This is a genomic window from Bradyrhizobium semiaridum (genome assembly GCF_020329505.1).
Taxonomy (GTDB): Bacteria; Pseudomonadota; Alphaproteobacteria; order Rhizobiales; family Xanthobacteraceae; genus Bradyrhizobium; species Bradyrhizobium semiaridum.
This window is the reverse complement of record NZ_JAGKJJ010000047.1, coordinates 1-57397: the sequence shown is the minus strand read 5'-3', so window position 1 is coordinate 57397 and position 57397 is coordinate 1. Positions and strand designations below refer to the sequence as shown.

Genomic DNA, 57397 nt, shown 5'->3' with positions numbered 1-57397 from the left:
CGCGATTTCCTGTCGACGCGGCGCGTGCTGCGGCGGCCCGACGCGCCGTGGGGGCTGTCGCCGGTCGCACCCGCGGCCGAGCGCATGGTCTCGCTGATGACCGCCAACAGCGCCACCCACGTGATCGTGCTGGCGCATGATCCGCTCGACCTGATCGTGCTTGCCGTGCCCGTCACCGCGGCCGATCCCGCCACTGAGACCGCCCTCGCATTGGTGCGGCGACTGCTCGCGCTGACCCCGGAGGCCAAATGACGCTGGAGATCAGAGAGGGCGATCGTAAGGCGGCCTTCGACGCCGCGCTCAATGCCTACGGCCGCGACAGCCTCTACGTGCCGCCGCTGTGGAGCGATTTCGACCGGATGTTCGATCCGAAGAAGAATCCCTTCATTACCGAAGGCCACGGCCGCTACGCGCTGTTCTCGGCGCATCGCGACGGCAAGCCGGTCGGCCGCATCACCGCCTCGATCCATGACGCCTCCAACCGCAAGCACGGCACCCGCCACGGCGCCTTCGGATTCTTCGACTGCGTCGACGATCCCGAGGTCGCCGATGCGCTGCTGCGGGCCGCCGAGCAGTGGCTCGCCGCCCGCGGCATGAGCCGCATCACCGGCAATTTCAATCTGACGGCGATGCAGCAGATCGGGGTGATGACCGACGGTTTCGACAACGCGCCGTTCACCGACATGATGTGGTCGCCGCCGCACATCGCCGAGCATCTCCGGCGCGCCGGCTATGCCGCGACCTTCCCGATGACGACGTTCGAGATCGCGCTCGACGGCGGCAAGCCGGAGCAGCTGCTCGGCGACAAGCAGCGCGCGGTGCTGAAGGATAAGGATTTCGTCTGGCAGCCGATCAAGCGCTCTGCGTTCAAGGCGCGGCTGGAGGATGCGCGCCTGATCCTCAACGACGGCTTTGCCGACAACCCGATGTTCGTGCCGCCGACCGCGGCCGAATATCTGTTCCAGGCCGGCGATATGATGTGGATCATCGACAAGCGGATCTCGACCGTCGTGTACTACCGCGGCCGGCCCGCGGGCGCGATCATCGCGATCCCCGACCTCAATCCGCTGGTCAAGGCGATCGGCGGCCGCATCGGCCTCACCACGCCGTTCAAATTCGTGCAGCACCGCATGCTGAACACCCGCGCCGTGCTGATCTACCAGTCGGTGTGCCGCGAGCTGCACAATCGCGGCCTCAACGGCGCGATGCTCTATCGCACCGCGCTGGCGCTGCAGGAGGCCGGCTACCGCACCCTCGGCGGCACCTGGATCGCGGACATCAACGGCCCGTCGCTGCGCCAGGCCGAGAAGGTCGGCGCCAAGCCGCTGCACCGGCTGCATCTCTTCAGCAAGCGGCTGGCCGGCGCATGAGCAGCCTGACGCCGGAGCTGCTGCGCGAGCTGGTCGCCGAAGCGCGGCACCGGCGCGGCTTGTCGATCACCGCCTTGACCACGATCGAGCAGCCGCTGTCGCCGCGATTTGCCGCGCTGTGCAGCTTCGCGATCAGGGATGGCGTCGCGCGCGATCCGCTGGCCGATCATGTCGCGCGGCGGATGTCCTGGCGCGGCAAATTCGCCGGCTCGTCCGGTGATGCGGCGGCGCTGGCGCAACTCGCCGTTTGCGACAATGTCATCTGCATCCGTGATCGCGATGCGATCACCGAGATCGCCGGCTGGGCCGACCAGGCCGAGTTGTCCTTTGTCCGCGGCGACGATTACCGGCACGAGCTGCTCGACTGGATGCGGCTGTCGGCGAACCATCCGCACTATCTGCATGACGGTCTCAACCGCGACGCGCTGGGGATGAATGCGGTCGAGGCCACCGCCGCCCGCTTCGTGCTTGGCGGCCTGTTCAAGCCGCTCGACCGGCTCGGCCTCGCGGCGCCGCTGCTCGCTGACGGCGGCAAGACCGCGTCCGCATGCGCCATCGTCCTGTTCTGCCGTCCGGTCGGTGAGGATCCGCTCACGACGGGCCGGCATTTCTATCGCGCCTGGCTCGAGATCGGTCGAGCCGGCCTTGCGGCCTGTCCGATCTCGGCGCTGGCGGATCACCCCGATTGCAACGAGCGGCTGCGGCAGCTCGGCAAAATCGGCGCCGGTTTGCGCCTCGTCAACGTGTTCCGCGTCGGCAACCCGGCAAAACCTCGGAAACCGCGGCATTTTAGGCTGCCGATCGAGCGGCTGATCGTCTGAGCGCCGTGAAGTTACGGTGCGATATGGACTGTCAAAGTTTCATCCGCTCGTGCTATGACGCCGCTGCGAAGCGTGATGACGCGTCGTGTTCTGGAATCTTTGTTTGAGCCTTGATCTTGTTCGGAAAGCCGCGTCGCGCTTCCGGATCATGCCAACGACGGTGGGGATGATGTCGAAGCAATCGCTGCGCGAGGAGGCCGAGCGCCTGATCCGCGAGACCATGGAAAAGCGGAACCTGGTCATCAAGCAGGGCACGACCCGGATCGAGGCCGTCTGCGGCAAGTGCGGCGCACCGAATCGGGTGCAGGCGGACAAGGGCCAGACCCGCGTCAAGTTCGTCTGCAAGAATTGCGGCCACAAGCAGGAGACGCTGTAGCCGCGCGCCCAGCAGAGCGAACTCGGCGAGGCGCGGCCGGCGGCGCCGGTGCTGGTGCGCGCGAATTCGCGTGCCTGACTCAGGATATCGATCGCAAATCCATCCCCGTCATTCCGGGGCGCGCGCAGCGCGAGCCCGGAATCCATTGGGCCGCAGACTTCGTGGCGTGATGGCTTCCGGGCTCAGCCCTTCGGGCTGCCCCGGAATGACGAGAGTTCGTAGAATCGTGGAGCGGCGCGATTCCGTCGCTGTTCTCCGCGTCATTGCGAGCCAACGGGTCGCGCGAACGCGCGCCCGATGACAGGCCCCGCGAAGCAATCCATGCTTCCGCGTATGCGGTTCGATGGATTGCTTTGTCGCTTCGCTCCTCGCAATGACAGGGACCGAGTTATTTCCCCTTCACAAACGCGGCAAACGCGTCGCCGTAATCCTTGTGCCAGCGCGACAGCGGCGGGCGGTTCTCGACGATGTCGCCGGCGGCCCACAGGATGCGGCGTTCGTCGAGCGCGCGCGGCACGTCGTTGTCGGGGCAGAGGATGTAGAAATCGCCGGCGTCGAGCCGCTCGATCATGAAGTCGACGGTCTGCTCCGACGTCCAGGCGCCGGCCGGCTTCTCGGTGCGGCCGCGCGCGGTGAGCCCGGTGAAGACGAAGCCCGGGATCAGCAGATGCGCGGTGATCCGGCAGCCGTCGGTGTTGCGCAGCTCGTGCTGCAGCGCCTCGGTAAAAGCCTTCACGCCGGCCTTGGAGACGTTGTAGGCGGGATCGCCGGGCGGCGTGGTGATGCCTTGCTTCGAGCCCGTGTTGATGATCAGCCCCGGCCGTCCGCGCTTGATCATGTTGGGCGCGAAGGCCTGCGTGCCGTTGATGACGCCCCACAGATTGACGGCGAGGATGCGCTGCCAATTGTCTGATGGACCGAACATCGTGCTGCCGGGCTGGATGCCGGCATTGTTCATTAGGATGTCGGTGCCGCCGAAACGCGTGGCGACCGCAGCCTCGAAGTCCGCTACGGCATCCGCGCGGCTGACGTCGACGGCTGACGCCATGACGTCATCTGCGCCGCCCGGCGCCGCAGATGCCAGTTTTGCCGCAGCCGCGGTCAGCCGGTCATCGCCGAGATCGGCGATGCAGACCTTCATGCCTGCCTGCGCGAAGCGCAGCGCGGCGGCAAGCCCGATGCCGGAGGCGCCTCCGGTGATCACGGCAACATGATTTGGTGACATCACGGGATGAGGCATCGGCGGTCTCCGGACACATATGTGGCTGATGCTTGCAGAGTAGCATAACGCTGGCGCAGCATGCACGCGCGCGCATGGGAGGGTTTCGTGCGCGCTGCTCTCCTCAACGCGGGCTCGACTTTACGGTTTCACGCCGCCGCTGTAGAATTCGGGATATAACGCTTCCAAAAGAACCTCAGCCGACATTTGACAGGGAGTGCAACCATGGCTGTTTCACAGGCTATTCCGATCACGCGCCATCCTTATGCCGACGGCTCCTACAAGAAGATGCTGATCGACGGCAAATGGATCGACGCCGCCTCCGGCAAGAGGTTCGAGACGCACAACCCCGCAACCGGCGAGCTGCTTGCCACCGTCGCCGAGGGCGACGCCGAGGACATCAACCGCGCCGTTGCCGCGGCGCGCCGCGCCTTCGAAGGCCCGTGGAGCAAGGTGAAACCGTTCGAGCGGCAGAACATGCTGCTCAAGCTCGCCGAGCTGGTCGAAGCCAATTTTGAGGAATTATCGCAGCTCGACACCCTCGACATGGGCGCGCCGATCAGCCGCACCCGCGGCAACAGGCTGCGTGCGCTCGGCATGCTGCGCTACTACGCGGGCCAGGCCACCGCGATTCATGGCGAGACCATCGAGAACTCGCTGCCCGGCGAGATCTTCTCCTACACGCTGAAGGAGCCGATCGGCGTGGTCGGCGCCATCATCCCGTGGAACGGGCCGCTCACCGCATCGATCTGGAAGATCGGCCCGGCGATCGCGACCGGCTGCACCGTGGTGCTGAAGCCGGCGGAAGAATCGCCGCTGACCTCGCTGCGCATCGGCGAGCTCTGCATGGAGGCCGGCATTCCGTCCGGCGTCGTCAACGTCGTGCCGGGCTATGGCGAGACCGCGGGCGCCGCGCTCGCCTCGCATCCCGATGTCGACAAGGTCGCGTTCACCGGCTCGCACGTCACGGGCCAGTCGATCATTCGCGCCTCGGCCGGCAACCTCAAGCGCGTCTCGCTCGAGCTCGGCGGCAAGTCGCCGGACATCGTGTTCGCCGATGCCGATCTCGATGCGGCGGTGCCGGGCGCGGCGATGGCGGTGTTCGCCAATTCCGGGCAGATCTGCAGCGCCGGCACGCGGCTGTTCGTCGAGCAGAAGGTCTATGACGAATTCGTCGGCCGCGTCGCCGAGTTCGGCAAGAAGCTGCAGGTCGGCAACGGCCTCGATCCCAACACCCAGATCGGTCCCCTGGTGTCGCAGCAGCAGATGGACCGCGTGTCCGGCTATCTCGACATCGGCGCCAAGGAAGGCGCAAGGGCGGTGGCCGGCGGCGGCCGCCTCACCGAGGGCGCCTTGGCAAAGGGCTTCTTCGTGCAGCCGACGGTGTTCGCCAATGTGCAGGACAACATGCGCATCGCGCAGGAGGAGATCTTCGGCCCGGTGATCTCGGCGATCTCCTTCAAGGATCCGGAGGAGCTGATCAAGCGCGCCAATGCCACCACCTTCGGCCTCGGCTCCGGCGTCTGGACCACCAATGTCAGCAAGGCGCATCAGGTGGCGAAGGCGCTGCGCGCCGGCTCGGTCTGGGTCAATTGCTACCAGGCGATGGACCCGGCGGTGCCGTTCGGCGGCTACAAGATGAGCGGCTACGGCCGCGAGTCCGGCAAGCAGCACGTCGAGGAGTATCTCAACGTCAAGGCGGTCTGGATCAAGACCGGCTAGCTGCTCGCTTTCACCTCTCCCCGCCTGCGGGGAGAGGTCGGATTGCATTGCAGATGCAATCCGGGTGAGGGGATACAGGTCCAACCGTCGGCGTGCTCATGGAGAGAGATGCCCCTCACCCCAACCCTCTCCCCGCAAGAGCGGGGCGAGGGCGCACTTCGAGTCATTTCTTGGCTAACGATTGGTCGAAACCAAAATGGCGGCCCCAGGCCGCCGCGTTCGCGTCTACCGCCCCGCAGCCTTTTTCGGCCTGCCGATATCGCTGCGCAGTGCCTCCAAATCCTTGCGCACCGCGGTCGCGGCGTCGCGTTCGATTTTCCGGTAGCGTGCCACCAGTGAGAGGCCGAACGGGGTCAGCACCGCGCCGCCGCCGTTCTTGCCGCCGGTCTGCCGTTCCACCGCGGCCTGCCGGCAAATCCGGTTGATCTCGTCGACGAGATCCCAGGCGCGCTTGTAGCTCATGTCCATGGCGCGGCCGGCGGCCGAGATCGAGCCGCATTCTCGGATGTTTTCCAGCAGCAGGATCTTGCCCGGTCCGATCCTGTCCTCGGCATCGAGATCGATGCGGACGCTGAGGGAGGGGAGCGATCTGGCGCTCGGTTTCGGCATGGAGGGATTGCTCTCGCGCATCTGGTGATGAGATTGCCACTAACCGCTTTTACGAACAAGATGAACCCGTTACATCACCGGAAACCACATGGAATATTCGGGGTAGGCATGAATCCTCCGTCGCTGTTCTCTCCGCTCAAGATCGGTCCCTATGAACTCAAGCATCGCGTCGTGATGGCGCCGCTGACCCGAATGCGGGCGGCACGGCCGAGCCTCGCACCGCGGCCGCTCAATGCGGAATATTACGCCCAGCGCGCCACGCCCGGCGGGCTCTTGATCGCGGAGGCCTCGCCTGTGGTCGCGACCGGCTTCGGCAATCCCGGCGTTCCCGGCATCTATACCGAGACCCAGATCGCGGGCTGGCGCGAGGTGGTGAACGCCGTGCACGCCAAGGGCGGGCTGATCTTCCTGCAACTCTGGCACGTCGGTCGCGTGTCGCACTCCTCGTTCCAGCCGGATGGCGCGCTGCCGGTGGCACCCTCGGCGGTGGCGATCGCGCCCGAGTTCAAGGCGATGACGGCGGACGGCAAGGTGGTCGAGTACGAAACGCCGCGCGCGCTCGAGACGGATGAAGTTCCGCTGATGGTCGAGGCTTATCGCCAGGGCGCCAAGAACGCGCTGGCCGCCGGCTTCGACGGCGTCGAGATCCACGGCGCCAATGGCTATCTGATCGAGCAGTTCCTGCAGTCGCGCAGCAATGTGCGGACCGACCAGTATGGCGGTTCGATCGAGAACCGCGTCCGCTTCCTGATGGAGGTGACGCGGGCCGTGATCGACGTCTGGGGCGCCGACCGCGTCGGCGTCCGGCTGTCGCCGTTCGGCATCGCCAATGGCAGCGGCGAGGCCGACCCGATGCCGCTGTACAGCCACGCCATCACTTCGCTCGACAAGCTCGGGCTCGCCTATCTGCATTTCATCGAGCCGCGCGCCTCCGGCACCGGCCGCGCCGACGTCGACTGGAAGAACGTGCCGTCGGCGATGGTGCTGTATCGTCCGATGTGGAGCGGCGTGCTGATGACCGCCGGCAACTTCGTCGGCGACAGTGCCGCGAGCGCGATCGCCGAAGGCCACGCCGATGCCATCGCCTTCGGCCGCTACTTCATCTCCAACCCGGATCTGCCGCGCCGCCTGCAGCGCGGCTATCCGCTGACGCCGTACAACCGCGCGACGTTCTACGGCGGCGAGGAGAAGGGCTACACGGACTATCCCGTACACGACGAACTGGCACAGGCGTAGGTTTTCGTAGCTTCGTAGCCGGATGAGCGAAGCGACATCCGGGACCATTGCATCTGCGGATCGACCGTCCCGGATGTCGCTTCGCTCATCCAGGCTACGGGGGTTCCCTCCGCGTCATTGCGAACGAAGCTTCGTAGCCCGGATGCAGCGTAGCGAAATCCGGGGCCTTTGCATCGGGAGATCGACCGCACCCCGGATTACGCTTCGCGGCATCCGGGCTACGATAGTTCAACCAGCACATCGGGGAGACCCCCATGTTTCCGGACGACGTCGAGTTCTCGCCGGCCAAAAAACCAAAACCCGTCGCCCTCGCAAAACCCGCGGCGGGCCACTGCCTGTGCGGAAAGATTCGCTTCGAGATCGACGTTCCCGCGCGCTGGGCGTGGCACGACCACACCTCCGCCAGCCGCCGCGCCCATGGCGCGGCATATGCGACCTATGTCGGCAGCTGGCGCAAGCGCTTTCGCATCACGCAGGGGCAGGACGAGCTGTCGCGCTACGAGGACGCCGCGAGCAAGACCGTGCGCAGCTTCTGCGCCAATTGCGGCACGCCGATCGCCTATGAGCGCGCCCGCTCGCCGCACATGGTCAACATCCCCCGCGCGCTGTTCTCGGGCCGCACCGGCCGCCAGCCGCTCTATCACATCGCGATCGAGGAACTGCAGGAATGGGCCTACACCGGTGAGCCGCTGGTGCCGCTGAAGGGCTATCCCGGCGTGGTCTGGCAGCGCTCGAAAAGGAAGAAGCGCGGGGATCGCGAGGGAATGTTCTGAACGGCCTGGTTCCGAGCCGACCGGCGGACGCGTTTCACCTGTCCCGGAGGGGGGTGAAGCAAGGACATCTGCACGGTTTCTGAATTTTGGAAAAATACTCCTGAGTTGCCCGACGTGTCAAGTCGCTTTGTCGAGCGCCCGGCAGCCGGCTCCTTTGCATGGGGTTGTTTTTCGACATTTTGGCAGCGCACCCCTGCGACGGCCGCGCAGGCGGGATGTTCGCGCCGCTTCATGGCGGCGGGAACGATGATGCGGATCAGGCGCGCGCCTGTGGAATGCAGCCATGACCGCGCGCTCGATTGCTCCGGCTGCGCAACTTTGATCATCTGCCGCGTCTCGTCGGCCACGCTCCGGCGTGTCAGGAGGAAACATGAAGAACCGCATTACCGGCCGCTCGGCGTTTCTGGCGCTGCTGAAGGACGAGGGCGTCACCCATCTGTTCGGCAATCCCGGCACCACCGAACTGCCGATCATGCACGCGCTGAAGGATCATCCCGATCTCACTTATGTGATGGCGATGCAGGAGAGCCTGGTGGTCGCGATGGCCGACGGCTTCAGCCGCGCCTCCGGCAAGCTGGTCGCCTGCAACGTCCATGTTGCGCCCGGTCTCGGCAATGCGATGGGCTCGCTCTACAACGCGAGCTTCACCGGCACGCCGCTGATCCTCACCGCCGGCCAGCAGGAGCAGGGCCACGGCCTGACCGAGCCGGTGCTCTATGGCCCGCTGGTGCAGATGGCGACCCCGCTGGTGAAGTGGGCGGTCGAGGTGACGCGGCTGGAGGACCTGCCGCGGATCGTGCGCCGCGCGGCGAAGATCGCGACCACGCCGCCAACCGGGCCGGTGTTCATCTCGCTGCCCGGCGACATTCTCAATTCCGAGGCCGGCATCGAGCTCGGTCGCTCCACCCGCGTCGATACGCGCGTCAGGCCGTCGGAGGATTCGCTGAAGGCGCTCGCCGCGCGCATCCTGAAAGCGGAGCGACCGGTGATCGTCGTCGGCGACGAGATCGTCAAGAGCGACGCGCTGCGCGAGGCGGCCGATCTTGCGGAGACGCTGGGCTGCCCGGCCTGGCAATCGCCGACGCCCTACGGCGCGCATTTCCTGTCCGAAAGCCCGTGCTTCATGGGCGCGATCGCGCGGCTGCAGAAGGTCGCGCGCGACGTACTGGCGCCGCATGATCTGTTGATCGCGGTCGGCGGCGATCCGTTGCGGATGTCGGTCTATAGCGAGGTCGATCCGCTGCCGGACGATTTGTCGATCGTGCAGGTCGGGCTGGTCGACAGCGATCTCGCGAAGAATTATGGCGCCGAAATCGCGGTGAAGGCCGATGTGAAGGAAACGCTGCGCGCGCTGGTGCCCGCGCTGCGCGAGGCCGGCGGCGGCGCGCTGGAGACGCGCGCGAAGCACGGGATCGCGGCGCTGGCGTCGAAGAACTGGGCGGCGAAGCGCAAGGCGCTGGTCGAGCATATCGCGAAGGCCAGCCACACAGCGCCGATCGATCCGGACTGGCTGGCGCTGCAGGTCGTCGAGGCGATGCCTGATCACGCGATCCTGGTCGACGAGGGCCTGACCTCATCGCGCCAGATCCTCGGCCTGCGCCCGCACCGCGACCGCTACGGCTACCACGCGCTGGCCTCCGGTGGCATCGGCTGGGGCCTGCCGGCCGCGGTCGGCGTCAGCCTCGCCAATCCGCAGCGGCCGGTGGTGTGCTATTCGGGCGACGGGTCCTCGATGTATTCGATCCAGTCGCTATGGACCGCCGCCAACCACAAGCTGCCGCTGACCTTCGTCATCGTCAACAATGGCGGCTACCGCATCATCAAGCAGCGCCTGCTCGCCTTCCATGGCGACGACCATTACGTCGGCATGGATTTCACCGATCCGCCGGTCGATTTCACCGGCGTGGCAAAATCGCTCGGGCTGGAGGCGATCAAGGTCACCGACCCGCAGGAGCTGAAGGGCGTGATGCAGTCCGCGTTCAGCCGCCCCGGTGCGAAGCTGATCGAGGTGGTGGTGAGTAATTCGGTGAATTAGCCGTCTGATACGCGCTCAACCTATCCCCGTCACCCTGAGGTGGCCGCTTCTTCAGCGGCCCTCGAAGGGTCGACGGCCACCAGCCGGGCCGTGCATCCTTCGAGGCTCGCAAGAGCTCGCCGATAGGCCGCGGCGTACTGGATCGCCCGGTCTATGTGCGCAGTTGCACAGGCCGTGCAATGACAGCGGTGGGTGAGGACAAAGCTTCACACCCTCTCAGGGATTGGGATCACTCCGCCCCATCTCTCTTCACCCGATATCGGCTCCCCGGATGCGTCGCATCCAGCCTCGCGCGCCCCGCGCCGAACAGCTTCTCCCGCAGCGTGCCCTTGGCATACTCCGTCTTGTACCGGCCGCGCTTGACCAGTTCCGGAACCAGCATGTCGGCGATATCCTCGAAATCGCCGGGCGAGATCGACGCCGGTCCAGCCCGACATCAGCGCCAGCGCGCCCTCATGGCTGACATGGCTGCGATACTCGGCGTACTTTGCTTTTGCTTCCGCCTCGGTCGGCGCAACCACGATGCACATCATCGAGAACATCAGGATCTCGGCCGGGTTGCGGCCCTTCTCGGCCGCGAGTTCGCGGATCGCCGAGACCCGCGGGCCGATCACCTTGGCCGACGGTCCCGACATGAAGACGCATTCGGCGTGCTCGGCGGCGAACTGCCGGCCGCGCGGCGAGGTGCCGGCCTGGTAGAGCACCGGCGTGCGCTGCGGCGACGGTTCGGAGAGATGGATCGCGTTGAGCCGGTAGTTCTTGCCCTCGTGGTGCACCGGATGCACCTTGCTCGGATCGGTGAAGATGCCGCGCGCGACGTCGCGGATCGCGGCGTCGTCCTCCCAGCTGCCTTCCCAGAGCTTGTAGACCAGCTCCATATACTCGTCGGCGAGCTCGTACCGGTCGTCATGCGCGGTCTGCTTGTCCTTGCCGGCGCCGCGCGCGGCCGAGTCGAGATAGCCGGTCACCACGTTCCAGCCGACCCGGCCGCCGGTGAGATGGTCGAGCGTCGACATCCGCCGTGCGAACGGGTAGGGCGGCTCGAAGGAGAGATTGCTGGTGACGCCGAAGCCGAGATTTTGCGTCACCGCGGCCATCGCCGGGATCAGCATCAACGGCTCGTTGGCCGGCGTCTGCGCCGCATTGCGCAGCGCGGCATCCGGACTGTTCGCATAGACGTCGTAGACGCCGAGCACGTCGGCGAGGAACAGGCCGTCGAACCGGCCGCGTTCCAGGGTCTTGGCGAGGTCAGTCCAATAGCCGAGCGTGTTGTAGTCCTTGGTGCGGTCGCGCGGATGGGTCCACAGCCCCGGCGACTGATGCGCCACGCAGTTCATGGCAAAGGCGTTGAGCCGGATCTGCTTTGTCATCGTCGAAACCCTGAGCGCCGCTTCAATTGATGCCCGGTCGAATGCCGGGCTTCTCCCGTCAACTTGTTGCGACTTCCCACGTTTTGGCAAGGGCTATCAGCATTTCCTGCCCTTCCGGCCGCGATCCGATCCCGATAGGTTGCCGCCGCGGCATGATCCGGAAAAGTGCGACGCGGTTCTCCGAGAAAGATCATGCCATCTAGACATCTTCGAGGGGACAATCATGGCGACACGCGCCGACGCAATCGCAAACGTGCGAGAGCATTTTCAATCGGGACAGTTCCTCCAGGACCTGAACCGCAGGGTCGGCTACCAGACCGAGAGCCTGAATGCCGACAAGGCCGACGCGCTGCGCGCCTATCTGACCGAGAATTTGCAACCGGCCTTCGCCGAGCTCGATTTCAAGACCCGCCTGATCGAATCGCCGACCGGCCGCGGGCCTTATCTGATCGCCGATTACCAGGAAGACCCCGCACGGCCGACCGTGCTGACCTACGGTCATGGCGACGTCGTCGACGGCATGGTCGGCGAATGGCGCGACAACCTCAATCCCTGGCAGACCACCGTCAAGGGCGACCGCATCTACGGCCGCGGCACCGCCGACAACAAGGGCCAGCACTCGATCAACATGGCGGCGCTGCGCGCGGTGAAGCAGGCGCGCGGCGGCAAGCTCGGCTTTAACGCAAAATTCATCATCGAGACCGGCGAGGAGATCGGCTCACCAGATCTGCGCGAGGTCTGCGAGGCGCATCGCGACGAGCTGAAAGCCGACGTATTCATCGCCTCCGACGGGCCGCGGCTGTCGGCCGAGCGGCCGACCATCTTCCTCGGTTGCCGCGGCGGCAACCGCATCCATCTCGACGTCAATTTGCGCGAGGGCGGCAACCATTCCGGCAATTGGGGCGGCGTGCTCGCCAATCCTGCGACCATCCTGTGCAATGCGATCGCGGCGCTGGTCGACGGCAAGGGCCGCATGAAGCTCGAGATCCTGAAACCCCCGCCGATCTCCAACCGCGTCCGCGCCGCGCTCGCCGACGTCAAGATCGAACCGTCGGCGGACGAACCGCAGCTCGCCGAGGATTGGGGCGAGGAGGGTCTGACGGCAGCCGAGCGGCTCTATGCCTGGAACACGCTTGAAGTGCTGGCGATGTCGTCGGGCAATATCGACAAGCCGGCGAATGCGATCCCTGGCAAGGCGAACGCCGTGCTGCAGCTCCGCTTCGTGGTCGGCACGCGCTATCTCGAAGTGATCGACGCGGTGCGCGACTATCTGCACAGCAACGGTTTTCCGACGGTCGAAGTTTCAGGCGCGCAGCGCTTTGGCGCCTCGCGCACCGACATGGACAGCCCGTGGATCGACTGGGCGGCAAACTCGATCCGCACCACCACCGGCAAGGCGCCCGCGGTGCTGCCGAATTTCGGCGGCTCGCTGCCGAACGACGTGTTCTCCGAAGGGCTCGGTCTGCCGACGATCTGGGTGCCGCACTCCTATCCGGGCTGCTCGCAGCACGCCCCCGACGAGCACATCCTGCTGCCGGTGACAGAGGAGGCGCTGACCATCATGGCCGGCCTGTTCTGGGATCTCGGCGAGACGCCACGGAAGTGACGCCGACGGCGGGACGCGCGGGGAAGATATGGCCAAGGAAACTCAATGACACTATCGACGCCCATCAACGGCCAGGCCGACATCGCCGCCAAGAAAAACGTCACCCGCCTGATCGTCGCCACTTCGGTCGGCAATGCGCTCGAATGGTACGACATCTCGGTCTATGCCTATTTTGCGGTCTACCTCTCCAAGGCGTTCTTTCCGGCCAACGATCCGACCACCTCGCTGTTGCTGACCTTCGGTAGCTTCGGCCTGTCGTTCATGATCCGCCCGCTCGGCGGCGTCTTGCTCGGCGCCTATGCCGACCGTCACGGCCGCAAGGCCTCGCTGATGCTCTCGATCGTGCTGATGACGCTCGGCACGCTGGTGCTGGCGGTGATGCCGACGTATCAGAGCATCGGCATCGTGGCGCCGGTCGCGGTAATCCTGGCGCGGCTGGTGCAGGGCTTTTCCGCCGGCGGCGAGTTCGGGTCATCGACCGCATTCCTGGTCGAGCACATGCCGGAGCGGCGCGGCTTCGTGGCGAGTTGGCAGTTCGCGAGCCAGGGCGTCAGCGGGCTGCTAGGCGCCGGCTTCGGCGCGCTGCTGACCACGCTGATGAGCGCGGACGATCTGCAATCCTGGGGCTGGCGGCTGCCGTTCCTGTTCGGTGTGCTGATCGGCCCGGTCGGCCTCTATATCCGCAACCATGTCGAGGACGCCACGCCGCCGCCGGCCGGCAAGCAGGAATCGCCGGTCAGGGAAGTATTCGCGCGGCAGAAGCTTGCCACGATTCTGGCGATCGGCGCGCTCGCGGTGTCGACCGCGGTCAACTACCTGATCGTCTACATGCCGACCTATGTGGTGAAGACGCTGAATCTCGCGCCATCGGTCGGGTTCATCGCGTCGCTGGTCGCGCAGACCGCGGTCGCGATCCTGGCACCGATCGCCGGCATGGTCTCCGATCGGATCGGGCGCACCACGCACATGATCATCTTCGCGCTGCTGCTGCTGGTGTCGATCTTCCCCGCGTTCCTGATGCTGACCGGCAAGCCGACGCCGATCATCATCCTGCTCGGCGTGCTCTGGCTCGGCGTCCTCAAGTCGCTGTATTACGGGCCGCTGGCCGCGCTGATGTCGGAACTGTTTCCGCCGGCGACGCGGGCCACCGGGCTAGGCCTCAGCTACAATATCGGTGTCACCTTGTTCGGCGGGATGGGGCCGGCGATCATGACCTGGATGGGCGGCTTTGCATTGATCGGCGAGCTCGCGCCTCCTTATTACCTCAGCGCTGTCTGCATCTTCAGTCTCGGCACGCTGGTGACGATCCGCAGGCTGCGGCTGGCGTAGGCAAATTAGCGGATTTCGCGTCACGAAAAGTGCTGCATTGCATTGCTGCAGAGCAGCGCAGATAGTTGAAATCAAAGTTTCACCTGACGAAAGTATACGATGTTTCGTCGCCACCATCCGCTCTAGGATGGTGGCTGATCACGATTTGCGATTGAGGGCAGGCATGAACGCGTCCACGACTGCGACCGCACGGGCGGCCCGGAAGCGGGCGCCGTCGGAGGGCGGCCAGCCCGACAAGTTCAACGCGATCCAGAAGGTCTGCGCGGTGCTGCGCGTGCTGGCGCAGCGCTCGCCGCTTCGGCTCACCGACATCGCCGATGCGACCTCGCTGAACAAGGCGACCACGCTGCGCATTCTCAATTCCCTGATCGAGGAAGGCTTCGTCAGCCGGGTCTCCGGCGCCAAGACCTACGAGCTCGGCCAGGAGGCGCGGGTGATGGCGGTCGGCGCGCGCCGCTCGGTCGACATCGCCGAGTTGGCGCAGCCGAGCCTGCTGCGATTGTCCGAGCGCTCCGCCGACACGGCGCTGCTGTCGGTGCGCTCGGGCGTCGAGGCGCTGTATCTGGCGCGCTCGGTCGGCAGCAACCCGTTGCAACCAAACTATCTGCAGATCGGCAGCCGCCGCCCGCTCGGCGTTGGCGCCGGCGCGCTGGCGCTGCTGGTCTGGCTGCCGGACGCCGAGATCGAAGCCGTGATCGAGGTGATCGTGCCGCGCCTCGCCAAGTCGCCGCGGATCACGCCGAAATTCCTGCGCGAGAAGATCATCAGTGCGCGTAAGGCCGGACATACCGTGCTGATCGACGCCGCGTTTCCCGGCATGGGCGGCGTCGGCGTCCCCGTCCGCGACGAGACCGGCGAGGTGGTCGCCGCGCTATCGATCGGCGCCGCCAGCGACCGCATCCGCCGCCGTGAAAGCGAGCTCGCCGACATGCTGAAAAAGGAAGCCCAGGTGCTGGCCCGCGCGATGGCACAGGCGCCGAAGAACGGACGGGGCGGGAAGTTGGGTTGAGGCGGCGCCGCTTGCTTCGCCTCTCCCCGCGTGCGGGGAGCCTCCGCGAGTCCCGCTCTCACCTTGTACGCCGAAGCAGTCCCTCACCCAACTCTCCCCGCAAGAGCGGGCGAGGGAGGAGATTGCCAATGCGGCCGCAGCCCACGCGCTACGCCCCCTCGTCCAGTGCCACCAGCTCGCGCTTCTTGCGCAGCGCCGGCAGCAGCGGGCCGATCAGCAGCATCGCGGCGAAGGCGAGGCAGACCGCGGAGATCGGCCGTTCCACGAAGGTCATGAGATTGCCCTGCGAGAGGATCAGCGACTTGCGCAGATTGTTCTCCAGCATCGGTCCCAGCACGAAGGCCAGCACCAGCGGCGCCGGCTCGTAGCCGAGCTTGCGCATGAAATAGCCGATCACGCCGAACGCGATCATGACATAGACGTCGAACACGTTGTTGCTGGAGCAATAGACGCCGATGATCGTGAACAGGATGATCAGCGGGAACAGCACATTGTAGGGCAATCGCAGCAGCTGCACCCACATGCCGATCATCGGCAGATTGAGCACCAGCAGCATGAGGTTGCCGATATACATGCTGGCGACGATGCCCCAGAACAGGCCGGGGTTCTGCGAGATCATGAGCGGTCCCGGCTGCAGGCCGTGGATCACGAAGGCGCCGAGCAACAGTGCCATCACCACGTTCGGCGGGATGCCGAGCGTCATCAGCGGGATGAAGGCGCCGCCGGCCGCGGAATTGTTGGCCGCTTCCGGTCCCGCGACGCCCTCGATCGCGCCGTGGCCGAAGCGCTCGGGATGTTTCGACAGCCGCTTCTCCAGCGCATAGGACGCGAACGAGGCCACCACGGCGCCACCTCCCGGCAGGATGCCGAGGAAGAAGCCGAGCAGGGTGCCGCGCGACACCGGCCCCGCGCTCGCTTTCCAGTCTTCCCGGTTGGGCAGCAGTTGGGTGATCCTGGTGTTGATGATGTCGCGTTTGATCGCCTGCTCGGTGTTGAGCAGCACCTCGGCGACGCCGAACAGGCCCATCACCACAGGCACGAGGCCGATGCCGTCGATCAGCTCGATCCGACCGAAGGTGAGCCGCGGCTGCGCGGTGATGCTGTCGAGCCCGACCAGGCCGAGCACGACGCCGATGCAGGCCATCAGCAGCGCTTTCGCCATCGAGCCCTGCGTGAGGAAGGTCAGCACCACGAGGCCGAGCACCATCAGGCTGAAATATTCGGCCGGCCCGAACGCGATCGCGATGCTTGCAAGCGATGGCGCGACCAGCATCAGGGCAACCAGAGAGAAAGTGCCGGCGATGAACGAGCCGAAAGCGGCGATGCCGAGCGCGGGGCCGGCGCGGCCCTGCTTGGCCATCTGGTGACCGTCGATGCAGGTGACAACCGAGGCGGCCTCGCCGGGAATATTGACCAGGATCGACGTGGTCGAGCCGCCATACATCGAGCCGTAATAGATGCCGGCCATCATGATGATGCCGGACTCGGGCGTGCCCGACAGCGTCACCGGCAGCAGCAGCGACATCGCCGAGATCGGGCCGATGCCGGGCAGCACGCCGACCAGCGTGCCGATGAACACGCCGATGAAGCAGTAGAGCAAATTGACCGGCAGCAGTGCGACGCCGAGGCCGTGGACGACGTTGGCAAGAGTATCCATGGCGCGCGCTCAGCCGATCTCGAACATGCCATTCGGCAGTTGAATGGCTAGCAGGTGCTTCAGCACCCACCACATTCCTGTAGGCGCCAGGATGGAGATCGGGATCGCCACCGTCCAGCGCACCGGATCGATCAGGCGCAGCAACAGCAGCATCAGTGGAATCGCCGACAGCAGGAAGCCGAGCGGCTCCAGCGCAAGGGCGAATGCGGTCAGGCAGACGATGACCAGCACCGGCTTGCCCCAGCGCGCATTCTCCCAGCGCGAGGCGAAGCTCGGGCCGCCTTCGGTGACCGCGGCGATGATGATGCTGGCCGCGAACAGGCACATCAGGATGCCGGTGTAGAACAGCACATAGCCGGAGCCGGGATCGTTGATGGTGCCGAGCTTCAGCTTCAGGCCCGACCAGATCACGAAGAGGCCGAGCGCAAGCCCGATTAGCCCGCCCCAGAGCTCGGAGTTATCGAGACGGAGTTTGACGTTGGTTTGGTCGCTCATGGGAATGCTTTCGAAATCGCTTGTCGCATTGTCAGATCGCCAAGGTTGGCCATTAGCCCATCCCCGTCATTGCGAGCGAAGCGAAGCAATCCATTGTCACCGCATATGCGGAAGGATGATTGCTTCGTCGCTGCGCTCCTCGCAATGACGCGGATGGCGGACAGCCGCTGGCGGCTCGCTACTTCTTCGCCAGGCCGAGCGTGTCGATCACCTTGCGCTCGGACTCGGTCACCTCGACGACGAACTTCTTGTAGTCCTCGGTGTTCTTGTAGTTCGGCACCATGTCGTACTTGGCGAGCGTCGCGATCACCGCCGGATCCTCGACCGCCTTCTTGAAGGCGTCGTGCAGCTTGGCGACGATCTTGGGGTCCATGCCCTTGGGGCCGGCGATGCCGAACGGCGAGTCGTAGACCATGGGATAGCCGAGTTCCTTCAGCGTCGGCACGTCGGGGTAGTTCGGCGAGCGCGCGCCGGTCCACACCATCAGGAGCTTGAGCTTTCCGGCGTCGACCAGCGGCCGCCAGCCGGTGGAATCGGCCTGCAGCATGGTGTGCTGGCCGAGCACTGCGGCGTTGGTCTCCGCGCCGCCCTTGAAGGGCACCTGGGTGAGCTTGATGCCGGCCATCGCGGCGATCTGCTCCATGCCGATATGCAGCGAGGTGCCGGTGCCCGGCGTCGCGTAGGTTACCTTGCCGGGGTTCTTCTTGGCGAAATCGACCACGTCCTGCCAGCTCTTGAACGGCGATTCGGCGCTGGTGGTGACACCGAAGGTGTAGCCGGTGAGGTGGATGATGTAGGAGAAGTCCTTCGACGGATCCCACGACACTTCCTGCATCAAAGGCAGGCGGAACACGGTGATGGGGATCTGCGAGATGGTGTAGCCGTCGGGCTTGGCGCCCGCGGCCATGGTGGCGGGGCCGACGGTGCCGCCGCCGCCCGCCTTGTTGTCGATCGTGATCGGCTGGCCCAGCACCTTGGAGGCGCTCTCGGCGATCGCGCGCATCGAGATGTCGGTCGAGCCGCCCGCCGGCCACGGCACGATCAGCGTGATCGGCTTGGTCGGATAATCCTGCGCCTGCGCCGTCGCCGCGAACAGCATGCCGGCGGCGGCGAGCAGGACCATCAAACGATTGCGTTGGGACATCTCGATCTCTCCCTTGCGGCGGCATTGCGATCGCGCGCCGGTCTTTGGTGTTGGTGTCGATTGTCCCTGTCATCGCAGGGACATCAAAGCGCATTGGACAGAACAGGGCGGGCAACGGAAGAGCGAATTGCCGTTGCGGCGCCAGCTGCGACAATTCGTCTGCTGAGATGTGCCGAGGCGCGGAATTAGCGCGGCGCGTGGCGCGACACTGCGCAGCTTTGGGCGCCATGCGGGGCTCTCCCGCCCTGACCGGCAGGCCGCCTCGGGTCAAGCGAATTATCCAGGGAACCCAATGGCATGGGTCCCTTGCGAGAGTGCGCGCTTCCAGTCATCATGGCACCTCTCACCGCAGGACCGCCGCCCGACCGATGACGCCATCGCCTGACGCCACCGACGCCGCCGTCAACAGGGCATTTGCCGGCATTGCCGCGCTGCTGGATCAGGCGCCGGCGCTGGTCGCCCGTGGCCGGTTGCTCGATTGCGATTGCCTGATCGGTCCGACGGACCGGCCGTTTCATGCCACGATCCGGGCCGGCCGCATCGTCGAGCTCGTGCCGGCGCCGGTCCTGATGCGCCCCTGGCGTTTCGCCTATCGCGCGACCCCGCAGGCCTGGGCGGCGTACTGGCAGGTCGAGGCGAAGCCCGGCTGGCACGATCTGCTGGCGCTGACCAAGCGAGGCGCGGCGGTGCTGGAAGGCGACATCTATCCCTTCATGACCCATCTGCAGTATTTCAAGGACCTGCTGGCGCTGCCGCGGCCGCAATTCGCGACGGCCGCGTCATGAACGGGCACATCGAGAACGGTCGTATCGAGCCGATGGTCGGCCGCTATATTCACGTCGAGATCGGCGGCGAAGGGCACCGCATCTATTTCGAGGAGCACGGCACCGGCATTCCGCTGGTCTGCCTGCACACCGCGGGCTCCGATGGCCGGCAGTGGCGCCATCTGCTCGCAGATGAAGAATTTGCCGCAAATTTCCGCATCATTGCCTTCGATATGCCCTGGCATGGCAAGTCGAATCCGCCGATGAGCTGGACCGGCGATGAATACCAGCTCACCACCATCAGATACACCGAGACCATCCGCGCCTTCTGCCGTGCGCTCCGCCTGGAGAAGCCTGTCGTGATGGGCTGCTCGATCGGCGGCCGCATCGTGCTCAACCTCGCGATCGAACACGCCGGCGAATTCCGTGCGCTGATCGGGCTCGAGGCCGCCGATTTCCAGGCGCCGTGGTACGACACGAGCTGGCTGAATCGTCCCGATGTTCACGGCGGCGAGGTCTGCGCCGCGCTGGTGTCGGGGCTTATTGCGCCGCAGAGTCCCACGAGCGCGCGGATGGAAACGCTGTGGGCCTACAAGCAGGGCGGCCCCGGCGTGTTCAAGGGAGACCTGTATTTCTACCGGGTCGATGGCGACTTGCGCGGCCGGGTCGGGTCGATCGATACTAAAGTATGCAAGCTCTATCTGCTCACGGGCGAGTATGATTTCTCCTGCACGCCCGAGGACACGAGGCGGACGGCAGCGGCAATAGGGGGCGCCAGCGTCACGATCATGGAGAAGCTCGGTCATTTCCCGATGACCGAGAATCCCGACCAGTTTCGCCGTTACATCGCCCCCGTGCTTGCCGACATTCTCATGCAATCGACCGATTCCACGCAAGGAGTAGACGTATGACCCGCAAATACCTGATCGGCCTCGCGCTGGCCGCCGCGCTCGGCGCGGGTCCGGCGCAGGCCCAGGAACTGACCGGCACCTTGAAGAACATCAAGGACACCGGCGCGATTACGCTCGGCTTCCGCGATTCCTCGATTCCGTTCTCCTATCTCGACGACAACCAGAAGCCGGTCGGCTACGCCATGGACATCTGCTACAAGATCGTCGAGGCGGTGAAGAAGGAGCTCAAGCTCGACAAGCTCGAGGTCAAGCTGAACCCGGTGACCGCGGCGACGCGCATCCCGCTGATGGCCAACGGCACCATCGACCTCGAATGCGGCTCGACCACGAACAATGCCGAACGCCAGAAGCAGGTCGCCTTCACCAACACCCACTTCCTGACCGACACCCGCTACGTTTCCAAGAAGTCGAGCGGGCTCAAGTCGATCGACGATCTGAAGGGCAAGACGGTGGTTTCGACCGCTGGCACCACCCCGATCAAGCAGCTCACCGAGGCCAACGTCGCGCGCAACCTCGGCGCCAACATCATTCCGGCCAAGGATCACGCCGAGGCCTTCCTGATGGTCGAGACCGACCGCGCGGTGGCCTTCGTGATGGACGACATCCTGCTCGCGAGCCTTGCGGCAGGCTCGAAGGCGCCGGGCGATTACGTGATCTCCACCGACGCGTTCTCCAAGCCGGAGCCTTACGCCATCATGCTGCGCAGGGACGATGCGCCGTTCAAGAAGGTGGTCGATGCCGCCACGGCGGCGCTCTACACCAGCGGCGAGGCGGCGAAGATCTACGACAAGTGGTTCACCCAGAAGATTCCACCGAAGGGCCTCATCCTCAACGTGCCGCTCTCGTCGGTTCTGAAGAACGAATTCGCCAAGCCGTCGGATTCGCCTGACCCGGATTCGTACAAGTAGATCGATCTCCCTCATCATGAAGGAGATCAACGTCGTTGCGAGCGAGGCGAAGCCGCCGCGATCGCTCGCAGACATTCTCATGCAATCGACCGTTCCCACGCAAGGAGTAGACATATGACACGCAAATACTTGATCGGCTTCGCGCTGGCCGCCGCGCTCGGCGCAGGCCCGGCGCAGGCCGAGGAACTGACCGGCACGCTGAAGAACATCAAGGACACCGGCGCGATCACGCTCAGCTATCGCGATTCCTCGATTCCATTCTCCTATCTCGACGACAACCAGAAGCCGGTCGGCTATGCCATGGACATCTGCTACAGGATCGTCGATGCCATCAAGAAGGAGCTGAAGCTCGACAAGATCGAGATCAAGTACAACCCGGTGACGTCGGCGACGCGCATCCCGCTGATGGCCAACGGCACCATCGATCTCGAATGCGGCTCGACCACCAACAATGCCGAGCGTCAGAAGCAGGTCGCCTTCACCAACAGCCACTTCCTGACCGCCAGCCGCTACGTCTTCAAGAAGTCGAGCGGGATCAAGTCGATCGACGATCTGAAGGGCAAGACGGTGGTCTCGACCGCCGGCACCACCAACATCAAGCAGCTCACCGAGGCCAACCTCGCGCGCGGGCTGAGCGTCAACATCATTCCGGCCAAGGACCATGCCGAGGGCTTCCTGATGGTCGAGACCGACCGCGCGGTCGCCTTCGTGATGGATGACATCCTGCTCGCGAGCCTCGTCGCCAGCTCGAAGTCGCCGGATGACTACGTCATTTCGAAGGACGCATTCTCCAAGCCCGAACCCTACGGCATCATGCTGCGCAAGGACGATGCGCCGTTCAAGAAGGTCGTGGACGCCGCCACTGCCGCGCTCTACACCAGCGGCGAGGCCGAGAAGATCTACGACAAGTGGTTCAACCAGAAGATCCCGCCGAAGGGCCTCAACCTCAACGTACCGCTCGGACCGGAGCTGAAGAAGCAGTTCACCAAGCCGTCGGACTCGCCCGATCCGGATGCCTATCTGGTCAACTGACGGCGAGAGGGCAGATCACTGCTCTGCAACGTCATTGCCTATGATCCGCCGCCTGAGGCGGCGGGTTCCGAAAGTTGACATGTCCGGCCATTTTTGGAGGAGAATGGCCGGACATTTGCATGGACGCCGCGCGTGACGTCGGCGTCACGCGTTAAAGCACGATCCGGAAAATTGCGAAGCGGTTTTTCCGGATAGATCATGTGCGAACAAAGAGCTCGGGTGTGGTGATGATTCAGGCCAATCTCATCGCGCTTTGGCGGCGCGGCTGCGCGGGGGACCTGTGAACTACAATTGGAACTGGCACATCTTCCTTGAGCCGAACCCGATGGGGACGGGCACCTACCTCGACCTGTTGCTGGCGGGCCTCGCAGTCACCATCAAGACGGCGATCCTCGCCTGGATCATCGCGCTGGCGTTCGGCGCCGTGATTGGCGTGCTGCGCACGCTGCCCTCGAAGACGGCCTCGTGGATCGGCTTCGGCTACGTCGAGTTCTTCCGCAACATGCCGCTTCTGGTGCAGCTGTTCCTGTGGTTCTTCGTGCTGCCGGAATTGCTGCCGAAAGCCGCCGGGCTGTGGCTCAAGCAATTGCCGAACGCGCCATTCTGGACTGCGGCGATCGGCGTCGGCCTGTTCATGTCGGCGCGCGTCGCCGTGCAATTGCAGGCCGGCATCAGCTCGCTGCCGCGCGGCCAGAAGCAGGCCGCGACCGCGCTCGGGCTCACCACCGTGCAGATGTATCGCTACGTGCTGCTGCCGATGGCGTTCCGCATCATCCTGCCGCCGCTGACCTCCGAGTTCCTCAACACCATCAAGAACACGTCGGTCGCCATCACCATCGGCCTGATCGAACTGACCGGACAGGCGCGCTCGATGCAGGAATTCTCCTTCCAGGTGTTCGAGGCGTTCACGGCGGCGACCGTGCTCTATCTGCTCCTCAATTTCGTCGTGGTGACCGCGATGCGCTTCCTCGAGCGCTATGTCGCGATCCCCGGCTACATCTCGGGGAAATGACGATGCTCGGCAGTTTCGATTTCGACGTCATCCGCCGCGCGTTGCCCTATCTGTTCCTCGAGGGCATGCGCTTCACGCTGACCTTGACGGTGCTGGCGGCGTTCGGCGGCCTCGTGTTCGGCACGCTGATCGCTCTGATGCGGCTGTCCGGCTACAGACTGCTCGGCCGCGTCGCCGGCATCTATGTCGACTTCATGCGTTCGCTGCCGCTGGTGCTGGTGATCTTCTGGTTCTACTTCCTGGTGCCCTATATCGGACAGTGGCTGACCGGCGCGTCGCGCCCGATCACGGTCGGCGCCTTCGCGTCCTCGCTGATCACCTTCATCATGTTCGAGGCGGCGTATTTCTCCGAGATCATGCGCGCCGGCATCCAGTCGATCTCGCGCGGCCAGCCGGCCGCGGCCAGCGCGCTCGGCCTGACCTACAGCCAGACCATGCGCTACGTCGTGCTGCCGCAGGCGTTCCGCAACATGCTGCCGGTCCTGTTGACGCAGACCATCGTGCTGTTCCAGGACACCTCGCTGGTCTACGTGCTCTCGATCCCGGACTTCCTCGGCGCCGCCAGCAAGGTGGCGCAGCGCGACGGCCGCCTGGTCGAAATGTATCTGTTTGCCGCGCTGGTCTACTTCGTCATTTCCTGTGTTGCGTCCTACGGCGTCCGCCGCCTGCAGGCGCGCATCGCCATCGTGCGGTAGTCGTCATGCGACTCTCAGTTCGAGGCACGGACGCCTTCACCTCTCCCGCCGGCAGAGGTCGGATCGCGTCAGCGATCCGGGTGAGGGGTTCTGCTCCATCGATAGGCCGCATTCCCTCACCCGGCGCTACGCGCCGACCTCTCCCAATGGGAGAGGTGTTCGACCGTTTTCGCTGCAACCGTTGAGCCATCATGATCGAGATCAAAAACGTCAATAAATGGTACGGGCCGAGCTTCCAGGCGCTGAAGGATTGCACCACGAGCGTCGCCAAGGGCGAGGTGGTCGTGGTCTGCGGCCCGTCAGGCTCGGGCAAGTCGACCCTGATCAAATGCGTCAACGCGCTGGAGCCGATCCAGGGCGGCGAGATCATCCTCGACGGCGTCAAGGTCAACGATCCCAAGACCGACCTGCCGAAGCTGCGCTCGCGGGTCGGCATGGTGTTCCAGCATTTCGAACTGTTTCCTCACTTGCGCATCGTCGACAATCTCTGCCTCGCGCAGGAGAAGGTGCTCGGCCGCAAGCATGAGGATGCGCTGGCCAGGGGCCTGAAGCTCCTGGAGCGGGTCGGGCTGAAGGATCACGCGAAAAAATTCCCGGCGGAATTGTCCGGCGGCCAGCAGCAGCGCGTCGCGATCGCGCGAGCACTGGCGATGGATCCGATCGCGATGCTGTTCGACGAGCCGACCTCGGCACTCGATCCCGAGATGATCAGCGAGGTGCTCGACGTCATGGTCGATCTCGCCCGCGAGGGCATGACCATGATGGTGGTGACGCACGAGATGGGCTTTGCCAACAAGGTTGCCGACCGCGTCATCTTCATGGACCGCGGCGAGATCGTCGAGGACGCCAAGAAGGCCGAGTTCTTCGGCCAGCCCCGCAGCGATCGCGCGCAGAAATTCCTGTCGAAGATCTTGCAGCACTGAGTGTCATCGCGAGCGCAGCTAAGACGATGCGCTGCATCAGCGGTGAATGCGGAACACCATGTGGTCCCTCGAAGCAGCGGAACCTGCCGCACGTCGCGGAACTGGGCGGCGTGTTCGCCGATCCGTCGCTTGCACCGGTTCTTGGAACCGTACAATTACAGGATGCGTTTTGTGTAAACCCTTGCGTAACGCGAGTCGTGCGCCTATGCTGTGATCCAAAGCCATACGAATGTATGGCCAATCGAAACGATCTACCCTGCCTGAATGATCGACCGATTGAATGGAGCGTGCATCATGAGCGCCCAACTTCTTGGTAAGATCGATCTGGATAAAGATCGCCTGGCAGCCGATATCCGAGCTCTCGACACCGTTGAATTTTCGCAGGTATACGCGGATTTTGCTTGCGGGCGATGGGACATCTGCGTGCTGCGAAATGCGACCGGCAGCAGCACCGAGCAGAAGATTCGCACGCATGACGCAAAAGCGCTGCCAACGCCGCCATCGAAGCACGTGCCCTACATCAATGAACTGATCGAACGGTGCTTCAGATCCGACGGCATCAGGTATGTCCGGATCATGCGGATGGGGCCGAACTCCTGCCTGATCCCGCACCAGGACTATCTCGAACTGAATGACGAATACGTTCGCATTCACGTTCCGATCGAAACCAACGACCGCTGCTGGAACACGGAAGACGACAAGATCTATCAGATGAGAATGGGCGAGATCTGGTTCCTGGATGCGACCAGGATCCATAGCGCGGGATGTTTCGGGGAGACCGATCGCCTACATCTCATGCTGGATTTCCAGCCGGGTACGCGTCTTTCCGAGGTCGTCACGGATCAGGTTCAGCCGGCCGAGCTGCGCCCATCTGATCCTCGTCCGGAAATGCCGCGCAAGATCGCGGAAGCCATAGACGGCCTCGGTATGGTCCTTTCAAAGGAGAACTTTCGCGACGTCGTTGCAATCCTCTCGAAGTTTCACTTCCATTACCGTTCTCACGGCAAGGATGTTTACAGGTGGCTCTCTTCACTCTGCGAGAAGAGCGGCCAGGCTGACATGATCCAATATGCAAAAGAAATTGAGAAGTACTACACCTTAAGTCGCCAGCCGGACACTGTTCCTCGCATCTAGCCAACGATCGCACTGGAAAGGGAGTGAAGAAATGTCTCTAGCAGCAAACTCTGCCGTTTCCGCCGAAGCCCCCCGCCGAGAGACCAACGCAAGCTCGGTCAGCGACCCGATCGAGGCTCTTGCAAAGACAGTCTACACCAGCGCCGCGCTCGATAACGACTTCTACGATCTCTGGACCTCGACGCGCCTGACGCCGCGGCAGATCGCGATCTTCGCCCGCAACTACGGTGAATTCAACCGATCCTTCCCCGAAATCCTCTCCGTGATGATCAGCCACACCCAGAACATCGCGGCTCGTACGGAATATGCCAAAACCCTTTTCTCAGAGATGGGATACGGCAATGTGGAGAAGGTGCATTCCGTCCTCTTCTGCGACTGGCTGGCTGCGCTCGGCGAGAAGATGGGTGACCGTGAAACCCTGGTCTGGAAGAACATGGAGAAGTCGGTGCCGGTGTTGCCGGAGACCCGCGCGCTGATCGATGGCGAGAGGGACCTCTATTCCAGCGACAACGCCACCGGCTCCGGCGCTCAGCTCGCGCTGGAATGGCAGGCCTATACGATGCTTCGCCGCCTCTATGACGGGGCCACGCTGTACAAGCCGCTCTGGAAGGACGAGGACGAATTCCACGAGTCCTGCGAATATTTCTACGCTCATATCGGCGCGACCGAGAAGGAGCACAAGATCGAGTCGCTGAACGGCGCACGCGAGTTCTACGTGAATGCGGAATCGCTGCGTGCGATCGAGGACGGCTTTACCCGGCACCTGACGCTGTTCGCCAACTTCTGGAATGCGATCGGCCGCGCCATGCGGCAGGCCGCCGCCAACTGAAGGCTATCCGGGCATCCCATAGGGGACGCGCGCCGGCGTCGCGGTGTCGGTCGCTCCGCATCGTCATTCCTGGGCGCGTTGCCCGAGCCCGGAAATCCATCGGGCCGCACAGTCCGTGGTGAAATGAATTCCGGGCCTGCCCCCTTAGGGGCGCAGGCCCGGAATGACCGCGTGCGGAGGGTTTATCCCCGTTAACAATTTGCGTATACGAAGGGCTGAAACCAGCCCTTCGCCCGCAGGAGAGACCCCCCTTGGAAAAGATCGCTTACGTCAACGGCTCGTTCGTGCCGCATTCGGAGGCCAAGGTCTCGGTGTTCGACCGCGGCTTCCTGTTCGCCGATGGCATCTATGAGGTCGCCGCGGTGCTCGACGGCAAGCTGATCGACAACGCCTCGCATCTGGCCCGGCTGGAGCGTTCGGTCGGGGAGATCAAGCTGAGGCTGCCGGAGACGCTGGCGCGCATCGAGGAGATCCAGAAGGAGCTCGTCACACGCAACAACCTCGCCAACGGCATGGTCTATCTCGAAGTGACCCGCGGGGCCGACACCGGCCGCGACTTCGCCTTCCCGAAGGCCGACGTCAAGTCGACTCTCGTCATGTTCACTTCGGAAAAGGACATCATCAACGCAGCCTCGGCCAAGACCGGCATCAACGTCATCACGGTGCCCGACATCCGCTGGGAACGCCGCGACATCAAGAGCGTCGCGCTGCTGGCGCAGGTGCTCGCCAAGCAGGCCGCGGCCGAAGCGGGCGCCGGCGAGGCTTGGATGCTCCAGGACGGCAAGGTCACCGAGGGCGGCTCGTCGTCCGCCTTCATCGTTACCCAGGACAACGTCATCGTGACACGGCAGAACGGCAACGAGATCCTGCCCGGCTGCACCCGCAAGGCCGTGGTCAAGCTCGCCGAGGAGCGCCAACTTCGCATCGAGGAGCGTGCCTTCACGGTCGATGAGGCGGTTGCCGCCAAGGAAGCCTTCATCACCAGCGCCTCGGTGTTCGTGCAGGGCGTGGTTGCGGTCGACGGCAGGAAGGTCGGCAACGGCAAGGTCGGCCCGATGACCGACCGCCTGCGTGAGATCTATGTAGAGTTCGCCAAGGCGACGGCGGTGTGAGATCATACAACGCCCTATCACCGTCACCCTGAGGTGGCCGCTTCTTCAGCGGCCCTCGAAGGGGCGACGGCCACCAGCGGGGCGGTTCATCCTCCGAGGCTCGCTCCGCTCGCACCTCAGGATGAGGGTTGAACAGCGGGACATGTCCAGTTTGGCGCCGCTCGTAAATCATACATTCACAAGCTCTCAGGATGACGGGGAAAGGTTGCGCCTCACGCTCATGCCGCGACCTTCACCTTCACCGGATGCACGGCGCGAAAGCCGATCGCGATCCGGTTCCAGGCGTTGATGGTGCCGATCAGCATGGTGAGGTTGGCGAGCTCGGTGTCCGAGAATTCCGCCTGCACCGCCTCGTAGTCGGCATCTGGCGCGTGGGTCTCCGCAACCAGCGTCAACGCCTCGGTCCAGGCCAGTGCGGCCCGCTCGCGCTCGGAGTAGAGTGGCGACTCGCGCCAAGCGTTGAGCAGATAGAGCCGCTGCTCGCTCTCGCCATGCTTGCGGGCGTCGTCGGTGTGCATGTTGATGCAGTAGGCGCAGCCGTTGATCTGCGACGCCCGGGTCTTTACCAGCTCGATCAGCGATTGCTCGAGACCGCTGGCGCTGATCTGGCTTTCGACCGCGACCAGCGCCTTGATGGTCTCGGGTGCGGCTTGATAGAAGTTCATCCGTGGCTTCATGGTCGTTCTCCTTTGGTTTGCCGGTTCAGGATCAGTGCGCGCCGCCGCCGGCGAACCGGCCGGGCTTCTTCAGGAATAGTCCCGCGATCAGCGCCACGATCAGAGCAACGCCGAGCAGATAGAAGGTGTCGCTGAAGGCGAGGATATAGGACTGCTTCTGCACGATCTTGCCGATCGCAACCAAGGCACGCTTGGTGGCGTCGAGCTGGTCGGCGATGCCGTGGTTCACGAAATACTGGGTCAGCTGTGCGATCCGCGCCCGGGTCGCCTCGTCGAACAGCGAGACCTGCTGGGTCAGCACGTTGGAATGAAACTGCTCGCGCTTGGTCAGCAGCGTCTGCAACAGCGCGATGCCGACCGCGCCGCCGAGATTGCGCATCATGTTGAACAGCGCGGAGGCCGAGCCTGCATTCTCGAGCTCGACGCCTGCGGTTGCGACCGCTGACAGCGGCGCCATCACCAGGGCCTGGCCGACGGCGCGAACGATGTTGGGCCAGAACAGCTGGTCGGTGGCGTAGTCGTTGGTCATGTAGATGTTCATGAAGTTGGAGGCGGCGAACAGCGCGAAGCCGATGCCGATCAGGATGCGGGCGTCGAAGCGCTGCATCAGCCTTGGCACCAGAGGGATCAGCAGCAGCTGCGGCAGGCCGGTCCAGGCCAGCACCAGGCCGATCTGCTCGGCGTTGTAGCCCTGGATGCGCGACAGATACTGCGGCAGGATGAACACCGAGCCGTACAGCGCGATGCCGAGCAGGAAGTTCGCCAGCATGCCGAAGCCGAAATTGCGCCGGGCGAGCAGCCGCAGATTGAGCAAGGGCTTGTTCACGGTGAACTCGACCACCAGGAACGCGCCGAGCGCGACGGCGGCGATCACCGACAGTTTGACGATGAAGGGCGAGCCGAACCAGTCGTCCTTGTTGCCTTCTTCCAGCACGGTCTGCAGCGCCGCGAGCCCGATCGCCATCGTGGCGATGCCGAGCCAGTCGCCTTGGTGCAGCAGCGACAGCTTCATCGAGCTCGATTCGAGCGAGGCATATAGCATGCCGATCATGATCGCGCCGGGCACCAGGTTGACATAGAAGATGTACTCCCAGCCCCAGTTCTCGGTGAGATAGCCGCCGATGGTCGGACCGATCGCCGGCGCGAACGTCGCCGACAGCGCGAACAGCGCCAGCCCGATCGGCTGCTTCGGCTTCGGCAGCAGCGTGATAATCAGCGTGAACGCCATCGGGATCAGCACGCCGCCGCTAAAGCCCTGGATGGCGCGCAGCACGATCATCTGCGGCAGGTTCTGCGCCAGCGCGCAGGCCGCGGAAAACACCAGGAACAGGATGGCGTTGGTGAGAAGATAGCGGCGGATCGAGAACACCTGGGCGAGCCAGCCGCTCAGCGGAATCACGATGATCTCGGCGATCAGATAGGACGTCGAGATCCAGCCGCCATCATCGATGCCGGCACCGATCGCGCCCTGGATATCGGCGAGCGAGGCGTTGACGATCTGGATGTTGAGCACCGCCATGAACGCGCCGAGGTTGGCACCGATCACCGCGACCCAGACTTTTGCCGGCACCGCGGGTGCGGCCGGAGCGGGCGAGGTGAGGGGGGTGTTGGCCGGAGGGGTGAGCGCGGTCATCGGAGTCGTCTCTGCATCGATGCGCGAGAGAATGCATTAGGGGACCGCATTCGATAATCGAGGAAAGAACGAAAGGATCATCCGGCCGCGATTGATAATCTGTCGCCGCGTGCGCGGCACCCGCGATGCGTATCGCACTGTCCGTGAGGTAAGCACGCACGTCGTGCTCCCTCTCCCGCAAGGGGAGAGGGAGCCCAACCGCCGGAGCGTGAGGCGCGAAGAAAAGCGCGACCGATCCATTGATCGATCGCGCCTCGTCCGCTGCTGTCACTACCCGCCGTTCGCCTTTCCCGCCGACGCCATGCGCCGCTTCGCTTCGCGCTCCGCGATCACCGTCGCCTTGGTATCGATGGTCGGCACTGCCGACATGCCCGGCCGCAGCAACCCGGTGAGGCTGTGATCGTCGAGCACGATCTTCACCGGGACGCGCTGCACGATCTTGGTGAAGTTGCCGGTGGCATTGTCGGGCGGCAGCAGTGCGAATTCGAGGCCGCTGGCCGGCGACAGGCTGTCGACATGCGCCCTCAGCTTGGTGCCGTGGAAGCTGTCGACGGTGAGCTCGACCGGCTGGCCGTTGCGCACATGGGTGAGCTGGGTTTCCTTGAAATTGGCGACGACATAGACCGCGTCCAGCGGCACCACGGCCATCAGCTGGGTGCCAGCCTGCACGTACTGGCCGACGCGCAAGGTGCGGGCGCCGACCGTGCCGTCCACCGGCGCGGTGATTCTTGTGTAGGAGAGATTGAGTTCGGCCTGCTGCTCGGCCGCATGCGCGCGATCCAGTTGCGCGACTGCCTGGGCGCGCTGCGTGGAGAGCACGTCGACCTTGCGCTCCGCTGCTGACAGCGCCGACTTCGCGCCCTGCAACTGCGCAGTGGTGGCGCGCAGCGCCGCGTCGGTCTGCTGTGCGCGTTGAATGGTGCCGGAGCCGGTTTTCATCAGCCCGTCGTAGCGGGCCTGCTCCTCCTGGGCGAATTTCAGATTGGCCTCGGCAGCAGAGACGTCGGCCTTGCCCTGGTCGATCAACGGCTGCTGCAAGGCGAGTTGCGCATCGAGGTTGTGCACCGACGCTCCCGCGGCTTCGACATCGGCCCTGGCCTGGTTCAGCGCCGTGCGGTAGTCGCGGTCATCGATCTCGGCCAGCAGCTGGCCGGCCCTGACCGGCTGGTTGTCGGCGACCAGCACCCGCGCGATGTAGCCGGACACCTTCGGTGCGATGATCGTGCTGTCCGCCTTCACATAGGCGTCGTCGGTGGATTCGAGATAGCGGCCGGTGGTGACGTAGTCATAGCCATAATAGCCGGCGGCGGCGATGCCGAGTGCCGCGGTCAGCGCCAAGGCTGCCCGCCTGATCGCCGCCCGGGACGGGCGAAGAGTGATTTTTGTTGGTTTGTCAGTGACATAGGTGGCGGTCGACATGGCGTCCTCGGCGTCGAAAGGTGCAGCCTCGCCCGGAAGGCCCAGCCGCAGCCCTTAGATGCAATGTTCTCGGCGCTGTGATAATCCCGATAAATCTGAAAGCATTATCAAGCCAGCGCGAACAATCGGCCCTTGTCACATGGACCGCCTGACCAGCCTGACTGCCTTCGTCCGGGTCGTCGATGCCGGCGGCTTTTCCGCCGCCGGACGCAAGCTCAACATGTCGACGACGATGGTGAGCAACCATGTCCAGGCGCTGGAGGACCGGCTCGGCGTGCGGCTGCTCAACCGCACCACGCGCAAGGTCAGCCTCACCGAGGTCGGGCAGGCCTATTACGACCGCTGCATCCAGATCCTCGCCGACATCGAGCAGGCCGACGACATCGCCGGCGCGCTGCAATCGGTGCCGCGCGGCACGCTGCGGATCTACACCAACACGCACCTCGTCCAGTTCCTGTCGCCTGCGGTGGTCGAGTTCTTGGCGACTTATCCCGAGGTCAAGGTCGATCTTGCGATCGGCGAGCGCAATGTCGATCTGCTCGACGAAAATTTCGATCTCGCGGTGCGTATGGTGCCGCCGCCGGATTCCAGCCTTATCGTGCGCAGCATCGCGACCTGGCGTCACGTGCTGTGCTGCTCGCACGGCTATATCGAACAGCACGGCAAGCCCGAGCAGCTCGCCGATCTCATGACTCGCAACTGCATCCGCCACGTCAACTATCCTTACGGCGACGACTGGCATTTCGTCGACCGCAAGGGCACGCCGGCGTCGGTACGGGTCTCCGGCAATCTGATCGCCAACAGCGGCGACACGCTGACGCTCGCCGCGCTGGCCGGCGTCGGCGTCTTCCTCGCCGCGGGCTTTCTGGTGCGCGACGAGCTGGAGTCGGGCCAATTGGTCCGCCTGCTGCCGGAGTACCGCCCGGTCGAGTTCACGATGAACGCGATCTATCCGCACCGCCATCATCTGTCGGCCAAGGTGCGCACCTTCATCGACCTCCTGGTGCACCACGCCACCGAGCAGCAGAAGCTGATCAATCCGTATTCGTGAGGGAAGCCGTCATTGCGACCCGTTGGATCGCGATGATGTGGATGGAGCCAGCGCAAATCCAACACCGTCATCCTGAGGTGCGAGCCTCTTCGGCGAGCCTCGAAGGATGAATCGGCCCCGATGCAGCCATGCGGTCGGAGCCGGTCCGTCGATCCTTCGAGGCTCGCAAGAGCTCGCACCTCAGGATGACGGGTCTGCCAGTCGAGCGCTTCCTTCGCGCGTCATAACCACCCGGCACCCGACGCATAGCGCACGCGTGTATGAAGAAGACACCGTCTGCTGCGGGGGACTGCCATGCATCGTATCCTGACTCTCCTGTTCGCGATCGCAGCAAGCGCGCTGCTGCTGGCGCCGGCCTCGGCAGGCTATCCCGACCACGTGGTCAAGATCGTGGTGCCGTTCGCGCCGGGCGGCGGCACCGACGTGGTGGCGCGCACGCTGGCGCAGGAGATGCAGAAGGATCTCGGCGCCACCATCATCATCGAGAACAAGCCGGGTGCCGGTACCATCATCGGCACCCAGAGTGTCGCGGCCAGCCCGGCCGACGGCTATACGCTGCTGATGGGCACGTTCGCCAACGCGGTCAATCCCAGCCTCTACAGCAAGCTGCCCTACGATCCGCACAAGGATTTTGTGCCGGTGGCGCTGATCGCGCGCTCGTTCAACGTCGTCGTGGTCAATCCAGCCTCGTCGGTGAAATCGATTGCCGACCTGATCGCCGCCGCGAAGGCCGATCCGGAGAAGCTGTCGTATGGCACCTACGGCACCGGCACCTCGGCGCATCTGGCCGGCGAGCTGTTCAAGCATCTGGCCGGTGTCAATCTCACCACCGTGCCCTACAAGGGCGCGGTGCCGGCGATCACCGATCTGCTCGGCGGCCAAATCCAGGTGATGTTCACGACGGTGGCGAGCTGCGCGTCGCTGGTTGCCGCCGGCCAGCTTCGCGCCATCGCGGTGACCTCGGCCGAACGCTCGGCGGCGTTCCCGCAATTGCCGACGGTGGCGGAAGCCGGCGTGCCGGGCTATGTCGCGGAATCCTGGTATGGCCTGTTCGCGCCGGCGAACACGCCGCCGGATCTGATCGAGCGCCTGAACAAATCCGCAGGCAGGGTGGTGCAGTCCGACGCCTTCAGGAAACTCAGCGTCAATGAGGGCCTCGTGATGGTCGCCGCGCCGCCGGCCGAGCTCGACCGCTATTTCGCCGGGGAGGAGGCGCGCTGGCGCAAGGTGATCCGGGACGCCGGCATCAAGGCCGAATAGAGGGCATGCGCGAGGCGGCGATCACATCTTTTTGCGTCGCATTGCCGTACCTGTGATTCTAGACGCAACGAACAGGTTCCTGGATCGTTGATCGCGGGGCGATGCCGGCGAGACCCGCCGCGCACGGGCAACCTTATGGGTTAAGAGTTTAGCTGATGTGGATGTTGTTGCTGCTGCCGTTCATCGGCTTGCTGTGGGTGCCGTTCTACAATTTCGCTGAGCCCTCGCTGTTCGGCTTTCCGTTCTTCTACTGGTACCAGCTCGCCTGGGTTCCGATCTCCTCGCTGCTGATCTGGCTGGTCTATCGCAGCCGTACGCCGGATAGCGACGAGACGCGGTGAGGGGGATGCCATGACCGATCATATCGCCTGGGTCGCACTTTGCGTATTCATCTTTTTCTTCGCCCTCGTCACGGTGATGGGCTTCTTCGCTGCGCGTTGGAAAAGCGGACCGGTCAGCGAGCATCTCGACGAATGGGGCCTCGGCGGCCGCCAGTTCGGCACCTGGATCACCTGGTTTCTGGTCGGCGGTGACTTCTACACCGCCTACACCGTGATCGCGGTGCCGGCGCTGGTCTATGCGGTCGGCGCCTACGGCTTCTTCGCGCTGCCCTACACCATCATCGTCTATCCCTTCGTGTTCGCCGTGATGCCGGTGCTGTGGAAGAAGGCGCATGCCGCCGGCCACGTCACCGCCGCCGACGTCGTTCATGCCGCCTACGGCTCGCGCGCGCTTGAGCTCGTGGTGGCGCTGACCGGTCTCGTCGCGACCATGCCCTATATCGCGCTGCAGCTGATCGGCATGGAGGTCGTGATCAAGGCGATGGGGCTGTCGGGCGAATTGCCGATCATCGCCGCCTTCGTGATCCTCGCGCTCTATACCTACAGCTCCGGCCTGCGCGCGCCGGCGCTGATCGCCTTCGTCAAGGACATCATGATCTACATCGTGGTCTTGACGGCCGTGGTCGTGGTGCCGGCAAAACTCGGCGGCTACGGCGCGGTGTTCGCCGCGGCCAATGATGCCTTCACCGCCAAGGGCGGCGCCACCGGGCTGACGCTGAAGCCCGCGCAATATCTGCCCTATGCGACGCTGGCGCTCGGATCTGCGCTCGCGGCGTTCATGTATCCGCACACGCTGACCGGAATCTTCGCCTCGAAATCGGCAGACACCATCCGCAAGAACGCGATCCTGCTGCCTGCCTATACGCTGCTGCTCGGCCTGATCGCTCTGCTCGGCTACATGGCCTATGCCGCGGGCATCAAGGTGACTTCGCCGAACGACGTGGTGCCGATGCTGTTCAAGGCGCTGTTTCCGGAATGGTTCGCGGGCTTTGCGTTCTCGGCGATTGCAATCGGCGCGCTGGTGCCGGCGGCGGTGATGAGCATCGGCGCCGCCAATCTGTTCACCCGCAACGTCTGGAAGTCCTATGTCAACCCGGACATCTCGCATGCCGGCGAGGCGTCCGTGGCAAAGATCACCTCGCTGGTGGTGAAGGTCGGTGCGCTGGCCTTCATCCTGTTCCTGCCGACGCAATATGCACTCGACCTGCAGCTGCTCGGCGGCCTCCTGGAGCAACGGGCTGAAGCCGCTCGCCTCGATCTCACTCGGCGATGCCAGCTACACCTTCTATGTCGGCTTCGGCGCGCTCTTGCTCAACATTGTGGTCGCAGTGCTTGCGACCATCGTGGTTGGCCTGGTGTCACCGGCCAAGCGCGGCGCGGCGGCCTGAGCCGTCGCCTGCATCGCTCGGTGTGGGGGTGAGTCGCTCGGTCAGCCGCGCGACCTCGGCCTTGGTCTTTTCGATCGCCGCGTCCTTCACCGGGCCATAGCCGCGGATCTCCATCGGCGCCTTTGCCAGCGCGACGAGGTCGGGCAGCGGCGCTGCATCGAGCCTTGTGATGATCGTGTCGATCAGCGCCTCGTACCAGACGATCAATTCGCGCTCGGCACGCCGCTCAGCCGTGTAGCCGAACACATCGAACGGTGTGCCGCGCAGCCCCTTCAGCCGCGCCAGCAGTTTTAGCGGGGTCTGGATCCACTGGCCGAACGCCCGCTTGCGCGGCCGCCCGCGCGCATCGTGTTTTGCGGGGAGGAAGGGTGGGGCGAGGTGGTACTGCACTGTGAAGTCGCCGTCGAATTCGCGTTTGAGCGTGTCGAGGAACCCGCTCTGCATATGCAGCCGCGCCACTTCATACTCGTCCTTGTAAGCCATCAGCTTGAACAGCGAGCGGGCGACGGCCTCGGTGAGAGGGAGATCGGTCTTGCCGCGGGCTTCGTCCCCCTCTCCCGCTTGCGGGGGAGGCCGTATCGCATCGACAGATGCGATACGGGTGGGGGCTCCCTCCGCGATCCGATTCGTGGAGAGATCCCCACCCCAACCCTCCTCCACAAGCGGGAGAGGGGGCGCACCTTCTTCGCCGTGGCCGCCCAGCGCCGCCTCGGCGCGACGCACGCGGTCGACCCTGGTGCGATAGCGCGCCGCGTAGGCCGCGTCCTGATAGCCCGTGAGGAAATCCGCGCGCCGCGCGATGATCCGGTCGAGCGTCTCGGGCTCCTTGCTGTCGGCATCCCCGGCCTCCGGCAGAAACGCCGGTTCGGCGAATGCGATCCGGCCCCAGGCCAAGGCATGCTTGTTGCGTTCGACGGTGACGCCGTTCAGCTCGATCGCGCGCGTCAGTGCGTCCAGCGACACCGGCACCAGCCCCTGCTGCCAGGCGAAGCCGAGCATCATGATGTTGGCGTAGACGCTGTCGCCGGTGAGCCGCTCGGCCAGTGCGTTGGCGTCGATCGTCGTGAGATTGCCGGGTCCGATCACCCGCTCGATCGCGCGCAAGCGCACCGGCGACGCAAGATCGGCGTCACGGAAGCGAACCACGTCGCCGGTCGGCATCTCCGCCAGGTTGATCGCAGCGCGCATGCCCTTGCGATAGGTACCGGAGGCTTTTGCCGACGAGCTCACCACGAGATCGCAGCCGATCAGCGCGTCGGCCGCGCCCTGGTCGATCCGCACCTGGTGCAGCTCCGCAGGCGTCGCCGCGAGCCGCAGGAAGCTCAGCACCGGGCCGAACTTCTGCGCAAAGCCAGTAAAGTCGAGCACCGAGACGCCGCGGCCCTCGAGATGCGCGGCCATCGCGATCAGCGCGCCGACCGTGATCACGCCGGTGCCGCCGACGCCAGTGACGAGCAGATCGTAAGGACGATCCAGCGCCGCAAGTTCCGGCGTGGGTAGGGTGGCGGCACGCGTCAGCGGATCGATCGCGCTGGCAGTCTTTGTGCGCCGCTTGCCGCCTTCGATGGTAACAAAGCTCGGGCAGAAGCCGTTGAGGCAGGAGAAATCCTTGTTGCAGGTCGAGAGGTTGATCTTGCGCTTGCGGCCGAACGGCGTCTCCTTCGGCTCGACGCTGAGGCAGTTCGATTCCACCGAGCAGTCGCCGCAGCCCTCGCAGACGAGATCGTTGATGTAGGCGAAGCGCGCGGGATCGGCGAGCTGCCCGCGCTTGCGCCGCCGCCGCTTCTCGGTGGCGCAGGTCTGCTGATAGATCAGCACCGTGACGCCCTCGATTTCGCGCAGCTCGCGCTGCACGGCATCCATCTCCTCGCGCGGATGGATGGTGACGCCATTGGGCAAATCGGCCGGCGAGAATTGCGCCGGATCATCGGACACCAGTGCGATCCGCGATACGCCCTCGGCTCGGACGCTGTGCGCGATCGCCTGCACGCTGACCGGGCCGTCGACCGGCTGGCCGCCGGTCATCGCGACCGCGTCGTTGAACAGGATCTTGTAGGTGATATTGGCCTTTGCCGCGATCGCTTGCCGGATCGCCATCGAGCCGGAGTGATAATAGGTGCCTTCGCCGAGGTTCTGGAACACATGGCTGTTGCCGGTGAATTTTGACGATGCGGCCCAGTTGACGCCTTCGCCGCCCATCTGGATCAGCGACGAGGTCTCGCGGTCCATCCAGCTCGCCATGAAGTGACAGCCGATGCCGGCCAACGCCTTTGAGCCCTCCGGCACCTTCGTCGAGGTGTTGTGCGGGCAGCCGGAGCAGAAATACGGCGTGCGCGTCGCGCCCGGCACCGCGATCATGCGGTCGTGCTCGGGCGCGAGCTCGGCGACGCGGCGGCCGAGCTGCAGTTCCGGAAACATCGGATCGAGCCGCCGCGCCAGCACGCCGGCCAGCATGCGCGGCGACAATTCGCCGATCCACGAGATCAGACGGGCCCCGGTCTCGTCATGCTTGCCGACCATCCGCTCCGGCTTGGCGCCGGGATAGTCGTAGAAATATTCCTTGAACTGGCTTTCGATGATGCCGCGCTTCTCCTCGACAACCAGAATCTCGCGCTTGCGCTGCACGAACTCCATGGCGTCGTGCAGCGCCAGCGGCCACACCATGCCGACCTTGTAGATGTCGATGCCGAAGCGGCGGCAGGCGGCCTCATCGAGCCCGACCAGCCGCAGCGCCTCCATCAGATCGAGATGCGCCTTGCCCGTCGTGACGATGCCGTAGCGCGCATCCTTGATGCCGTAGATGCGACGGTCGATCGGATTGGCTTTTGCAAAGGCGTAGACCGCATGCTTCTTCGCCTCCAGCCGCTCCTCGATCTGCGGCCCCGGCAGATCGGGCCAGCGATAATGCAGCCCGCCGGGCGGCGGCGTGAAGTCCGGCTGGAGGAAGCGCCGCCGCGGCGGCAGCTCGACCGAGGCGCCCGATTCCACGATCTCCGAGATCGCCTTGAAGCCGACCCACATGCCGGAGAAGCGGCTCAGCGCGTAACCATATTCTCCGAAGGCGAGATATTCGCCGACATCGGCCGGGTGCAGCGTCGGCATGAACCAGCTCATGAAGGCGACGTCGGACTGGTGCGGCATCGAGGACGACACGCAGCCATGATCGTCACCGGCGACGACGAGCACACCGCCATGCGGCGAGGAGCCGTAGGCATTGCCGTGCTTGAGCGCGTCGCCGGAGCGATCGACGCCAGGCCCCTTGCCGTACCACAGGCCGAATACGCCATCGACCTTGCGATCCCTCTGCGTCTCCACCTGCTGCGAGCCGAGCACCGCCGTGGCGGCAAGGTCTTCGTTGACGGCCGGCAGGAACTCGATCCGGCTCTGCTTCAACTGATCCTTGATCTTCCACAGTTCGAGGTCGACACCGCCGAGCGGTGAGCCGCGATAGCCGGAGATGAAGCCCGCGGTATTGAGCCCGGCCGCACGGTCGCGCCTCGCTTGGTCGAGCGCGATGCGGACGATCGCCTGCGTGCCGGTGATGAAGACGCGGCCGCGGTCGCGGGTGTAGCGGTCGGAGAGCTGGTAGGCGTCGAGTGCTGGCATCTGGCCCATGACTGACCCCTTGGAATCGATCTGATCTCAGGAGCCAACGCTACGCCGGAGCGCTTGGTAGGTCTTACCTATCCGCCCGCTCGGGAATGCCATTTCGGTAGAATTTTGCTATGATAGGCATTGTTCGGTAATTTCTACCAATTTGGAGGTTTCTCGTGGTCGAGGAGCACGATGAGCGGATTCTCGCCGAACTGCAGAAGGACGGCCGCGCCACCAACCAGCAGCTTGCGGAAACCGTCGGCATGTCGACGTCAGCCTGCTGGCGCCGCGTCCGTGCGCTGGAGGAGTCCGGCATCATCGCAGGCTATTCCGCGCTGGTGAAGCGCGAGCGGGCGGGCTTTGCGACCTCGGCGATCCTGCACGTTTCGCTGGAGCGCCACGACGCCAAATTCGTCGACGAGTTCGTCGCCCGCGTGACGAAGCGCCGCGAGGTGCTGGAATGTTTCGCGACCACCGGCGATGCCGACTATCACCTCCGCGTCGTCGTGCGCGACATGGAGGCCTACAACAAATTCCTCGACGAGTTCATGTTTCGCATCCCCGGCATCCGCTACGTGCGCACCAACGTGATCCTGAAGGAAATCAAGACTGGCGTCGCGCTGCCGTTCTAGCTCGTCGTTCCGCGCTTCGTCGTTTCGCAGGATGGGTGGAGCGCAGCGATACCCTTTGGCGCCGCGGAAGTGATGAGCGACGGTTAACCCATTGCATCAAACTTGAACGATGTGGATCAACACGGGACGAAAGCGTCCTGCGATTTGCACGGTTAACTTCTGAGCGACATTAACCTCGACAATGTTTATCGCAGTTTGTCGCATTTAACGCGATCGCAACAGCGCGTACCTTCATCTCGGCCCCATATTGAATTGCCGGAGGTTCCGCAAGTGGCCCGGCTGGAGCATCAAGAATGAATTCGATCAGTATGAACCGCGATATCATCGTCGATTGGCAGGCGCAGCATGAGCGTCTGTTCGGCTTGCACGCGATCAAGCTTCGGCATCGTTTGGCCGAGAGCGAGCTGTTCACCAGACAAGCGGTCGGCAAGTTGATCGAGCGCTGCCCGAAATCCCATCTCGGGCTCGAGTCGGTCAGCTTCGACGGCGACACGCCGAGGCGCATCTATGGCGAGCTGGGCGGTAGCTCCGGGCTTGAGGCGATTGAAGCGATCGAGAAGGGCCGGATCTGGATGAACATTCGCCGGATCATGGACTGGGCGCCCGAATACAACGATCTGCTCAACGAGATCTTCGCGGAATTCGAAGCGCGGATGAGCGGCTTCAAGACGTTCAAGCGCAACATCGGCGTGCTGGTATCCTCGCCGAATGCCAAGGTGCCTTACCACGCCGACATTCAGGGGCAGTCGCTCTGGCAGATTTCCGGCGTCAAGCGGGTGTTCATCTATCCGCGCTCGGACGTCTTCATGCCGCCGCAGAGCATCGAGAAGATCCTGTTGCGTGAGACCAATGAGGACGTGCCCTACCGGAGCTGGTTCGACGAGTTCGCGACCGTGTTCGACCTGCACCCGGGCGAGATGCTGACCTGGCCGCTCTATGCACCGCACAAGGTCGAGAACCACGACTGCCTGAACATCTCCGTCACCATGGAGCACTGGACGCGGTCGACCTGGAACTCCTATGCCGTGCATTACGGCAATGGCGTGCTGCGCCGGACGCTCGGCCTGCACAACACGTCGACGCAGGATCACGGATTGCACGTCTATCCAAAGGCTGCGGCGGCGGCGATCTGGAAGAAGATGGGCCGGCAGATCGAAGGCGACGTGGTCAAGAGCCGCGATTTCCGGATCGCTCCCGAAAGTGCAAACGGGCTGCTTGCCCTGACATGAGCCGTGGCCGGCTGGACCCGAAAGACGATTGATATGTTGGCGCCCAACCGAAGCCTGTATCCGATCGAGGTGCATATCGGCATCGAGCCCGACTTTGACTTTCTGTCGGCCGAGTACCGGGCCTTTCACAACCTCGAGCGCGCGACGGTCTTTCAGGCGCCGGCGTGGCTCGATGCAGTTCATCGCAAGCTGCTGCCGCATCTGTCGGCGAAGCAGTACACGCTGACGATCCGCAATCCCGATCGGCAACTCCTCGCCGTCATTCCACTGGTGCTGCAGCGGCCGGCCGGCATATCGATGCTGCTGCCCGCAGATTTCGGTGTCTGCGACTACAACGCCGTCGTCGGGGACCCGGCGACGCTCGAGATGCTTGTCGCGGATCCATCCGTCATCGAGAGGATCGACGGACTGCTGGATGTCGCCGACGTGCTGGTGTTCCGCAAGGTCCGCGATGATGGTTTCGACGCAAGCCGGCTGTTCAGGAAAACGGTGGCGAGCCCCAACGAGAACGCCGCCTACCACAGTGAAACCGGTCCCGATTTCGAAGTGTGGCAGCGCGAGAGGGTCAGCAAGAAATATTCAAAGGAACTGCGGCGGCTGGCGAGGCAGATCGAACGCGAGTTCGGCCCGTACGAACACCGGCCGGCGCAGACCGAGGCCGAAGTTCGCGACGCCTTCCGGTTTCTCAAGTCGGCGCGGGACGGCCGGTTCAGCGGCGATTTTCTCGACAACCCGGTCTACGAAAAGTTCTATTGCGACTTTGCAGTCGCGGGCCTCGCCTCCGGCGACGCGATCACCTATGTCAGCTACCTCAACGGCGAGCCGGTCGCCGTCCTATTCGGGCCGGCTTGCGACGACGAGTTTCATGCCGTTCTGATCGGCTCCGACATCCAACGGTTCGGCAAATTCTCGATCGGCATGCAGCTGATCTATCGCGTGATCAAGTTGCGGTTCGATCACGGGATGCATCGCCTCGACATGGGCCTTGGCAATACCGGCTACAAGTCGCAGTTCCGTGTCGAGCAGACCGGATTGCAGAACTTCACCTCGTCCCGCTCGCTGGCCGGATCGATGGTGTCGTTCGTCTATCATCGCGCCAAGCCGTTCAAGCGAGCCCTCAGCCGCCTCTCTCCCCACGTGCGCTGATCGGGCGATGACAGTCGTGGGTGAGGACGAAGCTTCACTCTCGGATAACGCGTCTACCGCGCGACAGGCATCGGCTCTCATGCCCTCTCCCGCACGAACCTGTTCCGCAGCGTGCCGATCCCGGTGATGTCGATCTCCACCACGTCGCCGTGCTTCAGGTCCGGCGAGGCGCCGTCGGTGCCCATCCATATCACGTCGCCGGGCCACAGCGTGAAATACTTGGTCAGCTCGACCAGGAACGGCACGATGCCGAAGATCATGTCGTTGGTGCGGAAGCGGCCGGTTTCCTTGCGGTTGACACGGATCACGGTTTCCATGGCATCGAGGTTCACGTCGGTCTCGATCCACGGGCCCATCGGCTTGAAGGTGTCGGCGTTCTTGGCGCGCCACAGGCCGCGGTCGGCCTTCTGCCAGCTGCGCTCGGAGACGTCGTTGCCGATGGTGTAGCCGAACACGCAATCCATCGCGTTGGCTTCGGTCAGGTGCTTGACCTTCTTGCCGATCACGACGACGAGCTCGCCCTCGTAATGGATCTTCTCGGTCGCAAACGCCGGGATCACGACGTCTTCGTCATGCGCAATCAGCGCGTTCTGGGCCCGATAGCCGATCTCGGGACGGTCGGGGATGTTCGGCACTGTGCCGGCCTTGTCGGCGGCCTCCTTGAGATGCTTCAGATAGTTCAGCCCGACGCAGTAGAAGGTGCGCGGGATCAGCGGCAGCTCGATCTTGACGTCACCAAGCGCATGCGTTTGCGCCGTTTTGCTCCATTCAGTGAACGGATCGCCGCTCACGGTGGTGATGGTGTCGCCCTCGACGAGGCCCCAGGATGTCTTGCCTGCGGCAGTGAATTTCAGCCAGCGCATGATGATGTCCTTTTATTCCGCAGCCACTTGCGCGCGGGTCTTCCAGGCGCCGGCGGCGGGGCGCTTGAGCCCGAGATTCTCGCGCAGCGTGGTGCCGGCGTAGTCCTTGTGGAACAAGCCGCGCTTCTGCAACTCGGGCACGACGTGGTCGACGAAGTCGGCATAGGAGCCCGGCACGTAGCTGGCGGCGACGACGAAGCCGTCGCAGCCGCGGTTGACGAACATCTCCTCGAGCCGGTCGGCGATCTCCTTCGGGCCGCCGACGATCGCGTCCTGCACCTGGGCGCGGCCCGAGAACGTGATGAAGTCGCGGGTCGAGGGATTGGTCTTGCCGGAGGCGCGCAGCACGCCGTCGCGCATGCCGAGCATGCCTTGCATGCCCTGCAACTCTTCGGTTGTCAGCGGCTCGTCGATCGGCTTGGCGCCGAAATCGAAATTGAGCGCCTCGGCGAGCAGCGACAGCGCGTCGATCTCGAGCGGCAGCTTCTGGATCACCGCCATCCGGTCCTCGGCCTCCGCCTTGGTGGCACCGGCGACCGGCGTGATCAGGTTGCAGAGGAACATCTGGTCGGGGTCGCGACCGGCCTTGACCGCTTCACCGCGGATCGCGTCGTAACCCTGCTTGGCGCTGGCGAGGTTGCGGCCGGCGGTGAAGATCACCTCGCCCCAGCGCCCGGCAAAGCGCTGGCCGCGGCCGGAGGCGCCGGCCTGGATGATGACGGGATGGCCCTGCGGCGAGCGCGGCACCGTGAACGGGCCGCGCGAGGTGAAGAACTCGCCCTTGTGGTCGAGCCGCTTCACCTTGGTCGGGTCGGCGAAGCGGCCGCTTTTCTTGTCGATTACCAGCGAGCCGTCTTCCCAGGAATCCCAGTGGCCGAGCACCACCTCCATGAACTCGTCGGCGCGATCGTAGCGCAGATCGTGCTCGAGATGCTGCGCCTTACCCATGTTCAGCGCTTCGCCGTCATTGACCGACGTCACCACGTTCCACGCGGCGCGGCCACCCGTCATGAGATCAAGCGTGGCAAAGCGCCGGGCGACGTCGAACGGCTCGAAATAGGTCGTGGAGGCGGTCGAGGCGAGGCCGAGTTTTGTCGTCACCATGCCCATCGTGGTCAGCACCACGATGGGGTCCATCTTCACGCAGCGGATGCCGTATTCGACGGTGTGGGCATGGTCGTTGTTGTAGCGGTCGGGCATCGCCAGGCGATCGTCGAAGAACGCCATGTGGAATTTGCCGCGCTCGAGGATGCGGGCGATCTCCTGGTAGTAGTCCGCCGACATCGAATCGTCGCGCGACTCCGGGTGGCGCCAGGAGCCTGGCAGGTTGGTGCAGTTCTGCGCCTGCAAAAAGCCAACCAGCGCCATTTGCCGTGTCATGTCGTTCTCCTGCGTTCGGCGGTGGATCAGCGAAGGTCGAGGTCGAGCTCGTAGTCGGTGGCGAGCGCCTTCAGCTTCTCCCAGGTCGCGTCCTCGATCTCGATGCCGTTCTTGCGCCGCTCGCGCTCGCGCAGATGCTCGACCTCGCCGGGATAGAATACGCCGCGGCTGCCTTCCGAGGGCGGCGTAGATTTGAGGTACTGCGCGAAATCGGCGACCTCCTTCTTGAACTGTTGCAGCGGCCGGAACGCGGCGACGTTGAACACCGCCATGAAGCAGCCGTCATTGTGCCGGCCGGTCGGCTCGACGCCGAAGCCGAGCCCGGTGAGCAGGCCGCACAGCACCTCGACCATCGCGGCAAGCCCGCTGCCCTTGTAGCCCTCGGTGCCGCCGAGCGGCAGCAATGCGCCGCCCTTGCGGTAGTCCTTGGGGTCGGTGGTGTCACGGCCGTCGGCGTCGATGATCCAGCCCTTCGGAATGGATTCACCGCGCGCCACCGCGAGCTGGATCTTGCCGGCGGCGACCGCCGAGGTCGCCATATCCAGGTAGAATGGCGCCTCGAGATCGGACGGCACCGCGATCGAGAGCGGGTTGGTGCCGAGCCGCGCCTCGCGACCGCCGAACGGGGCGACATGCTTCGGCGAGCGGCCGGAGTCGGCGGCCGCAATGCCGATCATGCCCTCGCGCATCGCCATCAGCGGGTAATGCGCCAGACGCCCGACATGGCTCTGGCGGAACACGGTGCAGGCCGCGACATTGGCGGTCCTCGCCTTGTTGATGGTCATCTCCATCGCCTTGGCGTTGACGTGGAACCCGAAGCCCCAATGGCCGTCGATCACCGTCGTGGTCGGGCTCTCCTGCACGATGGTCCATTTCGCGCCGGGCACGATGTGGCCGGCCTTGATGCGGTCGATATAGGTCGGGATCGCGATCACACCGTGGGAATCGTGGCCGGCGAGGTTGGCGTTGACGCAGCCGGAGGCGACCGCGTTCGCCTCCTCCTCCGATGCGCCGGCGGCCTTGAGCAGCGCCGCGCCGATGCGTGTGAGACGGTCGGCCTGGACGATCGGCATGGGGGTCTCCTCGCGGTCGGCCCGCGCGATCGGCGGGTCTTGCTTGCACTGGTTTTCCGCATGGTCTCAAAGCGCCACAAAGCGAGCAAGCGCAGAAAATCCGGTCCGCCATACCGGGAGCAGGGTACTCGCCGCGCCGATTTCACGGTGTGGAACGAAGGCGGTCGCAACGCGGAATTTGGCTAGCGCGACCAGCACCGGGCGGGTGGCGAGTTGCTGCCGGTGGCGCCAGCGCCTCAGCTTGGTACAGAGAGGCCGTAATTCTCCGGAAAACCGCCACCGCCGTTGGTCAGGCGTTTACTCTGACTCGCAACTTGCCGGATACACTAACCTTCACTTAGGCGTCCTGCCGGCAATGTTCGCCGCCAGATTGAAGGGGGCGGCCCACTGGGCCCTGAGGATTGTGCAGTCGACCATCGGGCGTACCTTCGCAGCGTTGAACGCGACCAACGAAGCGATTCTGTACGCGAAATCGCCAGAAGAGCTGTACGGCAAGGTCTGCGAAGCCGCCTTTTCCAGCGGTGGCTTTCTGGCCGTCGCCGTATTCTTGCTGGAGCCGAATACCGGCCGCCTGATATTCACGGCCGGCTGCGGCGACGATGTTGCGCGGCTGCGCAGCCTCAGCATCTCGGTCGATGCCAATATTTCGGAGGGCGCGGGAATCTGCGGGCGGGCGTTTCGTGACCAGAAGGCCTGCGTCAGCAACGACTACATCAATGATCCCTGCTCGGCGGCTTGGCGCAGCGGCGTGGCCGCGGCCGGTGTCGGGGCATCCGCGGCGGTGCCGCTGATCTGCGGCGGACGCAGCGTCGGCGTGTTCGTGGTCACCAAGCGCGAAATCCAGTCGCTCGGCGAAGAGATCGTGTTGCTGCTGGAGCGGATCGCAGCGAACGTGTCCTTTGCCCTCGACAATTTCGACCACGAAGCGTCGCGCAAGAGCGGCGAGCGGGCGATGCGCCGGCTGAACCGCATGTTCGGCGCCATCAGCGCCACCAACGAGGCGATCCTTCGCGCCAAGACCGAGCACGATCTCTACCAGCGGGTCTGCGACGCCGCCGTGTTCAGCGGCAAATCCTTTGCCACCGTGGTGCTGCTGGCCGAGCCCGACACGTCGTGGCTGGAGCCCGTCGCTGGCACCGGCGAGGCGCTCGACCTGATCACGCAGACGCGGTTCTCGACCGACCCCGCCAATCTCTACGGCAAGGGCATTTGCGGCGAGGCATTCCGCACCCAGCGGCCCTGCATCGAGCGCGACATCCCGAAATCCGCCCCCTCGGCGCAAACGCAAGCGAGCGGCAGCGGTCTGATGGCCTGCGTCGCGCTGCCGCTGACCCGGTTCGGAGTGAGCATCGGCGTCCTGATCTTCTTCATCGGCAATTCCTGGGCCGCGGACGAGGAGATCATCGCGCTGCTGGCCGGCATCGCCGAGAACGTGTCGGTCGCGCTCGACAATTTCGGCCGCGCCACCGAAAAGGCCAGAGCCGACGCCGAGCGCGAACGGCTGTCGCGGATGTTCGCCGCACTGAGCGCCACCAACGAGGCGATCATGCGGGCGCGGTCGCGGCTCGAAATGTTCGAGCTCGTCTGCACGGCGGCCGCGCATGGCGGCGGCTTCAATTCGACCAGCATCCTGATCGCCAAGCCGGGTGACGATTTCTTCGAGATGATGGCGGTCGCGGGTCCCACCGCGGAGAACGCACGCCGTCTGAGCGTCTCGCGCAGCGAGGCGCGTGCCGAAGGGCGCGGCGTCTGCGGCACGGCGTTCCGGTCCCGCCGCGCCTGCATCAACAACGATTTCCTGGGCGACGTCGCCAACAGCCCGTTCCGCGATGTGATCGACCGCGAGGATGCGCGATCCGGCGCGGCGTTTCCCTTGATCGTCGGTGAGCAGCCGGTCGGCGTGATGCTGTTCATTTCCGCGAAGCGCAACACCTTCTCGTCCGAATTCGCCGAGTTGCTGCAGCGGCTCGCCGACAACGTGTCATACGCCCTCGACAGCTTCGATCGCGCCGACGAGAAGGCGCGGACCGAGGAGCAGAAGGAACGGCTGACGCGGATGTTTGCCGCGCTGAGTGCGACCAACGAGGCGATCATGCGGGCGAAATCCCGCAGCGAGATGTTCGAGCTGGTCTGCGACGCGGCAGCGGTCGGCGGTCAGTTCATCTCGGCCACGATCCGCCTTGTGCGGCCGGGCGAGACCTTCCTGGACAACGTGGCGGCGTCGGGCCCCGACCGGGTTCGTGCCCGCGAGGTCCTGCTGTCGACCGATGCGACGCGTCCGGAGGGACAGACCCTGACCGGGATTGCGATCCGCACCCGCAGGCCTTGCATCAGCAACGACTATCTCAGCGATTTCGGATCCGACACCCACGTCTATCAGGTGGTCCGCGACAGCGGCAGCAAGTCCGGTGCGGCGCTGCCGCTGCTCAAGAACGGCGAGGCGATCGGCGCGCTGGTGTTCCTCTCCGGCGAGTTCGGCACCTTCAGTCCGGAGATGATGGCGCTGCTGCAGCGGCTCGCCGAGAATGTCTCGTTTGCGCTCGACAATTTCGACCGCGCCGACGAGAAGGCCCGCGCCGACGCGCAGCGCGAACGGCTGTCGCGGATGTTCGCGGCGCTGAGCGCCACCAATGAGGCGATCATGCGGGCGAAGTCCCGCGCCGAACTGTATCGGCTGGTCTGCGAGGCGGCCGCGAGCGGGGGCCGGTTCACCTCCACCACGATCGCGCTGCCGCGACCCGGCACCGACTATCTCGAGGTGGTCGCCGTTGCCGGGCCGGCCGCGGCGGGCGCGTGCCAAGTCACGCTCTCGATCAATGAGGCGCATCCGGAAGGCCGCGGCGCCTGCGGCCGGGCGTTCCGCTCCGGCAAGGCCTGCATCATCAACGACTATTTTGCCGACCCAGACACCGCCGCGTTCCACGAACGGGCGCGCCAGGACGGCACGCGATCGGGCGCCTCGTTTCCACTCGTCATCAGCGGCCGGGTGGTCGGCGTCATGATCTTCGTCGCGTCGGAGAAGGATACGTTCACGCCGGAATTCTCCGAGCTGTTGCAGCGGCTCGCCGACAATCTGGCGTTTGCGCTGGAAAGCTTCGATCGCGCCGACGAGAAGCACAAGGCCGACGAGCGGATCGAATACCTCGCCTCGCATGACAGCCTGACCAACCTGCCCAATCGCGAGACCTTCAACGAGCTGCTGCATCACGCGATCGAGATGGCGGACCGGCACAGCCAGCAGCTTGCGGTGCTGTTCATCGACCTCGACCGCTTCAAGATCATCAACGACTCGCTCGGTCATGACGCCGGCGACATGCTGCTGGTGGCGATCGCGGACCGGCTGCGCAGATCGCTGCGGGCGAGCGACGTGGTGGCGCGGCTCGGCGGCGACGAGTTCGTCGTGATCCTCGAGGAGGCCGCCGAGCGCGCCGACGTCGAGCGGGTCGCGGCCGAGCTGCTCGCCGCGCTCAGCCAGCCGATGCTGCTCAGCGGACACGAGTGCCACACCACTGCCTCGATCGGCATCGCGATGTATCCGGCCGACGGCTCCGACGTGCAGGCGCTGACCAAGAATGCCGACATGGCGATGTATCTCGCCAAGGAAGACGGCAAGAACGGCTTCCGCTTCTTCTCCAGCGAGATCAAGGCGCAGTCGATCGAGCGGCTGACGATGGAAAGCGCGCTGCGCCGCGCACTCGAGCGCCAGCAGTTCTCGCTCGACTATCAGCCCAAGGTCGGCATGGCGAGCGGGCAGATCAGCGGCGTCGAGGCGCTGCTGCGCTGGACCCATCCCGAGCTCGGCAAGGTCGCGCCGGGGCAGTTCATTCCGCTCGCCGAGGAGATCGGCCTGATCGTGCCGATCGGGCGCTGGGTGCTGAAGGAGGCTTGCGCGCAGAACATGGCGTGGCAGCGCCGCGGCCTCAAGGCGGTGACCATGGCGGTCAACCTGTCGCCGCGGCAGTTCGCCGATCCGCATCTGCTCGACGACATCGACGCAGCGCTGCTGGCAAGCGGCATGCCGGCGGAGCTGCTGCAACTCGAGGTCACCGAGAGCATGGTGATGCGCAACGTGACGCGCGCGGTCCGCGTGCTCGACGCGATCCAGAGCCGCGGCATCCGCCTTGCGATCGACGATTTCGGCACCGGCTATTCGTCGATGTCGCTGATGAAGCAGTTCCCGATCGATACGATCAAGATCGATCGCTCCTTCGTGCGCGACCTGCCCGACGATTCCGAGGACGTCGCGATCGCGCAGGCGATTATCAGCATGGGCAAGGCGCTCGGCATGACCATCGTCGCCGAGGGCGTCGAGACGTCCGAGCAGCAGGAATTCCTGCGCGCCCATGCCTGCGACGAGATGCAGGGCTTCCTGTTTTCCCGCCCGCTGCCGGCGCGTGACCTTGCCGAACTCCTGCGGGCGTCGCCGACGCTGTCGTCGACACCGCTGCAGCCCGAGGAAGAGGCCGCGATCGACCTGGATCTAGGGCGGAAACGCGCTGTCGTCTGACGGTTGCACGGGGAGGTCGCGGACATCCGAATCGGCGGATGCGATCTTGCGCGAGAAATCATACGGCCAGGGCAGCGTGGTCTGACCGCCCAATGTCTCACGCAGCTGGTGGGCACCCTGAGCGAAGCTTGCACCTTCGGGCAGGCGGAGCTGACGGCACCAGGCGGCCGGCATCAGCTCTGCGGCATCGCGGAGCTCGAATGCCGGGCCCCACCACCACGCCGGCGCGGGCGGCCGTTCGGTTTCGGCCACGGCGCGCCAGCGCACGAACTCCTCGACGATGCGGGCAAATTGCAGCTTCGCGGCGGGATGCATCGGACCTCTCTCGGCCCGCGACGATACCAGCGCCCGCGCTGCACGGCTACTGTCGGCCGTGCTGCCAATGTGCGGTGACGTCGGCACCTGATTTGTTGAGGTGGACGTGCTGGTCGACGTGATCGACCCAGGCCAGCGGAATGAAGTGATGGTGTTCACCGTCGGGGGAAGACTGCTTGGTCAGCTTGATCTTGTCGGTGCCTTCCATGTGGTCGACCTTGCCGACCGTCTTCTTGTCCGACGAGATTACATCCATATGTTCCCGAATGTCGGCAGCTTTCGTCATGCGTCATCTCCTCGTCACACTGATGACGGGACGAAACGCATTACGGCAGCAAAGGTTGCTACGCCGCGAAGACAGGTTCGGAGGGTGGGACCCGCGCCGTTCCCGGCTATTTCTCCGCGACTTCGGTCGCATTCGCCGGCCCTTCGCCCATGATCAGCAGCACCGCGTCCTGATCCTTGGCGCCGTCCCAATGCACCTGCTTGCCGTAATGGGTGACGAAGCTGCCCGCCGGCATCGCTACGGTGCCGTGCTCGGGATCGAATTTCGGACCCGAGCCGACGTACCAGGTGCCTTGCAGCACGACGATGTAGCGGTCGTTGGGATGGAAGTGCGGATGGCTGAAGTGATTGCCCTTGGTCCATTTGGTGTAGACCATGTAGAAGCCGGGCTTTGCGGGATCGCCGACGACGACGGCATTCTGCGCGCCGCGCGCGTCCAGCGGGCCCCACGGAATCTGGTCAGGCAGCTTGTAGGTGACGGCGGCCGGATTGAGCTCGGCCGCGGAGCTGACGCTGAGCATTCCGGCCAGGGCCAAAGGCATCATCAGGTATCGCCAGATCAGGTATTGCCGAGACCGGTTCGCCGCCGTCATCGCATCCCCCCATCGTTATGGGCTTGGTCGGGCAATTGCCGTGCCCTGTTGCCTTGCGATGCTAGCCGCGCTCCTTCGCGCCGGACAAGGCGGCTCGCACGCATGTCTGATCCCATGGAAGCGACGCGAACCATCACATAACGCAGCTGCAACATGAAAAACGGGATTTACGGCGCCGCAGGCGATGCTAGGTTGCGCGCCAACCAAAACACTGGGAGGGCGATCTTCATGAAGCATCTGTCGATAATCGCGGCCGGTCTGTTGATCGGCGCAGCCGCGCTGCAATTCTCCACCACTGCCTCCGGTCAGGACGGCTGGATCACGCTGCTCGACAGCACCAAGAAGGGCGACTGGGACGAGGTCGGCAAGGCTAATTGGGAAATGAAGGATGGCGCGCTGGTCGCCGACAAGCTCGACGGCAAAGAGCTCTCCTATCTCGTCAGCAAGAACCAATACAAGGACTTCCAGATCCGCGCCGAGTTCTGGACCGACGAGGACGCCAACAGCGGCATCTTCATTCGCTGCGAAGGCAACAAGACGATCGATTCCAAGGTCTGTTACGAGGTCAACATCTTCGACAAGCGGCCGGACCCGACCTACGGCACCGGCGCGATCGTCGATGTCGGCAAAGTCGATCCGATGCCGAAGGCGGCGGGCAAGTGGAACGTCTATGAGATCACCGCACATGGGCCGCACTTCGTCGTGACGCTGAACGGCCAGAAGACCGTCGACGCGCAGGACACCAAGCATGCGAGCGGCTACATCGCGCTCCAATATGGTTCGGGCGTGGTCAAGTTCCGCAAGGTGCAGATCAAGCCGCTCTAACGGCGAGCATGGGCTCGGTCGCGACGCGGCCGGGCTCCAATTTTCTAAGTCGTCTTAAGTAGTTCGCCTGCCACCTTGTGGGCGCATGTGATGGCCGATCACGAGCCCGGTCAGGCACAGGAACAGCCCGAGCGTGGGCGACGCAAACAGCGCCCCTCCTGGAAGACGCCATTGACCAGCACGACGATCGTGCCGAAGGCGGCGAGCCCTTGGGTGAGAATTCCGGAGGAGACGTACAGACGCCACGCCCCTGGGGACGCCCTCGATCAAGCCAGGGCACGCCTCTGCGGCGACGGACAGCAGGTGGCAGCGGCGGCGAAAGCAAGGATCGAGGCGCCATGGGACGATCAACTCGCGATGGCGGTTGCAGGAAAGCTATCGGTCTTGCGCGGACCAGCTTGGGAGTGTTGCCATTAGCCTTACCGGCGAGAGATTAGCTTCCGGTAAGCGGCCATATCTCACGACGGCACCCTTCTTGCCAATCCTTCCGCGACAGCTACCCGTCGTCCCGTATCGGGACATTGGATGAAGCAAAACGGCGCAAGGCGGCAAGGAGCGCGACGATGACGCCAGGCAGCATCTTCACGGACTGGAACGATAGCCATACCAAGCTCTGGAGCCGTCGTGCGATCCGGCTCGAGCACAGCCTCCACAGGCAGCAGGCGTTCGCGATGGACGACCTCGCGGCGCTGATCGAGACCTATCCGCGCGAGCATTACAGCCTGGTCAAGACCGGCGCGCTGGGATCGAGCCGGATCTGGCGCGAGGGCGAGATCGGCAAGCTCAGCGGCCGCCAGGTGATCGAGGCGATCGGGCGCGGCGGCCTGTGGTTGAACCTGCGCAACGTCACTGCGGTCGACCGCCGTTACCGCGACATGGTTGACCAGATGTTCGGCGAGATCGCGGGCAGGGTCCCTGGTTTCGACAAGTCGACCCATCAGGCCGGCATCCTGATCTCCTCGCCCGACGCACGGGTCGACTACCATGCCGACCTGCCGGGGCAGGGCCTCGTCCAGATAGCGGGCCGCAAGCGCGTCTACATCTATCCCAACACGAAGCCGTTCATCCGGCCCGAGCATCTCGAGAACATCGCGCTGTTCGATGCCGAGGCCGATATCCCCTACGAGCCCTGGTACGACTGGCACGCGCAGGTGATCGATCTCGAGCCTGGCCAGATGCTGAGCTGGCCGCTCAATGCGCCGTACCGGGTGGAGAATCTCGGCACCGTCAACATCGCGATGACGGTATCCTATGTGAACGACGCGATCCGCCGCGCCCGCATCCTGCATCGCGCCAATGGCATGCTGCGTCACAGGTTCGGCTATGCGCCGCGCAGCCGCAGCATGCACGGCCCGGTCTTCTTCGCCAAGCAGGTGATGCAGAAGCTGCTGCGCGACGGCCAATGGGTGAAGCAGGAGCGCGCGGCGCGTCGCCCGATCGACTTCCGTCTCGACGAGACCGAGCTCGGCAAGATCGTCGATCTGCCGAAGGTGGAGCTGGTGGCCGCATAAGGCTTGGCAGCAGGTAGGTGCCGAAATGACAGTGCTGACGACGACGGTTGAGAAATTCGGCGTGCGGGCCTCCTCCAACGCGGTCGGCTTCCGCGTCGAGTTGGTGTCCGACTGGGCGCAGGCGGTGGCGCGCTGGGGAACGATCGATCCGCCGACCGCCTTTCAGCATCCGCAATGGCACGCGTCGTGGTACCGGGCCTTCGCCGCGACCGACGGCGTCGATCCCCTGATCGCCGTCGTCACCGATGCCGCGACCGGCGAGCGCGCGGCACTGCTGCCGCTGATCCGCCACCGCCAGGGCCGCCTCCACATCGTCGAATTCGCCGATCTCAATCTGACCGACTTCAACGCGCCGCTGCTCGGGCCCGCCGCGCCCCGCGACGCCGCGATGGCTCGGCAACTCTGGCGCGACCTGCAGATGGCGTTGCGCAGGTCGCGCGGCGGCGCCGACCTGATCCGGCTGCGCAAGATGCCGATACGGCTCGCCAGCCGATCCAACCCGCTGGCGCTGCTCGACGGCGTCGGACCGTCTGTGGTCAACGGCAATCTGCTCGTGATCGGCGACGACTACGCAGCCTGGCGGCACCAGGGGCTGTCGCGGAAGGTTCGCAAGGGGTTGGGGCGAAGCTGGCGGGTGTTCACGCGCAATCCGTCCGCAGCTTTCAGGATCGCAGCCGATACCGGCGAGGCGCTGAATCTGCTTTTGGTCACGGAGGTGCAGCAGGGCGCGCGGCTCGCAAGCCTCGGGCTCAATTACGTGCTCGACAACGAGGATTGCACCGCCTTCTATCGCGACTTGGTGCGCGAAGGCACCCCCAGCGGCTATGCGCTGATGACTGCGCTCGTGACGCGCGACGAGGTGGTGGCGACGCTGCTCGGCATCCGCACCGGTTCGCGCTACGTCATGATCCGCATCAGCAATGCAGGCGAGAAATGGTCAGCCTGCTCGCCGGGCCGGCTGATCATCGACCGCACCATCGCAGCGCTGCATACGGACGGTGTGCGCGAGTTCGATTTCTCGATCGGCAATTACAGCTACAAGCGCCGCTTCCGGCCGCAGCGCACGCCGCTGGTCGATGTCAGTGCATCCCTGAGCTGGCGTGGCCGGCCGCACGCACTGCGCGACCGCGCCGTGCTGACGCTGCGTCACTATCCGAAGCTCACCGCGCGCCTGAAGCAGGCGCTCGGCAAGGCGACGCCGTCGCGGGAAGATTGAGCACGTAGGAGAGACAAGCGACTTGTCCGCCGTGACTCGCACGGGCGAAGGCAGAAACGTGCTTACCGTTCGCTGCGTGCTCGTAACGGCGGGCACGGCGCAAGCGCGCCTTTGCCCACCCTGCGACCGCCGAGCTTACCCGTGCAACTTCTTGGCGGTCTCCGCGATCACGCGGCCCTGATAGCGCGCGCCGGCGAGTTCGTTCTCGCTCGGCTGGCGGCTGCCGTCGCCGCCGGTGATCGTGGTGGCGCCGTAGGGCGTGCCGCCGGTGACTTCGTCGAGCTTCATCTGGCCGGCAAAACCGTAATTGAGGCCGACCACCGTCATTCCGAAATGCAAGAGGTTGGTGATGATCGAGAACAGCGTGGTCTCCTGGCCGCCATGCTGGGTCGCGGTCGAGGTGAAGGCGCCGCCGACCTTGCCGTGCAGCGCGCCCTTGGCCCAGAGGCCGCCGGCCTGGTCGAGGAAGTTGGCCATCTGCGAGGCCATGCGGCCGAAGCGGGTGCCGGTGCCGACGATAACAGCGTCGTAATTGGCGAGGTCATTGATCTCGGCGATCGGCGCGGCCTGATCGAGCTTGTAGTGCGAGGCCTTTGCCACTTCGGCCGGCACCAGCTCCGGCACCCGCTTGATGTCGACAGTGGCGCCCGCTTCGCGCGCGCCTTGCGCGACGGCATTCGCCATCGCCTCGATGTGACCGTATGCCGAGTAGTAGAGAACGAGAACCTTGGCCATGATGGCTTCCTTCTAGGCTGGGGACAAAGTGGACTTGTGGTGATGTGAAGAACGTTGATCTTTGGCTGTCGTTGCTGGGCTTGCCCCGGCAATCCATCAACCGAAGAACTCCTTGCGAAGTGGATGGATGCCCGGGCCAAACCCGGGCATCACGAGGGGTGATGTTGCAACTCAGGCCGCGTCGACCAGCACCAGCTCGGCATCCTCGAGCGCGGTGATCTTCAGCGTGGCCTCATCGCGGATCGCAGCGCCGTCGCGCGCATTGACGCGCACGCCGTTGACCTCGATGCTGCCGGCCGCCGGCACCAGATAGAGGTGCCGGGCCTTGTCGGCGGCATATTCCGCGCTCTCGCCGGCCTTCAGCGTTGTGGCGAGCACCCGCGCATTGGCACGGATCGGCAGCGCATCGTTGTCGCCTTCGATGCCCGAGGCGATGGTGACGAGCTTGCCGGAGCGGTCTGCCTTCGGGAACGGCTTCGAGCCCCAGGTCGGCTGGCCGCCTTGCGTGGTCGGCTCGATCCAGATCTGGAAGATCTTGGTCTGGCCCGGCTCCAGATTGTACTCGGAGTGGCGGATGCCGCTGCCGGCGCTCATCACCTGGACGTCGCCCGCCTCGGTGCGTCCCTTGTTGCCAAGCGAATCCTGGTGCGTGATCGCGCCTTCGCGGACATAGGTGATGATCTCCATGTTGGCATGGGGATGCGCGGGAAAGCCGGTGTTGGGCGCTATCTCGTCATCGTTCCACACCCGCAGCGCGCCGTGGCTGATGTTGGCGGGATCGTAGTAGCTCGCGAACGAGAAGTGGTGCTTGGCCTTCAGCCAGCCATGGTCGGCGCCGCCGAGCTTTGCGAATGGTCTGAGTTCGATCACTTGAATTCCCCTTGCTTGGGTGGGTTAACGTCTGTTGCCGCTTGGATATGCCTCCCGCTGTGGTATATAAATAGAAACTATCGAAACTCATTGTTTCCTGAATTGAGCGCGAGGAGAGCTGCCCATGTCGAAGCTGCCGGACTTCGAGGCGCTCGCGATTTTCGCAAAAGTCGTGGAATTACGATCGTTTGCCGCTGCCGCGACCGAGCTCTCGCTGTCCAAGGCGACGGTCTCCAAGGCGGTCAGCCGGCTTGAGGAACGGCTCGGCGCCCGGCTGTTCAACCGCACGTCGCGGCGGCTGGCGCTGACCGATGCGGGCCAGAAACTGTCGGAGCGCGCGGCGCGCTTGCTGGCCGACGGCGAAGCCGCCGAGAACGAGGCGCTGGCGCAATCGACCACGCCGCGCGGCCTGGTGCGGCTCGCGGTGCCGATGAGTTTCGGCATCAAGACGGTGGCGCCGCTACTGCCGGAGTTCCTGGAGGCCTATCCCGAGGTCTCGATCGACCTGCATCTCAGCGATGCGACGGTCGATCTGATCGGCGAAGGTTTTGATGCCGGCCTGCGCATCGCACGATTGCCGGATTCCTCGCTGATCGCGCGGCGGCTGTGCGGGATGCCGCGCTACACGGTAGCGGCGCCGTCCTATCTGAAGCGGCACGGCCGGCCGACGCATCCGATGCATCTCGCCGACCACAAATGCTTCGGCTACGCCTATCTCTCGACGCAGGGCGTCTGGCAGTACACCAACGCCGCCGGCGAGCAG

Annotated in this window: 50 protein-coding genes and 1 pseudogene (1 of these 51 cut by a window edge); 33 read left to right on the top strand and 18 right to left on the bottom strand. The window is 64.7% G+C overall.

The features are described from left to right. The 4 genes from J6500_RS30500 to J6500_RS30485 all read left to right on the top strand — a co-directional run. Positions 1-252 carry the end of a hypothetical protein gene (locus tag J6500_RS30500; RefSeq protein ID WP_225716404.1) on the top strand. Its footprint begins 948 nt before the window's first position, so the window shows 252 of its 1200 coding nt (coding positions 949-1200); its start codon lies off the left edge, out of view; it ends in the stop codon at positions 250-252. Continuing rightward, positions 249-1370, top strand: a complete 1122-nt coding sequence (locus tag J6500_RS30495; protein WP_225716403.1) for a GNAT family N-acetyltransferase — start codon at positions 249-251, stop codon at positions 1368-1370. The genes J6500_RS30500 and J6500_RS30495 overlap by 4 nt, the downstream gene beginning before the upstream one ends. After that, the gene (locus tag J6500_RS30490) at positions 1367-2191 is read left to right on the top strand and encodes a hypothetical protein (protein ID WP_225716402.1); all 825 of its coding nucleotides are present in this window, start codon (positions 1367-1369) and stop codon (positions 2189-2191) included. Before J6500_RS30495 ends, J6500_RS30490 begins: the two co-directional genes overlap by 4 nt. Before the next feature lie 169 nt (positions 2192-2360). Next, positions 2361-2567, top strand: coding sequence for a hypothetical protein (locus J6500_RS30485; protein ID WP_225716419.1), 207 nt, complete (start codon positions 2361-2363; stop codon positions 2565-2567). A 388-nt stretch (positions 2568-2955) separates the two neighbouring features. Here J6500_RS30485 and J6500_RS30480 read toward each other — a convergent pair whose 3' ends face one another. Further along, positions 2956-3807: an SDR family NAD(P)-dependent oxidoreductase gene (locus J6500_RS30480; RefSeq protein ID WP_225716401.1), complete on the bottom strand. Its 852-nt coding sequence runs from the start codon at positions 3805-3807 to the stop codon at positions 2956-2958. Between the two features lie 204 nt (positions 3808-4011). Between J6500_RS30480 and J6500_RS30475 the strand changes: the two genes are divergently transcribed. After that, positions 4012-5508: an aldehyde dehydrogenase family protein gene (locus tag J6500_RS30475; protein WP_225716400.1), complete on the top strand. Its 1497-nt coding sequence runs from the start codon at positions 4012-4014 to the stop codon at positions 5506-5508. 225 nt (positions 5509-5733) lie between these two features. On the opposite strand, the gene J6500_RS30470 is transcribed toward J6500_RS30475, so the two are convergent. Next, positions 5734-6117: a winged helix-turn-helix domain-containing protein gene (locus J6500_RS30470; protein ID WP_211988121.1), complete on the bottom strand. Its 384-nt coding sequence runs from the start codon at positions 6115-6117 to the stop codon at positions 5734-5736. 108 nt (positions 6118-6225) lie between these two features. Between J6500_RS30470 and J6500_RS30465 the strand changes: the two genes are divergently transcribed. The 3 genes from J6500_RS30465 to J6500_RS30455 all read left to right on the top strand — a co-directional run bounded on the left by J6500_RS30465 (position 6226) and on the right by J6500_RS30455 (position 10161). Further along, on the top strand, positions 6226-7353 hold the full coding sequence (locus J6500_RS30465; RefSeq protein ID WP_225716399.1) for an alkene reductase: 1128 nt from the start codon (positions 6226-6228) through the stop codon (positions 7351-7353). 254 nt (positions 7354-7607) lie between these two features. Next, positions 7608-8126 carry a GFA family protein gene (locus J6500_RS30460; RefSeq protein WP_225716398.1) on the top strand — a complete coding sequence of 173 codons (519 nt, stop codon included), beginning with the start codon at positions 7608-7610 and terminating at the stop codon, positions 8124-8126. Between the two features lie 370 nt (positions 8127-8496). Beyond that, positions 8497-10161 (top strand): thiamine pyrophosphate-binding protein, encoded by a 1665-nt coding sequence (locus J6500_RS30455; RefSeq protein WP_225716397.1) that lies wholly within the window; start codon positions 8497-8499, stop codon positions 10159-10161. Positions 10162-10367: 206 nt separating this feature from the next. Here the strand turns inward: J6500_RS30455 and J6500_RS30450 are convergent, their stop codons facing one another. Next, positions 10368-11531, bottom strand: coding sequence for an NtaA/DmoA family FMN-dependent monooxygenase (locus tag J6500_RS30450; RefSeq protein WP_225716396.1), 1164 nt, complete (start codon positions 11529-11531; stop codon positions 10368-10370). A 223-nt stretch (positions 11532-11754) separates the two neighbouring features. Between J6500_RS30450 and J6500_RS30445 the strand changes: the two genes are divergently transcribed. The 3 genes from J6500_RS30445 to J6500_RS30435 all read left to right on the top strand — a co-directional run bounded on the left by J6500_RS30445 (position 11755) and on the right by J6500_RS30435 (position 15475). Continuing rightward, a complete protein-coding gene (locus J6500_RS30445; RefSeq protein ID WP_225716395.1) occupies positions 11755-13137 on the top strand; it encodes a M20 family metallopeptidase in 1383 nt (460 codons plus the stop codon). A gap of 45 nt (positions 13138-13182) precedes the next feature. Further along, positions 13183-14466: an MFS transporter gene (locus tag J6500_RS30440; protein ID WP_225716394.1), complete on the top strand. Its 1284-nt coding sequence runs from the start codon at positions 13183-13185 to the stop codon at positions 14464-14466. A 163-nt stretch (positions 14467-14629) separates the two neighbouring features. Then, positions 14630-15475 carry an IclR family transcriptional regulator gene (locus tag J6500_RS30435; RefSeq protein WP_225716393.1) on the top strand — a complete coding sequence of 282 codons (846 nt, stop codon included), beginning with the start codon at positions 14630-14632 and terminating at the stop codon, positions 15473-15475. 148 nt (positions 15476-15623) lie between these two features. Here J6500_RS30435 and J6500_RS30430 read toward each other — a convergent pair whose 3' ends face one another. From J6500_RS30430 to J6500_RS30420, 3 genes are all read right to left on the bottom strand, one after another. Next, on the bottom strand, positions 15624-17132 hold the full coding sequence (locus tag J6500_RS30430; RefSeq protein WP_225716392.1) for a tripartite tricarboxylate transporter permease: 1509 nt from the start codon (positions 17130-17132) through the stop codon (positions 15624-15626). A gap of 9 nt (positions 17133-17141) precedes the next feature. Next, a complete protein-coding gene (locus J6500_RS30425) occupies positions 17142-17627 on the bottom strand; it encodes a tripartite tricarboxylate transporter TctB family protein (RefSeq protein ID WP_225716391.1) in 486 nt (161 codons plus the stop codon). 178 nt (positions 17628-17805) lie between these two features. Then, entirely contained in the window at positions 17806-18771 is a 966-nt protein-coding gene (locus J6500_RS30420; protein WP_376707877.1) for a Bug family tripartite tricarboxylate transporter substrate binding protein, read from the bottom strand. A 368-nt stretch (positions 18772-19139) separates the two neighbouring features. Between J6500_RS30420 and J6500_RS30415 the strand changes: the two genes are divergently transcribed. The 10 genes from J6500_RS30415 (at position 19140) to J6500_RS30370 (ending at position 28091) form a co-directional block, all read left to right on the top strand. Then, positions 19140-19556: a hypothetical protein gene (locus tag J6500_RS30415; RefSeq protein ID WP_225716390.1), complete on the top strand. Its 417-nt coding sequence runs from the start codon at positions 19140-19142 to the stop codon at positions 19554-19556. Further along, positions 19553-20446, top strand: a complete 894-nt coding sequence (locus J6500_RS30410) for an alpha/beta fold hydrolase (protein ID WP_225716389.1) — start codon at positions 19553-19555, stop codon at positions 20444-20446. The genes J6500_RS30415 and J6500_RS30410 overlap by 4 nt, the downstream gene beginning before the upstream one ends. Further along, positions 20443-21354 (top strand): amino acid ABC transporter substrate-binding protein, encoded by a 912-nt coding sequence (locus J6500_RS30405; protein WP_225716388.1) that lies wholly within the window; start codon positions 20443-20445, stop codon positions 21352-21354. The genes J6500_RS30410 and J6500_RS30405 overlap by 4 nt, the downstream gene beginning before the upstream one ends. A gap of 114 nt (positions 21355-21468) precedes the next feature. Further along, positions 21469-22386 carry an amino acid ABC transporter substrate-binding protein gene (locus J6500_RS30400; protein WP_225716387.1) on the top strand — a complete coding sequence of 306 codons (918 nt, stop codon included), beginning with the start codon at positions 21469-21471 and terminating at the stop codon, positions 22384-22386. 280 nt (positions 22387-22666) lie between these two features. Further along, positions 22667-23398 (top strand): amino acid ABC transporter permease, encoded by a 732-nt coding sequence (locus J6500_RS30395; protein ID WP_225716386.1) that lies wholly within the window; start codon positions 22667-22669, stop codon positions 23396-23398. Positions 23399-23400: 2 nt separating this feature from the next. After that, entirely contained in the window at positions 23401-24093 is a 693-nt protein-coding gene (locus J6500_RS30390) for an amino acid ABC transporter permease (protein WP_225716385.1), read from the top strand. 191 nt (positions 24094-24284) lie between these two features. Beyond that, the gene (locus J6500_RS30385) at positions 24285-25016 is read left to right on the top strand and encodes an amino acid ABC transporter ATP-binding protein (protein WP_225716384.1); all 732 of its coding nucleotides are present in this window, start codon (positions 24285-24287) and stop codon (positions 25014-25016) included. Positions 25017-25310: 294 nt separating this feature from the next. Continuing rightward, complete coding sequence (locus J6500_RS30380) at positions 25311-26150, top strand: aspartyl/asparaginyl beta-hydroxylase domain-containing protein (RefSeq protein WP_225716383.1); 840 nt, start codon at positions 25311-25313, stop codon at positions 26148-26150. A gap of 31 nt (positions 26151-26181) precedes the next feature. Continuing rightward, entirely contained in the window at positions 26182-26979 is a 798-nt protein-coding gene (locus J6500_RS30375) for an iron-containing redox enzyme family protein (protein WP_225716382.1), read from the top strand. Positions 26980-27230: 251 nt separating this feature from the next. After that, positions 27231-28091: a D-amino-acid transaminase gene (locus tag J6500_RS30370; protein WP_225716381.1), complete on the top strand. Its 861-nt coding sequence runs from the start codon at positions 27231-27233 to the stop codon at positions 28089-28091. 218 nt (positions 28092-28309) lie between these two features. On the opposite strand, the gene J6500_RS30365 is transcribed toward J6500_RS30370, so the two are convergent. The 3 genes from J6500_RS30365 to J6500_RS30355 all read right to left on the bottom strand — a co-directional run bounded on the left by J6500_RS30365 (position 28310) and on the right by J6500_RS30355 (position 31820). Then, positions 28310-28768, bottom strand: a complete 459-nt coding sequence (locus J6500_RS30365; protein ID WP_225716380.1) for a carboxymuconolactone decarboxylase family protein — start codon at positions 28766-28768, stop codon at positions 28310-28312. A gap of 31 nt (positions 28769-28799) precedes the next feature. Beyond that, positions 28800-30401, bottom strand: a complete 1602-nt coding sequence (locus J6500_RS30360) for an MDR family MFS transporter (RefSeq protein ID WP_225716379.1) — start codon at positions 30399-30401, stop codon at positions 28800-28802. Between the two features lie 270 nt (positions 30402-30671). Next, a complete protein-coding gene (locus J6500_RS30355) occupies positions 30672-31820 on the bottom strand; it encodes an HlyD family secretion protein (protein ID WP_225716378.1) in 1149 nt (382 codons plus the stop codon). A gap of 139 nt (positions 31821-31959) precedes the next feature. On the opposite strand from J6500_RS30355, the gene J6500_RS30350 reads away from it, so the two are divergent. The 4 genes and pseudogenes from J6500_RS30350 to mctP all read left to right on the top strand — a co-directional run bounded on the left by J6500_RS30350 (position 31960) and on the right by mctP (position 35860). Beyond that, the gene (locus J6500_RS30350) at positions 31960-32871 is read left to right on the top strand and encodes a LysR family transcriptional regulator (RefSeq protein ID WP_225716377.1); all 912 of its coding nucleotides are present in this window, start codon (positions 31960-31962) and stop codon (positions 32869-32871) included. Between the two features lie 294 nt (positions 32872-33165). Further along, entirely contained in the window at positions 33166-34131 is a 966-nt protein-coding gene (locus J6500_RS30345; protein ID WP_225716376.1) for a tripartite tricarboxylate transporter substrate binding protein, read from the top strand. Positions 34132-34286: 155 nt separating this feature from the next. Next, entirely contained in the window at positions 34287-34472 is a 186-nt protein-coding gene (locus J6500_RS30340) for a DUF3311 domain-containing protein (RefSeq protein ID WP_225716375.1), read from the top strand. A 10-nt stretch (positions 34473-34482) separates the two neighbouring features. Then, positions 34483-35860: pseudogene (mctP, locus tag J6500_RS30335) on the top strand (monocarboxylate uptake permease MctP). On the opposite strand, the gene J6500_RS30330 reads toward mctP, so the two are convergent. Continuing rightward, positions 35831-39475 carry an indolepyruvate ferredoxin oxidoreductase family protein gene (locus tag J6500_RS30330; protein WP_225716374.1) on the bottom strand — a complete coding sequence of 1215 codons (3645 nt, stop codon included), beginning with the start codon at positions 39473-39475 and terminating at the stop codon, positions 35831-35833. The pseudogene mctP and the gene J6500_RS30330 sit on opposite strands and share 30 nt — an antisense overlap. 155 nt (positions 39476-39630) lie before the next feature. Between J6500_RS30330 and J6500_RS30325 the strand changes: the two genes are divergently transcribed. The 3 genes from J6500_RS30325 (at position 39631) to J6500_RS30315 (ending at position 42461) form a co-directional block, all read left to right on the top strand. Next, positions 39631-40086: an Lrp/AsnC family transcriptional regulator gene (locus J6500_RS30325; RefSeq protein WP_225716373.1), complete on the top strand. Its 456-nt coding sequence runs from the start codon at positions 39631-39633 to the stop codon at positions 40084-40086. Between the two features lie 293 nt (positions 40087-40379). Further along, positions 40380-41315 carry a cupin-like domain-containing protein gene (locus J6500_RS30320; protein ID WP_225716372.1) on the top strand — a complete coding sequence of 312 codons (936 nt, stop codon included), beginning with the start codon at positions 40380-40382 and terminating at the stop codon, positions 41313-41315. Positions 41316-41348: 33 nt separating this feature from the next. Next, complete coding sequence (locus tag J6500_RS30315; RefSeq protein ID WP_225716371.1) at positions 41349-42461, top strand: GNAT family N-acetyltransferase; 1113 nt, start codon at positions 41349-41351, stop codon at positions 42459-42461. 77 nt (positions 42462-42538) lie between these two features. Here J6500_RS30315 and J6500_RS30310 read toward each other — a convergent pair whose 3' ends face one another. Genes J6500_RS30310 through J6500_RS30300 form a run of 3 tightly spaced genes read right to left on the bottom strand, consistent with a single transcriptional unit; the run spans position 42539 to position 45777 of the window. Continuing rightward, positions 42539-43324 carry a fumarylacetoacetate hydrolase family protein gene (locus tag J6500_RS30310; RefSeq protein WP_225716370.1) on the bottom strand — a complete coding sequence of 262 codons (786 nt, stop codon included), beginning with the start codon at positions 43322-43324 and terminating at the stop codon, positions 42539-42541. A gap of 12 nt (positions 43325-43336) precedes the next feature. Beyond that, complete coding sequence (locus J6500_RS30305) at positions 43337-44704, bottom strand: LLM class flavin-dependent oxidoreductase (protein ID WP_225716369.1); 1368 nt, start codon at positions 44702-44704, stop codon at positions 43337-43339. A gap of 26 nt (positions 44705-44730) precedes the next feature. Continuing rightward, complete coding sequence (locus J6500_RS30300; protein WP_225716368.1) at positions 44731-45777, bottom strand: Ldh family oxidoreductase; 1047 nt, start codon at positions 45775-45777, stop codon at positions 44731-44733. A 403-nt stretch (positions 45778-46180) separates the two neighbouring features. On the opposite strand from J6500_RS30300, the gene J6500_RS30295 reads away from it, so the two are divergent. Continuing rightward, a complete protein-coding gene (locus J6500_RS30295) occupies positions 46181-50284 on the top strand; it encodes a bifunctional diguanylate cyclase/phosphodiesterase (RefSeq protein ID WP_225716367.1) in 4104 nt (1367 codons plus the stop codon). Here the strand turns inward: J6500_RS30295 and J6500_RS30290 are convergent. From J6500_RS30290 to J6500_RS30280, 3 genes are all read right to left on the bottom strand, one after another. Continuing rightward, positions 50258-50599 carry a hypothetical protein gene (locus tag J6500_RS30290; RefSeq protein ID WP_225716366.1) on the bottom strand — a complete coding sequence of 114 codons (342 nt, stop codon included), beginning with the start codon at positions 50597-50599 and terminating at the stop codon, positions 50258-50260. The two genes, J6500_RS30295 and J6500_RS30290, sit on opposite strands and share 27 nt — an antisense overlap. Before the next feature lie 46 nt (positions 50600-50645). Continuing rightward, entirely contained in the window at positions 50646-50885 is a 240-nt protein-coding gene (locus J6500_RS30285) for a DUF2171 domain-containing protein (protein WP_225716365.1), read from the bottom strand. Positions 50886-50991: 106 nt separating this feature from the next. Then, positions 50992-51429: a cupin domain-containing protein gene (locus tag J6500_RS30280; RefSeq protein WP_225716364.1), complete on the bottom strand. Its 438-nt coding sequence runs from the start codon at positions 51427-51429 to the stop codon at positions 50992-50994. Positions 51430-51705: 276 nt separating this feature from the next. Here J6500_RS30280 and J6500_RS30275 point away from each other — a divergent pair, with 276 nt between their 5' ends. From J6500_RS30275 to J6500_RS30265, 3 genes are all read left to right on the top strand, one after another. Then, positions 51706-52302 carry a 3-keto-disaccharide hydrolase gene (locus J6500_RS30275; protein ID WP_225716363.1) on the top strand — a complete coding sequence of 199 codons (597 nt, stop codon included), beginning with the start codon at positions 51706-51708 and terminating at the stop codon, positions 52300-52302. Positions 52303-52865: 563 nt separating this feature from the next. Beyond that, on the top strand, positions 52866-53813 hold the full coding sequence (locus J6500_RS30270; protein ID WP_225716362.1) for a cupin-like domain-containing protein: 948 nt from the start codon (positions 52866-52868) through the stop codon (positions 53811-53813). 25 nt (positions 53814-53838) lie between these two features. Beyond that, positions 53839-55029, top strand: a complete 1191-nt coding sequence (locus tag J6500_RS30265; RefSeq protein WP_225716361.1) for a GNAT family N-acetyltransferase — start codon at positions 53839-53841, stop codon at positions 55027-55029. 135 nt (positions 55030-55164) lie between these two features. Here J6500_RS30265 and wrbA read toward each other — a convergent pair whose 3' ends face one another. Together wrbA and J6500_RS30255 are read right to left on the bottom strand one after the other, a co-directional pair. Then, positions 55165-55764, bottom strand: coding sequence for an NAD(P)H:quinone oxidoreductase (wrbA, locus tag J6500_RS30260; protein ID WP_225716360.1), 600 nt, complete (start codon positions 55762-55764; stop codon positions 55165-55167). A gap of 171 nt (positions 55765-55935) precedes the next feature. Beyond that, on the bottom strand, positions 55936-56634 hold the full coding sequence (locus J6500_RS30255; protein ID WP_225716359.1) for a pirin family protein: 699 nt from the start codon (positions 56632-56634) through the stop codon (positions 55936-55938). 124 nt (positions 56635-56758) lie between these two features. Here J6500_RS30255 and J6500_RS30250 point away from each other — a divergent pair. Then, a partial coding sequence (locus J6500_RS30250) for a LysR family transcriptional regulator (RefSeq protein WP_225716358.1) occupies positions 56759-57397 on the top strand: 639 nt, incomplete at its 3' end.

Coding starts and splice junctions, on each gene's coding strand:
- J6500_RS30495 (WP_225716403.1), top strand. CDS start 249: ATGACGCTGGAGATCAGAGAGGGCGATCGTAAGGCGGCCTTCGACGCC.
- J6500_RS30490 (WP_225716402.1), top strand. CDS start 1,367: ATGAGCAGCCTGACGCCGGAGCTGCTGCGCGAGCTGGTCGCCGAAGCG.
- J6500_RS30485 (WP_225716419.1), top strand. CDS start 2,361: ATGTCGAAGCAATCGCTGCGCGAGGAGGCCGAGCGCCTGATCCGCGAG.
- J6500_RS30480 (WP_225716401.1), bottom strand. CDS start 3,807: ATGCCTCATCCCGTGATGTCACCAAATCATGTTGCCGTGATCACCGGA.
- J6500_RS30475 (WP_225716400.1), top strand. CDS start 4,012: ATGGCTGTTTCACAGGCTATTCCGATCACGCGCCATCCTTATGCCGAC.
- J6500_RS30470 (WP_211988121.1), bottom strand. CDS start 6,117: ATGCCGAAACCGAGCGCCAGATCGCTCCCCTCCCTCAGCGTCCGCATC.
- J6500_RS30465 (WP_225716399.1), top strand. CDS start 6,226: ATGAATCCTCCGTCGCTGTTCTCTCCGCTCAAGATCGGTCCCTATGAA.
- J6500_RS30460 (WP_225716398.1), top strand. CDS start 7,608: ATGTTTCCGGACGACGTCGAGTTCTCGCCGGCCAAAAAACCAAAACCC.
- J6500_RS30455 (WP_225716397.1), top strand. CDS start 8,497: ATGAAGAACCGCATTACCGGCCGCTCGGCGTTTCTGGCGCTGCTGAAG.
- J6500_RS30450 (WP_225716396.1), bottom strand. CDS start 11,531: ATGACAAAGCAGATCCGGCTCAACGCCTTTGCCATGAACTGCGTGGCG.
- J6500_RS30445 (WP_225716395.1), top strand. CDS start 11,755: ATGGCGACACGCGCCGACGCAATCGCAAACGTGCGAGAGCATTTTCAA.
- J6500_RS30440 (WP_225716394.1), top strand. CDS start 13,183: ATGACACTATCGACGCCCATCAACGGCCAGGCCGACATCGCCGCCAAG.
- J6500_RS30435 (WP_225716393.1), top strand. CDS start 14,630: ATGAACGCGTCCACGACTGCGACCGCACGGGCGGCCCGGAAGCGGGCG.
- J6500_RS30430 (WP_225716392.1), bottom strand. CDS start 17,132: ATGGATACTCTTGCCAACGTCGTCCACGGCCTCGGCGTCGCACTGCTG.
- J6500_RS30425 (WP_225716391.1), bottom strand. CDS start 17,627: ATGAGCGACCAAACCAACGTCAAACTCCGTCTCGATAACTCCGAGCTC.
- J6500_RS30420 (WP_376707877.1), bottom strand. CDS start 18,771: ATGTCCCAACGCAATCGTTTGATGGTCCTGCTCGCCGCCGCCGGCATG.
- J6500_RS30415 (WP_225716390.1), top strand. CDS start 19,140: ATGACGCCATCGCCTGACGCCACCGACGCCGCCGTCAACAGGGCATTT.
- J6500_RS30410 (WP_225716389.1), top strand. CDS start 19,553: ATGAACGGGCACATCGAGAACGGTCGTATCGAGCCGATGGTCGGCCGC.
- J6500_RS30405 (WP_225716388.1), top strand. CDS start 20,443: ATGACCCGCAAATACCTGATCGGCCTCGCGCTGGCCGCCGCGCTCGGC.
- J6500_RS30400 (WP_225716387.1), top strand. CDS start 21,469: ATGACACGCAAATACTTGATCGGCTTCGCGCTGGCCGCCGCGCTCGGC.
- J6500_RS30390 (WP_225716385.1), top strand. CDS start 23,401: ATGCTCGGCAGTTTCGATTTCGACGTCATCCGCCGCGCGTTGCCCTAT.
- J6500_RS30385 (WP_225716384.1), top strand. CDS start 24,285: ATGATCGAGATCAAAAACGTCAATAAATGGTACGGGCCGAGCTTCCAG.
- J6500_RS30380 (WP_225716383.1), top strand. CDS start 25,311: ATGAGCGCCCAACTTCTTGGTAAGATCGATCTGGATAAAGATCGCCTG.
- J6500_RS30375 (WP_225716382.1), top strand. CDS start 26,182: ATGTCTCTAGCAGCAAACTCTGCCGTTTCCGCCGAAGCCCCCCGCCGA.
- J6500_RS30365 (WP_225716380.1), bottom strand. CDS start 28,768: ATGAAGCCACGGATGAACTTCTATCAAGCCGCACCCGAGACCATCAAG.
- J6500_RS30360 (WP_225716379.1), bottom strand. CDS start 30,401: ATGACCGCGCTCACCCCTCCGGCCAACACCCCCCTCACCTCGCCCGCT.
- J6500_RS30355 (WP_225716378.1), bottom strand. CDS start 31,820: ATGTCGACCGCCACCTATGTCACTGACAAACCAACAAAAATCACTCTT.
- J6500_RS30350 (WP_225716377.1), top strand. CDS start 31,960: ATGGACCGCCTGACCAGCCTGACTGCCTTCGTCCGGGTCGTCGATGCC.
- J6500_RS30345 (WP_225716376.1), top strand. CDS start 33,166: ATGCATCGTATCCTGACTCTCCTGTTCGCGATCGCAGCAAGCGCGCTG.
- J6500_RS30340 (WP_225716375.1), top strand. CDS start 34,287: ATGTGGATGTTGTTGCTGCTGCCGTTCATCGGCTTGCTGTGGGTGCCG.
- J6500_RS30330 (WP_225716374.1), bottom strand. CDS start 39,475: ATGGGCCAGATGCCAGCACTCGACGCCTACCAGCTCTCCGACCGCTAC.
- J6500_RS30320 (WP_225716372.1), top strand. CDS start 40,380: ATGAATTCGATCAGTATGAACCGCGATATCATCGTCGATTGGCAGGCG.
- J6500_RS30315 (WP_225716371.1), top strand. CDS start 41,349: ATGTTGGCGCCCAACCGAAGCCTGTATCCGATCGAGGTGCATATCGGC.
- J6500_RS30310 (WP_225716370.1), bottom strand. CDS start 43,324: ATGCGCTGGCTGAAATTCACTGCCGCAGGCAAGACATCCTGGGGCCTC.
- J6500_RS30305 (WP_225716369.1), bottom strand. CDS start 44,704: ATGACACGGCAAATGGCGCTGGTTGGCTTTTTGCAGGCGCAGAACTGC.
- J6500_RS30300 (WP_225716368.1), bottom strand. CDS start 45,777: ATGCCGATCGTCCAGGCCGACCGTCTCACACGCATCGGCGCGGCGCTG.
- J6500_RS30290 (WP_225716366.1), bottom strand. CDS start 50,599: ATGCATCCCGCCGCGAAGCTGCAATTTGCCCGCATCGTCGAGGAGTTC.
- J6500_RS30285 (WP_225716365.1), bottom strand. CDS start 50,885: ATGACGAAAGCTGCCGACATTCGGGAACATATGGATGTAATCTCGTCG.
- J6500_RS30280 (WP_225716364.1), bottom strand. CDS start 51,429: ATGATGCCTTTGGCCCTGGCCGGAATGCTCAGCGTCAGCTCCGCGGCC.
- J6500_RS30275 (WP_225716363.1), top strand. CDS start 51,706: ATGAAGCATCTGTCGATAATCGCGGCCGGTCTGTTGATCGGCGCAGCC.
- J6500_RS30270 (WP_225716362.1), top strand. CDS start 52,866: ATGACGCCAGGCAGCATCTTCACGGACTGGAACGATAGCCATACCAAG.
- J6500_RS30265 (WP_225716361.1), top strand. CDS start 53,839: ATGACAGTGCTGACGACGACGGTTGAGAAATTCGGCGTGCGGGCCTCC.
- wrbA (WP_225716360.1), bottom strand. CDS start 55,764: ATGGCCAAGGTTCTCGTTCTCTACTACTCGGCATACGGTCACATCGAG.